Origin of the sequence: Hyphomonas oceanitis SCH89, assembly GCF_000685295.1 — a bacterium.
GTDB lineage: Bacteria > Pseudomonadota > Alphaproteobacteria > Caulobacterales > Hyphomonadaceae > Hyphomonas > Hyphomonas oceanitis.
Genome location: NZ_ARYL01000001.1, coordinates 1 through 57537, shown reverse-complemented (window position 1 = coordinate 57537; position 57537 = coordinate 1). Strand labels below are relative to the sequence as shown.

Below are 57537 nucleotides of genomic sequence, written 5' to 3'. Positions count from 1 at the left end.
GGGTTTCCGTGCGCGCGCGGCCCAGTTGCCAACGGGCATATGGATCATCGGATACGGGCATACCCAGTCGGCCCGCAGAGGCCTGACGGTTAATTCTCAGGACGCCGAACTCCTTCTGCGCCACCATGATTTGCTCGCCGTCGAGCAGGCGATTGTCGACCGTGTTTTGGCCCCGCTGAGCCAGAACGAGTTCGATGCGCTGGTCTCTTTCGTGTTCAATATTGGCATAGAGGCCTTCATAGCTTCCGATGTGCTGGCCCATCTCAACAGTGGCGACCGGCTGCAAGCCGCCGACGCGCTGAGCTTCTGGCGCAAGGGCCAGGTTGAGGGCGAAATGCGGGTCATTGATGCGCTTGTCCGTCGTCGGGCCTCTGAAAAGGCCATGTTCCTTGAGCACCCGTCGGGCCGCGCCTCCGTGCCATCAGCACTAGTTACGCCCATGCTGGATATCGCTGCATCGCTGATGACACCGCGCGAGCGGGCCGTCATCGTTGAAACCCGAGTTGACGGCGACCGCGCGACCGCCGCCAAGGCCAAGCCTGCCAGCAATTCTCCGCAAGCCGCCGCCCGCGCCGTCAACGAGCGCCTGACGCGGATATTGGGTGAGAACGCAACGCTCGCATCGGGCCAGACGCCGCCCGTCGCTGACAATGACAGTTCCCATGACGGTCCCAGCATTGACGAAATCACTCGCGCAGTTTCCGCGCTGGCAGATCCGCTCGGCGTTGATGAGCCGTCCAGTGTGATTGACGTGGCCAAGGGGCCACCGGAAGGCATCGAACGGCGACGCACGCCGCGTCCGCCGTCATATGAATCGCCCCTTGAATTTGGCGGCGGCATGCTGCCACCGGCAGAACCGATCCTCGTGGATGACCTCGAGCAGGTCCGCATCAGCGATGAAGAGATCGAGCGCCGTCTCGCCGAGAATGACAATTATCACGACGATACCTGGTATGAGGTCATGCGCGAAGGCTGGCCTTTTGCGCTGCTTGCAGGGCTTGGCATTATCGGTTTCCTGATCGGCATCGACCGCTTCTTCCGCGAGGCCTACAAGCTGGCCGGGCGCACGTCGGATATCTATATCGGGCCGCTGCTGGCGCTTGGCAGCGGGGTTATCCTCGTGATTTCCGCTTATTATCTCATGCGTGTCCTTGTGCGTCGCACCTGACGCATTTTCCGCTGACAGGCAGGGCAGGCCCTGCTAGTCAGGCAGCATGATCCCGAACACATATCCCACCCTGAACTTCGATCTCGGCGAAACCGCCGATATGATTCGCGAAACCGTGGCAAGCTTTGCCCAGGCCGAGATCGCGCCCCGCGCTGCGGAAATCGATAAGACCGACACGTTTCCGCGCGACCTGCTGCCCAAGATGGGCGAGCTTGGCCTGCTCGGCATCACGGTCGAGGAGGAATGGGGCGGCACAGGCCTTGGCTATCTCGAGCATGTCGTGGCGATGGAGGAAATCTCGCGCGCGTCTGCATCGGTTGGGCTCTCCTACGGTGCCCACTCGAATCTTTGCGTCAACCAGCTGCGCCGCTGGGGCACTGACGACCAGAAGGCGCGCTACCTGCCGAAACTGATCTCAGGCGAGCATCTCGGCGCCTTGGCCATGAGCGAGAGCGGCGCAGGCTCGGACGTGATTTCCATGAAACTGCGCGCCGATAAGAAGGGCGACCGCTATGTGCTAAACGGCACCAAGATGTGGATCACCAATTCGCCGGATGCCGACACGCTGGTTGTGTACGCGAAGACCGATCCGCAAGGCGGCTCCAAGGGCATCACGGCCTTCCTGATTGAGCGGGGCTTCAAGGGTTATTCTGTGGCCCAGAAGCTGGACAAGCTGGGCATGCGCGGGTCCGAGACGGGCGAACTTGTGTTCGACAATTGCGAAGTGCCGGAAGAGAACGTCATGGGCCCGGTGGGCGCTGGCGCACGTATCCTGATGAGCGGGCTCGATTATGAGCGCGCGGTGCTGTCAGCAGGCCCTACGGGCATTATGCAGGCCTGTATGGATGTAGTTATTCCCTACATTCACGACCGCAAACAGTTCGGCCAGTCGATTGGCGAGTTCCAGCTGATCCAGGGCAAGCTCGCCGACATGTACGTTCAGATGAATGCGGCCAAGGCCTATGTCTATGCCGTCGCCAAGGCTTGCGACCGGGGCGAGACCGCCCGCAAGGACGCTGCAGGCGCCATCCTCTACGCGGCTGAAACGGCCACGAAGCTCGCCCTTGATGCCATCCAGATTCTTGGTGGTAACGGCTATATCAACGAATATCCGACTGGCCGCCTGCTGCGCGATGCCAAGCTTTACGAGATTGGTGCGGGCACGAGCGAGATCCGCCGCTGGCTGATCGGCCGGGAATTGTTCGGCGAGACAGCCTAGGCGCTGCGCCTGTCCGGATTTGGCCGCGCTGCGGCAAGGCATGATTCCATAACGGTGAGGATCGAGCGCTGGTCAATCGGCTTTGAGACATAGCCATTGAAGCCTCGCGCGATATATTTCTCACGGTCACCGCGCATGGAATCGGCGGTGAGGGCGATCACAGGAGCACTTGCATTCGGGCCATCGCCGGCACGCAGACGGTCCAGCGCGCGTTGGCCGTCCAGCTCAGGCATGTTTATATCCATCAGCACAAGGTCGAAAAATTCATTGCCAAGCCTCATGAGCGCTTGCAGGCCATCACATGCTTCATGAACTTCATAATCGTTCTGCTCAAGGAATGACCGCGCGACACGGCGGTTGATGGCGTTGTCATCCACGACAAGTACGCTGGGTGCGACGCGGCCATCCTCCAGCGAGGCTTTTCTGGTTATTCCGAGATCGGTGTCTCGGGCAGGTTTTGGAACGGAGATGGGCCTCTCCTGTCTCACGATCTGGCTCTCGAGCGTCAAGGTAAAGATGGATCCCTTGTTCAGCTCGCTGGCGACAGTGATGTCGCCGCCCATCATGCGAGCGAGCTTTCGTGAAATGGGTAGGCCGAGGCCGCTACCCCCATATTTTCGCGTGGTGGATCCGTCGGCTTGAACAAAGGATTCGAATATCTGCGCCACCTTTTCGTGTGGGATTCCACATCCGTTGTCAGAAACGTGGATCGTGATCCGCGATGTGTCTTCGCCCCGTGTTTCAGCAGTTGCAACGATGAGGATGTCGCCATTTTCCGTGAACTTCACGGCATTTGAGATCAGGTTTCCCACACATTGCCGCAGACGCACTGTGTCGAGCATGAGGAGTGCTGGCACGCTGGGGTCGACGACGAGCCGCAGGTTGATGCCCTTCTCTTGCGCGACAGGCTCATAGAGTTTGCAGACGCGGTTAAGCTTGTGTCGCAGGTCCGCCTCGACAAAGGAAAGCTCCATTCGACCCGCTTCAATTTTGGACAGATCCAGTATGTCATTCAAGATCGCCAGGAGCGATTGACCCGATTCCAGGATAATGCTGACCTGTTCGGCTTGGGCCGTTGTCAGCTCTCCTCCCGTGAGGACCTGCGCCATACCAAGAATGCCATTCAGCGGCGTACGCAATTCATGGCTCATATTGGCCAGGAATTCCGATTTCAGCTGCGTGGCATGCTCCGCCCGCTGGAGCGCCGTGGCGAGGTCATGGGCGAGCTTGCGATCTGCGCGGACATCGCGGGCATGCGAGATGAAGATGCGCTCGCCGCGCACCTCGGAGTAGAGGCTCGTCAAGGCGGTTGAGACGATGATTTCTTCACCGGACTTGCCGATGAGCGTCACGTCCATGATCTCCTGTTCGATCTTGCCGCCCCACATTTTCGTGCCGGCTTTGACCACGGCCTCATGATCTTCGCGGCGCATGATAACCTGGCTTGATTTTCCCTCCAGCTCTCCGGGCGCGTAACCAAGCAGGTCGTACAGGGCCTGATTTGCATAGATGATGCGGCTGGTTTCCGTTGTCAGCGTGATCGCCTGCACGGCATGGTCAAAGGCCGAGCGAAACATCTCCAGCCAGTCATTGGCCTGATCGCGCGCATGAACGAGATCGGTTATTTCAACCGAGCAGATTACGCATCCGTCGCCTTTTGGCATTATGGAGTAGCGAACAACGGTGCCTTCGAGGTGCTTCAGGCGTCCGTGCGGCGTTGGTGTGCGACTGCTATTGAACAATTCGCGTGGCTGGCCCGTCTCTATGCAGAGAACAGCGTCAGAAAACATGTCGGATTCACGATAGGCGGGGTCGATGTCGCACACGCGCTGGCCGACGATCGACCCACCTTCGGGTAACACAACCCGGTTGGACATCTCATTGGCATAGACCCAGATGAAATCCACGATCTGGCCCTGATCGTCCCGGACTGGCGCTAACTCGACAATCGTCAATGGCAATATGTCGACGATGGTATCGTCCATCTCAGTCTTCCTCCGCAGGGCGCCAGGCGGCATCTTTGCCTCTATAGCGTATGCAGAATGGCCTGATCTCGGTTAACGGGGCGTTTCAGAGCTTAGGTGGATACGGATCATTCAGTGCAGCACTTTTCCTTGATATCGCTGGTCTCGAGCACTTTCTTGGCAGCGTCATACCCGGCCTCGACAGTGGCGTCATAGGCCTCCCAGTCTCGCAGTTCTGTGTCGATCAGATCCGGCAGGATTAGCACATCGGTCATATCGCGGCCAAACGTGCGGTCTGCCCGGATGGTTGCCGCACGCATCAACAGGCCGGCAATTGGCGGGGCCGCCGAGAACCCGTTACCCAGAACCCAGCGGAAGAAGTTGGGTGGGTTGATGAATTCTTCCACATCCAGCCCCTCAGCCTGTTGCGTCACGTCGCAGCCGACCACAAAGCCCCGGTGCATTTCGCGCATCACATCAACCGGGAAATTGTTCAGTACGGCGCCATCGACCAGCACATCATGACCGTCCACCACTGGCGGCAGGATGCCTGGCAAAGAGATAGTCGCGCGAAGGGCCTCACGCAGGAGCCCGGTGCGATGCAGTCGCAACGTGCCAGTCGTCAGATTGGTCGAGGTGGCAAAGAAGGGAACGTCCAGGTCGCAGATTTCCGCCTCGCCGAAATGCTCTTTCAGGCGCGCATTCACGCGTGCGCCTTTGACCATGCCGACAACGGGCAGGTTATAGTCCCCCAACGGATTGGTCTCGACAAAGGCCTTGCGGATGCGCCGGTCGATCTCGTCATTATCCCAGCCCATGGCGACACAGGCTGCGATAACCGCGCCCATGGATGAACCGCCGACAAAGTCGATTGGTATGCCAGCCTCACGGATGGCGCGCACCATGCCGATATGGGAATAAGCCCGTGCCCCGCCGCCTGACATCACCACCCCGACAGACCTGCCTGACATGACACGCGCCAGCCGCGCGCAACTTGGTCCCTGTACGCCGGTCCAGTGGAAAACCCGGCTGCCACCAGACGCATCGAGCCACTCGACCGGACGGGCCGCACGGCGTTCATTGCCGTGATGGAGCAGCACGACGTCGACCAGTTTCAGGGCAAGTGCCGGGGAGTCTTCTGTCGGCATGAGCGGAATGGAGGGCCGCGCATCGGCGCGCGCCATGACCCATATCCGGTCTGCCTGCCGGATCGACAGCCTGAACCAGGTATTGTCGCCGATGGTCGAGATCAGGATTACGACATCATGGCGCAGTTCGAGATCGTCAAAGAAGGCTGCTGGTTTTTCGTCGCCTTCGGCTTCGGCGATAATGACGGACGTCTTGCCGGCGCGCGACAGGCTGTCAGCGAGGGCCTTGGCCCGCAGGCTCAAATCTATCGTGGGCGATGTACCGACCAGTGTGAAAACCTTTGGCGCGGCCCGTGTCGAGCGCTGACCCGCCTTGCCGAGGCGGCGCAGGATCACGCGGATCATGGCCTCCAGCAGTTCAGGCTCGGCCTTCACCATGCGCTGCCAGCCCTTGCGGGTGATCGCGATCACTTCGGAATCGCGTATCGCGTAAACAGAGCCGGTATGCGGCGCATTTTCCGGCGAGCCGTCGCCGTCGACATCGAGCCCACCCAGGAACAGCGCCATCTCCCCGCAGGGCTCACCAGCGCGGATATGGCCAATGAACTCGCTTGCGCCTTCCGGGCCTTCGTGGAACGCGCCGAGCGTGCCGGAGAGCACAAAATAGATCGAATCGGCCGGCTCGCCCGTTTTGAACAGGGCGCCGCCCGCAGGCAGTGAATACCATTGGGCCTCTTTGCCTGCCGCTTTCATGGCGCGCGCCGGTACATCCTTCAGGAACGGGATGTTCTTAAGGGCCGGGGTGATGTCGATGCTCATAGGTTTGAAGATGCCCATTCCAGAAGGTCCTTCCAAGTGGGAACCCTACCTGAACTCTCTCAATATTGGGTTACAGTCGCGTGACAGCGGCCTGCGCCCTCGTTAAGCAGGCTTCAGGCCCTTGAGGGAGGCATCATGCCCGTACTGAAATCGAGTCTCGACGTTGCCGGTGCGGGCTTTGCCCGCAATCGCGCCGCCATGCAGGCCCTGCTGGATGAACTCGCTGAAAAGACCGCTGCTGCGGCGCTTGGCGGGCCTGAAGCGTCCCGGCAGCGCCACACAGAGCGCGGCAAACTGCTGCCACGTGAGCGTGTCGAGCGGCTGGTCGATCCGGGCAGCCCCTTCCTTGAGATCGGCGCACTGGCAGCCGATGGCATGTATGATGGCGAGGCGCCCGGGGCTGGCATCATTACGGGCGTTGGCCGCATCGAGGGCCGCGAATGCATGATCGTCTGCAATGATGCCACCGTCAAAGGCGGCACGTATTACCCGCTGACGGTCAAGAAACACCTCCGCGCGCAGGAGATTGCGCTCGAAAATCGCCTGCCATGCATCTATCTTGTGGACTCAGGTGGCGCAAACCTGCCGCACCAGTCCGAAATCTTCCCGGACCGCGAGCATTTCGGTCGCATCTTCTACAATCAGGCCCAGATGAGCGCGAAGGGCATCCCCCAGATCGCCGCCGTCATGGGCAGCTGCACCGCTGGGGGCGCCTATGTGCCCGCTATGAGCGACGAGACGATCATCGTGCGCAAGCAGGGCACCATCTTCCTCGGCGGCCCGCCGCTGGTGAAGGCGGCCACCGGTGAAGTCATCTCGGCTGAGGATCTCGGCGGCGCTGACGTCCATGCGCGCCAGTCGGGCGTGGCGGACCATTACGCCGCCCACGACTCCCACGCCCTTGCAATCGTGCGCTCGATTATCCGCACGCTGGCCACGCCAAAGCCCCAGCCTTTCGAACTGACCGCACCTGCCGAACCCCTCTACGACCCCTCTGAACTCCACGGCCTCGTCCCGCCGGACCTGAAGGAAACCTATGATGCCCGCGAAGTCATCGCGCGCCTGGTCGACGGTTCCGAATTCCACGAGTTCAAGAAACTCTATGGCGAAACCCTGGTCTGCGGCTTTGCCCGGCTCTACGGCATGCCCGTTGCAATCCTGGCCAATAATGGCATCCTGTTTTCCGAGAGTGCCCAGAAGGCCGCCCATTTCATAGAACTGGCCGATCAGCGCCGCATCCCGCTGGTCTTCCTGCAGAATCTCACCGGCTTCATGGTCGGCTCGAAATACGAGGCCGGCGGCATCGCCAAGGATGGTGCCAAGATGGTCACCGCCGTTGCCACCGCCAGCGTGCCGAAGTTCACCGTCGTCACCGGCGGCAGCTTCGGGGCGGGCAATTACGGCATGTGCGGCCGCGCCTATTCGCCCCGCTTCCTCTTCATGTGGCCGAATGCGCGCATCTCGGTGATGGGCGGCGAACAGGCCGCCTCCGTGCTCGCCACGGTTAAGCGCGAGGGCATCGAGCGCAAGGGCGGCGAGTGGCCAGCGCAGGAAGAAGAAGCCTTCAAACAGCCGATCCGCGATCTCTACGAGACCGAAGGCAACCCCTATTTCTCCACCGCGCGCCTCTGGGACGACGGCATCATCGACCCCGCCGACACGCGCCGCGTCCTCGGCCTCGCCCTCTCCGCCAGCCTCAACGCCCCGTTCCCGGAGCGTGGCTTTGGCGTATTCAGGATGTAAACATTACATCTTGTTCGTGAACGGCTTTTCACGCCCCATTAATGCCACATTGTGACAAGGTCAGCCTGTCGCAACCATTGCGGCAGGCATGAAAAGGAGAGGCGGCCATGGTGCGACGTGCGAATTTCCTTCTGGCGGCGGCGATGATGACGGCCCTCATCGGCCATGCCGACCAGCTACCCGATTTTTCCCTGTTCGATGTCGATGATGACGGCCTGATTTCGGAGGATGAATACGTCTCCCAGCAGACCGGCAGCCGCAAGGCATCCGAATCTGAGGCCATCGCCAAATTCACCCGGCTCGATCTCGATCAGAACCATACCGTTTCCGAAGAAGAGCTCCTGCGCGCCGTACAGGCCTGGCGCGGCGAGACAGATGAGACATCCGTGTCAGCAACCGATCTGGCGAACAGTCAGTAATTGCGCCCGACATGGAAGGGGAGAGGGCCTGTCCCCTGGCAGGCCCTCTTTGCATTCATAAGGGTGCCTTGAATCTAACGGGCCTCTGTCTAGGGGCAAGTCCGTATGGGCCCGCATCTTTGCACCTGCCAGACTGGCGCCTCAGGATCATCTTGAGGACGTTCACCCATGACCCGCATCTGCATCATCGACGGCCACCCCGACCCGGCCCCGCACCATCTCATTCACGCCCTGTGCGATGCCTATGCCGAAGGGGCGGCGCAGGAAGACCACGCCGTCTCGCGCATCAACGTGGGGAGTCTCGATTTCGGTTTCCTCAGCACACCGGACGATTTTGCTACGCCGCCACCTGAGCCCATGCTGAGCGAACGCCGGAAAATCGCCGACGCTGATCATCTGCTGATCGCCTTTCCGCTCTGGCTCGGCGGCATGCCGGCCAAGCTGCGCGCCTTCTTCGAACAGGCGGCGCGGGCAGAATTCTTCCTCGCCGCATCCGACAGCGCCCATAAATGGCCCATGCAGATGATGAAGGGCAAATCCGCCCGCACTGTCATTAGCATGGGCATGCCAGGTCTCGTCTACCGGTTTGGCATGGATGCCGGCGCCCTGCGCGCACTCGAGCGCGGCGTCCTCGGCCTGTCCGGCTTCGGCCCGCTGCACCACACCATTCTCGGCGGGGCCGGTGAGGTCGATGAGGCCAAGTTCAAGCGCTGGTGCACCGACATGCGCATCTTCGGTCGCGAGGCTGTCTGAACGGCGCTTGCAGGTGCTTGTGAAGCATGGCTTTTTCCACAGTTGTTCCGGTTGCCGCAGCGGGCGTTCCGGCCTTATCGTGCTCGCTGACGGCCCGATAGTCCGGCACAGTGCCTGGAACCCGCTCTCATACGTCAGGAAACCGCATGACCGACACTGTTTACGAAACCATCACCCTTCAGGCCACGCAGGAAGGCCTCGCTGTCGTCACGTTGAACCGGCCTGACGTGCACAATGCCTTCAATGCGCTCGTCATTGAGGAACTGAGGGACGCTTTCGAGGTGATTTCCGATCAGGAAACCATCCGGATGATGATCCTGCGTGGTAATGGCCCATCCTTTTCGGCAGGGGCTGACCTTAATTGGATGAAGCAGGCCGCTGAACTCCACACCAAGGATGATAACGAGGACGACGCGCAGAAATTGGCTGCCATGCTGCAGGCGCTCTACGACATGCCCCAGATGACGTTGGCGCTGGTCCATGGTGCAGCCATGGGCGGCGGCGCAGGGCTTGTCGCGGCGTGTGACGTGGCCGTTGCCATGACCGGCACGAAGTTCCGCTTTTCGGAAGTGCGCCTCGGCCTGACGCCTGCCACCATCAGCCCCTATGTGATCGACGCCATCGGCCCGCGCCGGGCACGCGCGCTTTTCGTGACGGCTGAGACATTTGATGCCGAATATGCAGAGCGCATGGGCCTCGTTCATTATGTGGTGGCCGACCAGGCCGGGATGACCGCCATGGAAGAGCATATCGCCAATCTCGTTTTCGCCGCTGCGCCGGGCGCTGTGGCCGATGCCAAGAAGCTGGTGGCGGATGTCACCGGCGAGATTATCGACAAGGATCTTGGCCATGAGACGGCCCGTCGCATTGCGGCGCGTCGGTCATCGGATGAAGGCAAGGAAGGCGTCGCGGCCTTCCTCGAGAAGCGCAAGCCTAGTTGGAGCCGGTAACCAGCTTTTCGGTCGCGGTCTTCACCGGAAGGCCCATATCTCCAAGGAATTCAAGGGTCGCGGCCACGGGGTTTATCCCGGTCATGTTCGTTATCGGTGTCTGGAACACATAAACCAGCACGCCGAACATGATGATGTAGATGACAAACTGCATCGCCGATTTGAGCAGGAATGCGCCAGCGCTGCCCGCCACAAGCCCAACACCGCCAAGGATGAGTGCCCCGGCAATGGGTGTCAGGTTACTAACGTCTGCCGCCTGCGAATAGCCGATATAGCCGCCAACTGCGGCGCCGACGATGCCGGCAAGGCCGCTCAACTGAACTCCGGATGCATAGGCCATGTTTAGTCCCCTCGATTGACTATGGTTAACCCTTACGACATGCCGCAGGCGGCAGAAAGCCGGAATTTCACTCCCTTCCGCTGTGCTTCGTGGACCGTTCGCTGACCATTCCCGGACCATTCCGTGACCGTTTCCGGCCCTAAAGCTGCCCGTTTCGGGGGTAATGGAGGGTACCATGAAGCCCATAATGCCTCCGCCTCCCGCCAATGCCCTGCAACGCCGCCTCCATGCGGCCCGTGCGGACCTCCATGCGCGCTGGGTGCGTGGACCGGTCAGCCAGGCGGCGTTCGAATTCCTCGCCTTCGGCATCAAGCAGGCCTGGGCCTGCCTGTTCGGCGGGGCGATGCTGGGCCTCTTGATGCTGACCTTCCTGTTCTATCCGGATGGGGCGCCGATCTCGCGCTATGACTTCCTCGTGCTCTCCGCCGTGGCCATTCAGGTGACCATGTTGCTGACCGGGTTGGAGACATGGGAGGAGGCGCGGATCATTCTTGTGTTCCACGTCGTCGGCACGATCATGGAGCTGTTCAAGACGCATGCAGGCAGCTGGATCTATCCCGAGGATAGTTATCTCCGCATCGGCGCCGTGCCGCTGTTCTCCGGCTTCATGTATGCGGCGGTGGGATCGTATCTCGCTCGCGTGTGGCGCATCTTTGCTTTCCGGTTCACGCACTTCCCGCCGCTCTGGCTGCAGGGGCTCCTTGCCGCAGTGATCTATGTGAACTTCTTCGCGCACCACTGGCTGCCGGACATTCGCCTTGGCCTCTTTGCGGCGACGGTGCTGATCTATGGCCGCTGCTGGGTCCAGTTCCGGCCGGATGTGGCCTACCGCCGGATGCCGCTCGTGGTCGGGTTCCTGCTGGTGGCGCTGTTCATCTGGTTTGCGGAAAACCTCGGCACCTTCGCGAAAGCCTGGGCCTATCCGGGGCAGGAGAATGGCTGGGAGATGGTCTCGCTCGCCAAGCTCGGCTCATGGTACCTGCTGATGATCATCAGCTTCGTGCTGGTCGCCACGGTTCACCGGGCAAGGCCCACAAAGCTCACTCAATGATGTCGACGCAGGGCGCGTAGAACTTGCCGGGCTCGAAGAAGAGCGAGACGAGCAGGGCCTTGAGTTCGTCCGGGTTCAGGCCCGCAGCAGCGGCGCCTTCATAGAAGTCATCTTCGCTCATCTCCGGATCGCCCTGATAATAGGCCGACCAGAGGCGCAGGGCGCGCTCGTTGCCTTCGGCCTTGTCGATCCAGTCGGCGACTTCCGATTTTGCACATTTGCAGAAGGGCTTGGCCCGCGCCTTCGACACGCCCTCAGCGGCGACGTCGACGCGGCATTGTTTCTCCCACGCCTTGGCGACGGATGCCTCGTCTTTCGGTGCGGCGGCAGCCGTGCCCATGGTTAACAGCGTGGCGGAGGCAATCAGGGCGGTCAGTCGGCGCATGGCGTTCTCATCCTTGATGGCCTGTCAGCTTAGGCACGCGCTTCCGGCCCCGCAACTTGTCTTTTGCGGCGAAATCGGGTCTTGCTGCGGCCATGATCAAAAGCCTCCTCATTGCCAATCGCGGCGAGATCGCCTGCCGTATCATGGCCACCTGCCGCGACATGGGAATCCGCACGGTCGCCGTCTATTCCGACGCCGACGCCCGCGCCAAACACGTCCGCGAAGCCGACGAAGCTGTGCACATCGGCCCGGCCCCTGCCGCCGAAAGCTATCTCAACGCCGACCGTATCCTTGCTGCTGCAAAGGCCACGGGCGCTGACGCCATCCACCCCGGTTACGGCTTCCTCTCGGAGAACGCGGAGTTCGCCGAGGATGTACGCAATGCGGGCCTCATCTGGGTCGGCCCGCCGCCATCGGCCATTCGTGCGATGGGCCTTAAGGACGAGGCCAAGCGCATTGCCGAGGAGGCCGGCGTGCCCGTGCTGCCCGGCTATCGCGGCGAGGCGCAGGACCTGAAAACGCTGACCAATGCGGCCAAGGAGATCGGCTATCCGATCCTTATCAAGGCCATTGCGGGCGGCGGGGGCAGGGGGATCCGCCTCGTCACCAAGGCGGCGGACCTGAAGGATGAACTCGATAGCGCCGTGCGCGAGGCGACAAGCGCCTTTGGCGACGGGCGTGTGATGCTGGAGAAACTGGTCGAACAGCCTCGCCATATCGAAGTGCAGGTGTTCGGCGACAGCCATGGCAATACGGTCCACCTGTTCGAGCGCGACTGCTCGCTGCAACGCCGCCGCCAGAAAGTGCTGGAAGAGGCACCTGCCCCGGGCATGCCGGACGATGTGCGGGCTGCGATGACGGACGCCGCCGTGAAACTGGCCGCAGCCGTTAAATATGAGGGCGCCGGAACGGTGGAATTCATCGTCGATGGCAGCCGACCGCTGAGCCTCGACAGTTTCTGGTTCCTTGAGATGAACACGCGCCTGCAGGTCGAGCATCCGGTGACGGAAATGGTCACGGGTACCGATCTGGTCGAATGGCAGTTGCATGTCGCTTCGGGCGGCGAGCTGCCGCTCCCGCAGGACGAGATCACGCTGAATGGCCACGCCATCGAGGCGCGCATCTGCGCCGAAGACCCGTCTGAAGGCTTCCGCCCCGGCGCGGGCCTGATCCTCGAATTCGGCCTGCTGGAAGAAGTGGATGGCGAAACGGTCCGCTGGGATGCCGGCTTTGAAAGCGGCGACCGTGTGCCGTCCAGCTATGATTCCATGATCGCCAAACTGATCGTCTGGGGCGAGGACCGCGACGAGGCAGCTGACCGCCTGATCGACGCGCTGGCGCATACCCAGCTTGTCGGCGTGCCGTCCAATGCGGGCTTCCTGCGCCGTTGCGCCGCCTCCGATGCCTTCCTTGAGGCGACACACCATGTGAACTGGATTGCGGAGCAGGGCGAGGCGCTGACCGATGCGCCGGGAGAGCATCAGCATGCCTCCGTCATGGCCGTCTGCGATATCCAGCTTGATGCGCCGGGCGCAGCCAAGCCCTGGGACATCAAGGATGGCTGGCGGATGAACGCGGCGCCCCTGCACCGGGCTTCCGTGGCCGTTGGCGGGGATGCCGACTGGATCGACCCCGATGATTATGAGGTCGATGCAGACCTGCCGCTTCCGCTCGTGACAGACCTCTCGCCCCGCCGCTATGCCGTCACCACGGCGGGCGACAGTGTGCTGGTCGAGGTGCCGGACTATGACGCCGATGTCGAAGCCCTGCTCGGCGGCGACGCGGTGAAGGCGCCGATGCCCGGCAAGATTATCGCGATGAATGTGAAGGCCGGTGATACAGTCACCCACGGCCAGACGCTGGCCGTAATGGAAGCCATGAAGATGGAACACAGCCTTGCTGCGCCGCGCGACGGTGTGGTTGAAGCGGTCTCAGGCGCGGTGGGTGAACAGGTCGCTGAGGGCGTTGTGCTGGTTCAGCTGGTGGAAGAGGCCTGACAACTGAGCGCTCATCCTGAGCGAAGTCGAAGGACGAGCCTTTGTCTCAAGCAAAGCCCTCACCTCCCATCGCTTTGCGATGGGCCCCTCCTCTCCCAAAGGGAGAGGGGTTAAGTGGCTCTTCCGGTCAAACCCCTCTCCCTATGGGAGAGGAGGGGCCCGCTGCCGAAGGCAGTGGGAGGTGAGGGCCTAAGCCGCCTTCAACCGCTTCAGCGCCCGGTCCCGTCCGATCAAGGGCATCAGGCTCGCCATATCCGGCCCGTGTTCCTGTCCCGTCAGCGCCTTGCGGAGGGTCATGAACAGGCCCTTGCCCTTGCGGCCCGTCGCGGCTTTCACGGCGTTGGTCCACTCGCTCCAGGTCTCGGCGGTCAGGTCGCCTTCGGGCAGCAGGTCAGCGGCCTGCAGAACGAAGTCCTTGTCCTCGGCATCGACCAGCGGCGCGGTGTCGCCGAATACGACATCGACCCAGGCTGACACGTCCGGCAGCAGCGAACAGTTCTGGCGCACGACGGTCCAGAAGGCCTCGTCCGCGGCGCGCGGGTCCACCGCCGCCAAGCGCTCTTTCACATCCTCAAAGGGCAGGCCGTGCAGGATGGACGCGTTGAGCGACAGCAAGTCTGCCTCGTCGAAGCGCGCCGGGGCGCGGCCGATCTTGCCGAAGTCGAATTCGCCGGCCAGTTCATCAAGGCTGGTGCGCGCCTCGACATTGTCGGACGTGCCGATCTTGGCGAGCAGGCTGGTGATCGCCATCGGCTCATAGCCCTGTTCGCGCAGCTCTCCCATGGAGAGCGACCCAAGGCGTTTGGAGAGGCCTTGTCCGTCGGCGCCGATCAGCAGCGGCGTGTGGGCCATTTGCGGCGCCGTGCCGCCGAGCGCGAGGAAGATCTCGATCTGCGCGCCGGAATTGGTGACATGGTCTTCGCCGCGCACGACATGCGTGATTTTCGCGTCGATATCATCGACGACCGAAGGCATCGTGTAGAGGTAGGAGCCGTCCTCACGGATCAGCACGGGGTCGGAGAGGCTCGACGTGTCGATGCTTTGCGGGCCGCGCACGAGGTCGTCCCATTCGACGCGGTTACCGGAGAGCTTGAAACGCCAGTGCGGCTTGACGCCATCGGCTTCCAGCTTGGCTTTCTCTTCGTCTGTCAGGTCCAGCGAGGCGCGGTCATAGACGGGCGGGCGGCCACGCGAGAGGGCGATCTTGCGCTTGCGCTCCAGTTCGTCGGCGGTTTCGTAGCAGGCATAGAGCAGGCCCATTTCCTTGAGGCGTGCGGCGGCCTTGTCATATTCGGCAAAGCGGTCGGACTGGCTGAACGTGTCGGCCCAGACAAGGCCGAGCCAGGTCAGGTCTTCGCGCAGGCCGTCTTCATAGGCCTTGGTGGAGCGCTCAAGGTCCGTATCGTCGATACGCAGGATGAATTTGCCGCCCTTCGCGTGCGCAAACAGCCAGTTGATCAGGGCCGTGCGGACGTTGCCAACGTGCAGGCGCCCGGTGGGCGAAGGGGCAAAGCGGACAATCGGTTGGGTCATGGGCGTTGTTTTCCAGTCATTCCAAGCCGCTTTCGACATCAAATTGCCTAAAAAGCCAAGGCATGGAGGTCACAATCTTGCTATTGTTTATGCTAAACATCGACTCTCGAGCGAGTCGCCCGGAGGAGTCGGATATGAAATATGGCTGGATACTTACCGCCGCCATCCTGCTGGCTGCCTGTGGACAGCCCAAGGACGTGCCGCAGGAAAGCGACATCGTGGCTGTCGAGGACCATGAAATGGCCCAGCCGGGCTCGCTGAGCGAGACGCCTCAGGCGAGCGACTATGTGGCGCCGGACTTTGCCAAGCTGTCGGGCTATGGCGAGGGCTGGTATATTTCGCCCGGTTGGCCGGGGGAATATCCGGCGGGTTTTGTCGTGCTTGATGAGAGCATCAGTGTCATGGGGCGGGCCAAGCCCAACCCCGCTTCGCCTCAGGACAAGGCCTGCACGCTGCCGCAGCTTGCCAATTACCAGCTCTGGAACAATCCGCGCGTCTCGTCCGACGAGCTGGAATTCTTCGTCGCCACGAAAACCTTCCCCGTCACGCTCAACCAGGATGCCCAGATCGAATATATCAGCGATGCGGGCAGCATGCAGACGCTGGACCTGAAACAGGGCGAGCAGCTGAACTATCTGCGCTATCTCGGCGAGGGCTTTGCCATCCTCTCCTATGCCGGCACGGAGTATGACATCAACGAAGCCGAGCTGATGGACATCACCGATATCCAGTCCACCAAGGGTCAGGAAGATGAATGGCTGCGTGTGACCTGTAGCGATGGCAGCAAGGTCTGGCTGCTTTATGATGAGGTTGTCACCGTGCCCGGCATCGTGCCGTCACCGATCACCGGTTATGGCGACGCGTCCGACATCACACTGGACCAGGTGGAAGGCATCCGCGCCGAAGCGGAGCAGAATGCCGCGCTGGCGGAAAGCCTCGGCGAAGCGCCGATCGAATAAGCCGCGCTCAGGCGGGCTTTGCCACGTCGGTTGCAATGGCAAACAGGCGCGGCTGTAGCGCCAGCATGACGCCGCTTGCCGCGATGCTGTAGAGGCCCATGAACAGGAGCTGGTGCGGGAAGGCGACGCCCCGGTCGATCAGCCAGCCTGTGACCATGGGCGAGACCGCAGACGCCAGGACCACGGCCGCGAAGGTCAGCGCGCGCAGTTCGCCAAGGTATTTCAGACCGAACAGTTCCGGCCAGAGGGCCCCGGCAATTGAGCTGTCAAAGCCGGCGGTGAAGCCGACGAGCATCATGGCGGGAAAGGCGATCCAGAAACCGTCCACCGATCCGAGCCCGATCAGGCCTAGGGTCATCGGCAGGAGATAGAAGGGCAGCATCTGCCGGGCGCTGAAGCGGTCGATCAATCCGCCGCTGAGCAGTGAGGCGCAGACCTGAACAATCGCGAAGACCGAGAACACTGACGCATAGCGGGCCATGTCCCAGCCTTTCACCTCAATCAGGTTGAGCTGGTGAAACAGCAGGCTGGTGAACATGAAGGACGGGCACAGGAGGCCCGTCAGCAAGATCCAGAAAACCGGTGCGCGCAGCAGCTGGGCCCGGCGCCAGCTATGCTTTTCAAGTGCCAGCGGCTGGCCGTCATCAAGGGCTGAGCCCTGCGGCACGCGCTCGTGCGAGAGCAGCACATAGAGGACCGGCGCCGCCAAGAGAAGCATGATGGCGGCCGCCAGCCACCAGAGGTGCCGGAAGCCGAACGCCGAGATCACCGCGACGGCGGCAGCAGGCATGAACGCGATGCCCGCTGCATAGCCCAACGTCACAATGCTGATGGCGCGGCCCCGGCGTGCATCGAACCAGCGCCCGGTTGCCGTCATGGCCACCTGGCTCATCATGCCCTGTCCGAACAGGCGCAGCGCCAGGAAGGCGAAGAACAGCATCCAGACAGCCTGCACCATGGCCATCAGCAGGCAGGCGCCCGCCAGCCCGAACGCTACGACCAGCGCGGCCGTGCGCGTCGTCACGCGGTCCACCAGCTTGCCGAATTCCAGCAGTATCAACGCGCTGGCCGTTGTGGCGAGTGCATAGACGAGCCCGATGCCGCCATGGTTCAGGCTGAACCGCTGCATCAGCACGTCATTTGAAAGCGAGATGAAATAGGTCTGCCCGAAACTGGATGACAGGCAGAGAAGGAAGCCGGCAAACAGCCATCGCGCTTCAGCCCGAAGGAACTGGATCATGCATACACCTCGCTGCCTGGCAGGTTGTAATCCCGGCAATCATAGTCGGTGTAGCCCTGTATTTGAAACGGGGGCTTTCAGTCGTCCCGGAACCGGTTGGTGATCGGATAGCGGCGGTCGCGGCCGAAATTCTTGCCGCCGACTTTCACGCCCGGTGGGGCTTGGCGCCGCTTGTACTCGGCAATGTAGAGCAGGTGTTCGATGCGCCGCACGGTGGCCACGTCATGGCCGCGTGCGAGGATGTCATCGATATCCTCTTCAAGGTCCACAAGGCCGCGCAGGATATCGTCCAGCACGTCATAGGGCGGCAGGCTGTCATCGTCGCGCTGGTCTTCGCGCAGTTCGGCCGAGGGCGGCTTGGTAATGATACGCGCAGGGATCACTTCGCCGCCGGGACCCAGCGCGCCGCGCGGGATGGCCGTATTGCGCCACTTGGCCAGTTCGAACACTTCGGTCTTGTAGAAATCCTTCAGCGCATTGTAGCCGCCGCACATGTCGCCATAGAGCGTCGCATAGCCGACGGCCATTTCGCTTTTGTTGCCGGTTGTCACCACCATGTGGCCGAACTTGTTCGACAGGGCCATCAGCGTCACAGCGCGCAGGCGCGACTGGATGTTCTCTTCGGTCGTGTTTGGTTGTGTCCCGGCGAACTGGTCCGCCAGCATCTCGTCCAGCGCGTTCACGCCCGGGCGGATGTTGATAATGTCATACTTGCAGCCGAGCATTTCGGCGCACGCCTTGGCATCCTCAAGGCTGTCGCTGCTCGTATACTTTGACGGCATCATCACACACCAGACGCGCTCGGCCCCCAGCGCGTCTACTGCCATTGCCGCCGTCAGCGCCGAGTCGATCCCGCCGCTCATGCCAAGCACGACACCGGGGAACTTGTTCTTGTTCACATAGTCGCCGAGCGCCAGAACAGCCGCGCGGTATTCCGCTTCCCAGCCCTCGGTCAGCGTCGCCCGTGCCTGGCTCTGGAAACTGCCGCTCTCGCCGTCGAACGAGACCATGGCGGTGCCTGTCTCGAAATCACCCAACAACTGGTGCTCGGTGCCATCATCATCGACGGCGTAGCTGGAGCCGTCGAAGACAAGCTCGTCCTGTCCGCCGACCTGGTTGACGAAGAGATAGGGCAGGCCGGTCTTGCGCCAGGCGCTGAACGTGGTGTGCCGCTCGGCATGAACCGTCCGGCGCCAGGGCGATCCGTTCGGCACGACCAGCATTTCGGCGCCTGCGCCTTTCAGCGACAGCGGCACCCGCTCGAACCAGATGTCCTCGCAGATTGCGACGCCGACTTTCACGCCCTTGAGCGTGAACACGAACGGCGCGCCGTCGCCGGGCGCAAAGATCCGCTTCTCGTCGAACACGCCATAGTTCGGCAGCTCACGCTTGTCGCAGCGCCCCGCCACAATGCCGTCCTTCAGCAGGACGGATGAATTGTGCACCTTGCCGTCCACATCCCATGGACAGCCGATCAGGATGGCTGGCCCGCCGCCGGTTTCGCTGGCCAGCGTCCTCACGGCGGCCATGGACAGTTCCACCGCGCTTGGCTTCAGCACGAGATCTTCCGCCGGATAGCCGAGGATGAACAGCTCGCTCAGCACCAGAAGGTCTGCGTCCCGCTCCCTTGCCTCGGCATAGGCCTCACGGGCCAGCGCCAGGTTGCCATTGATGTCGCCAACCACGGGGTTCAGCTGCGCTGCGAGAATATCCAGTACTTTGCTCATTCTGAGCATTTAGGCGGGCCGCGAAGGATAAGCAATCGACGGCAGGTCAATTATGCGCTGGCTAGCCCGTCCAGCTTGAGCTTTGCCTCCGGCGTCAGTTCGAGCGCCGCAGCCGCGACATTATCATGCAGGTGCCCGATCGATCCCGTGCCGGGGATCAGCAGCATGTTCGGGCTGCGCTGCAGCAACCATGCGAGTGCCACCTGCTGCGGCGTCGCGCCAAGGTCCGCCGCCACGTCATTCAGGCCCGCAGACTGGATCGGCGAGAATCCGCCCAGCGGGAAATATGGCACATAGGCAATGCCTTCATCGGCCAGCGCGTCGATCATCGCGTCATCTTCGCGGTGTACGAGATTGTACATGTTCTGGACACACACGACCGGGGCAATGTCCTGCCCTGCGCGCAGCTGGTCCATCGTCACCGTGCTCATGCCGATATGGGCGATGAGGCCCTCTTCCTGCAGGTCGCGCATGGCGATCATGGCCTCACGCACGTCCTCGTCCGGTCCGGCAATGCGCAGGTTTACGACGTCCATACGGTCCCGTTTCAGATTCTCGAGGTTTTCCTCGACCGAGCGTTTCAGGAAGTCCGGCGTGATGTTGTGCAGCCAGCCGCCCTTGTCGTCCCGGTAGGCGCCGACCTTTGTGACCAGCGTCAGGTCTGCCGGATAGGGATGCAGCGCCTCGCGGATCAGCCGGTTGGTGACATAAGGCCCGTAGAAGTCGCTCGTGTCGATATGGTCGATGCCGAGCGCAATGGCCTCACGCAACACATCGCGCGCCACGGCTTCGTCCTTTGGCGGGCCGAACACGCCGGGCCCGGCAAGCTGCATGGCGCCGTAGCCCATCCGGTTGACGCTGATGTCGGTGCCCGGAAACGTGAAGCGGCCTGCGGCGGTGGCTGAAGGATTTGGGTCGGTGTGGGTCATGGGGATCTCCTTTTCCTGCCTGAGATAGGGCCAGTTGCTGACATTGATAATCCGGCCAATCCCGAATAGACTGTTCGATATGACGAACAATCCTCCGGCTTCCCTCGACGAGCTTTCGGTCTTCCTGGCCATTGTGCGCGCAGGCGGTTTTCGGGATGCCGCGCGCCAGCTTGGCGTGTCGCCATCCACCGTCAGCGAAACGCTCTCGCGCCTTGAGGCCAGCATGGGGGTGCGCCTGCTGAGCCGCACCACGCGCTCGGTGACGCCCACAGAGGCCGGGCGCGATCTGGCTGCTCGCCTCGAACCCATCCTCGCGGAGGCGCGCGCCGCCGTCGACGCGGCCATGAGTTCCGGCAATGCCGTGCGCGGCATGCTGCGGCTCAATGTGCCGGGCGCCGTGATGGTCGACATCCTGCCGCCCCTGGTCGAGGCATTCCTGCGTCGCCATCCGGACGTCAGTGTCGAGATCATGGTGGATGATCGCTTCGTCGATACGGTCGCCGCCGGGTGCGATGCGGGCATCCGCTATGGCGAACGCCTGGCGCAGGACATGATCGCCGTGCCGATCGGTCCGGCCATGCAGCAGGCCGCCACCGCCGCCTCGCCGGCCTATCTCGATGCCCATGGACGCCCGGAGCACCCGCGCGACGTGTTGCAGCACGAATGTGTCCGTCTGCGCTTCTCCAGCGGCGCCATGATCCCGTGGGAGTTTGCCCGCGATGGCGAGGAACTCGTGGTCGAGCCGGAGGGCCGGCTGATCGTCGGCACGGCGGGCGGAAGCGCGGCGATCAAAGCTGCGATCAATGGCTTCGGTCTGACCCAGGGCTTCCGCAATTGGCTCGAGCCGCATTTCGCAACCGGAGCGCTTGAGCCCGTTTTGCAGGACTGGTGGCCTGAGTTCGAAGGTCCCCAGCTCTATTTCTACAATCGGCGTTTCATGCCGGCGCCGCTGCGCGCCTTTGTGGATTTCGTGACCGAGGCCCGGCGCGGATAGCTCGCGGACCAATCGAACTAATCATTTTCGTAACCCCGGAACGAAAAGCCTTTGCGCGGATTGATTTAGCAATCCAGCCAAAAAGGACCCTCGCAATGGGCTTCATCATGACACTCTTCATCGGCCTCATTGCCGGTGTCATCGCCAAGTTCCTTCACCCGGGCAGGAACGAGCCTAAAGGCTTCCTGCTCACGATGCTGCTCGGCGTTGTCGGCGCATTCGTCTTCACCTTCCTCGGCCAGACGCTTGGTTTCTATGGCGAAGGCGACGGGGCTGGCCTGATCGGTGCCACGCTCGGCGCAGTCATCGTTCTCGTTGTCTGGAACTTCTTCTCACGTCGCACTCACGCGTAACCCTGAAATCGGAAAGGAATACATCAATGTCCAGCAAGTCATATCCCTCAACAATCGCGCTGCTTGGTCTCGCCGCCGTTGCCGGCTATGCCAACCGCAAGAAGCTCGGCCGCTTCTTCTCAACCATGAAGGACGAGGCCGACCGCCATAACCTTACCGGCGAAAACTCTGTTCTCGGACGTCTGTCTGATTCCGTTCGCGATAGCATCCGCAGCGATGACACGTCTGCCCGCAAGACCTCCACAGGCCAGGTGCCTCCCGCCCCGACTGGCGCCGCCTGAGGATCGGGCGCTGCGACCGGCTCCCGTGCCACCCCTCGCGGACATGGCCGGTCGCAGCGCTTTCTCACGCCTCTCCATACATACCTTCAGATAAATCTATGCGCAGTCCCGGCGAACGCCGGGACCTCTGGCAATTGGAGACAGGAAAAAGCCCCATGCGACCCCGGCGTTCGCCAGGGGGGCGGGCGTTAAGCAGTCCGCTTAAATATCCAACTCGTCTACGAAGGCGGCATTGTCCTGGATGAATTTGAACCGGGTTTCAGCCTTCTTGCCCATCAGCGTGTTGATGAGTTCGGATGGCTTCATCTCCGTCAGCTCGTCCATAGAGTCCGGCAGCGTAACGCGGGCCAGCGTGCGGGTGGACGGGTTCATGGTGGTTTCCTTGAGCTGCGACGGGTTCATTTCGCCGAGACCCTTGAAGCGCACCATATCGACTTTCTGGTTCGGCTTGAAATGCTTGGCCATCACTTCAGTCCGCTGCTCTTCGTTCATCGCATAGGCAATCGTGCCCTTGTTCGACAGGCGGAACAGCGGCGGCTGCGCCATGAACAGGCGTCCGCTCTCGATCAGGCCCGGCGTCAGGCGATAGAAGAATGTGATCAACAGCGCCGCAATGTGCGCGCCGTCAACGTCAGCATCGGTCATGATGATGATGCGCTCATAGCGCAGCTCATCCAGGTCGAACTTGCGGCCGAGCTGGGTGCCGAGCGCGAGGGCGAGGTCGTTGAGTTCCTGGTTGCCCGCCAGCTTGTCGGCCGAAGCACTCTCCACGTTCAGGATCTTGCCGCGCAGGGGAAGGATGGCCTGCGTTTTCCGGTCGCGCGCCTGCTTGGCGCTGCCGCCAGCGGAGTCGCCTTCGACGAGGAACAGTTCAGTGCCTTCCGGGCCCTTCTCGGCGCAGTCGGCGAGCTTGCCGGGCAGGCGGAGTTTCTTGGTGACCGACTTGCGGCTGATCTCTTTCTGCTTGCGGCGGTTGGCGCGCTCTTCGGCCCGGTCGATGGCCCAGGTGAGCAGCTTGTCAGCCTCTTTCGGGCTGCCGGCGAGCCAGTGGTCGAACCGGTCGCGAACCGCGTTTTCAACGAGGCGGAAGGCCGCCGTGGTCGATAGCTTGTCCTTGGTCTGGCCGACGAATTCAGGGTTGCGGATGAAGACCGACAACAACAGGCCCGAATGGCCCATAATGTCTTCGGCCGTGATATCGGCGCCCTTCTTCTGGCCCGTCAGCTCGGCAAAGTTGCGCAGGCCCTTTGTGATCGCCGAGCGGAAACCGGCTTCGTGCGTGCCGCCTTCCGGTGTCGGGATCGTGTTACAGTACGAGCGGGCAAAGCCGTCCGCTTCGCCGAAGCCGGCGCGTGTCCAGGCGATGGCCCATTCGACCTTGCCTTCCTTGCCGGCGTCGACAAGGCCGGTGAACGAGCTCTCGGTGATCGTCGCCTTGTCGGCAAAGACTTCGTCCAGCTGGTCAGCGAGGCCGTTCGGATAGGAGAGGACCGCTTCGGCCGGGATCTTGGAATCTTCCGGCAGCAGGCTCGGGTCACAGCTCCAGCGCACTTCGACGCCGCGATAGAGATAGGCTTTCGACCGCGCCATCTGGAACAGGCGGGCAGGGCGGAAGCGCAGCTTCTCGCCGAAGATCTGGGTGTCGGGACGGAATTTCACCGAGGTGCCCCGGCGGTTCGGTGTGGCGCCGACCTTTTCCAGCTTTCCCTGTGGCAGGCCGCGAGAGAAGGTCTGGCGGTAGAGAATCTTGTCGCGCGCGACTTCCACTTCGACCAGTTCGGACAGCGCGTTCACTACCGAAATACCCACGCCGTGAAGGCCGCCCGCCGTTTCATAGGCCTTGTCGGAGAACTTGCCGCCCGCGTGGAGCGTGGTCATGATCACTTCCAGCGCCGATTTCTTGGGGAATTTCGGGTGCGGGTCGACCGGGATGCCGCGTCCATTGTCGACGACGGTCAGGAAGCCCTCGGCATCGAGGTGGATTTCGATGCGGTTTGCGTGGCCAGCAACGGCCTCATCCATCGAGTTATCGAGCACTTCGGCGAAGAGGTGATGATAGGCGCGCTCATCCGTGCCGCCAATATACATGCCGGGCCGTTTGCGGACCGGTTCAAGGCCCTCAAGAACTTCAATATCTTTGGCCGAATAGCCGGAAGAATCTGGTACCATAGTGTCGAACAGCTTTGCTTGATTGGCGGCGGCCATAATTGGTCTCCCTTAAAGGGCGTGCGACTCAGTGTCGATATTGGGAGAACATAATGCCTGTCACGATTAATGCCCCGTTAACCCTGTCGAGTGGGCTGACCTTCCCGAACCGTCTTGTGAAGGCTGCCATGACAGAGGGACTCGCGGATTCGCGCAACCGGCCAACTGAGGAACATGTCACCCTCTATCGCCGCTGGGCCGAGGGCGGAGCCGGCGGGCTGCTGACCGGAAATGTGCAGATTGACCGCCACCATCTTGAGCGCGTCGGCAATGTCGTGATCGACGCAAAGTCGGGCGAGGATGAGCTGGATGGCCTGTCGCGCTGGGCTGAAGCGGCCAAGTCGCATGGCGCGGCGTTCATCATGCAGGTCAGCCATGCCGGGCGGCAGACGCCCAAACTGGTCAATCCGCGCCCCGCCGCGCCGAGCCCCGTGGCCCTTGGGCTGCCCGGTGGGCAGTTCGGAGAGCCCCGCGCCATGACCGCTGACGAGATCAGGGCGGTGGTCGAGGGCTTTGGGCGGGCCGCGCGCGTCGGCAGGAAAGCCGGGTTTGATGGCATTCAGGTCCATGCCGCCCATGGCTACCTGCTGAGCTCCTTCCTTTCACCGCTCGCCAACAGGCGCGAGGATGACTGGGGTGGGCCGCTGGAAAATCGCGCGCGCCTGCTGGTCGATAGTGTGCGGGAGGCCAAAGTGCAGGGCGGGCCGGGCTTTTCGGTGTCGGTGAAGCTCAATTCGGCCGATTTCCAGAAAGGCGGCTTCAGCCATGCGGACTGTCTTGCCGTTATTGATATTCTCAATGGGCTGGGCGTTGATTTCGTGGAGATTTCCGGCGGCAATTACGAGCAGCCGGCGATGATGGATATGGAGGGGCTTGAGCCCTCTTTCGAGGATTCCCGCCGCAGCTCGACCCGTGAGCGTGAGGCCTATTTCCTCTCCTATGCCAAATCCGTGCAGGAGCGCGCCACGATGCCCCTGATGGTAACGGGTGGGTTTCGTACGCGATCTGCAATGGATGCTGCGCTTGAAGGGCATGAAGCCGATCTTGTCGGTCTCGGACGCCCGCTCTGTGTTGATCCTGCGACCCCGGCAAAGCTATTGTCCGGTGAGGCCGATGCCACCAAATGGGAGGCAGAGCTACGCATCGGGCCGGGCATATTCGGGCCGAATTCGCCCATAAAGCTGATAAAGGCGCTCAACGGATTTGGCGCTCAGGGCTGGTATTATGAACAGATAAGGCTGCTCGGTGACGGCAAGCCAACAAACCCCAGGCTAGGCGTGTTGAAAGCGTTCATGGCTCATCAAAAGAAAGAGACGGAGAGTGCAAAGGAATGGCGGGCCGCGATGCCTTGATTTCAGGCTGTTTTTCAATTCCCCAGATTCTTGCGCATTCTTCGGCTTGAAGCACCGGCCCTTGCGATCCACATCTTAGCTATCCGCCCGACTCTCGTCATGATTGACGGGCAGGGTGCACAGAGGGGTCGCCGCCAAGCGGGGCCCATATTCCAAGGAGGCATTCACATGCCAAGACAAAAGAACCTTCCGGTGTTGCCGCTTCGGGACATCGTTGTGTTTCCGGACATGGTCGCACCGCTTTTCGTGGGCCGTGACAAGTCCGTTCGTGCCCTCGAAATGATCGATGAGGGTGATAATGAAATCATGCTGGTGGCCCAGCGCGACGCCTCGGTCGACGATCCTGGCGCTGATGACGTGCATCCGATCGGCACGATTGCCACCATCCTCCAGCTTCTGAAATTGCCTGATGGCACCGTGAAGGTGCTCGTCGAGGGCCAGACACGTGCGCGCCTCAATGCGCTGCATGACCGGGGCGACTATTTCGAAGCTGAAGTTGAAACCATTCCTGAAGCCGAGACAGACGGCGGCGATGTGCAGGCGCTGATGCGCGCCGTGCAGGAGCAGTTCGAGAATTACGTCAAACTGAACCGCAAGATCCCGCCGGAATCCGTCACCACGATCAGCCAGCTCACCGAGCCGGGCAAACTCGCTGACGCCGTTGCCTCGCAACTGTCGGTGAAGATTTCCGACAAGCAGGAACTGCTCGAACTGTCAGACATCAAGGACCGCCTCGAGAAGGTGTTCGCCCTGATGGAAGGCGAAATGGGCATGCTGCAAATGGAGCGGAAGATCAAAAACCGCGTCAAGCGGCAGATGGAGAAGACCCAGCGCGAGTATTATCTCAATGAACAGATGAAGGCGATCCAGCGCGAGCTGGGCGAACAGGGCGGCGACGGCGGCGAACGCGACGAAGTGGCCGAACTCGAGCAGAAAATCGCCGACACGCCGTTCACCGAGGAGGCCCGCGCCAAGGCCGAAGCCGAAGTCAAGAAACTGCGCCAGATGTCTCCGATGTCTGCGGAATCCACCGTCGTGCGCAATTATCTCGACTGGCTGCTGTCGCTGCCATGGGGCAAGCGCAAGGATATCCAGACGGACCTTGCGAAGGCCGAGAAGCAGCTCGATGACGACCATTACGGTCTCGAGAAGGTCAAGGAGCGGATCCTCGAATACCTTGCCGTGCAGAAGCGCACCGGCAAGCTGAAAGGCCCGATCCTCTGCCTCGTCGGCCCTCCCGGCGTCGGCAAGACCTCGCTTGGCAAGTCCATCGCTGAAGCGACAGGCCGCGACTTTGTGCGCGTGTCGCTGGGCGGCGTGCGTGACGAGTCCGAGATCCGCGGTCACCGCCGCACGTATATCGGCTCCATGCCGGGCCGGATCGTGCAGTCGCTGAAAAAGGCGAAGACGGGCAACCCGCTCTTCCTGCTGGATGAGATCGACAAGATGGGCATGGACCATCGCGGCGATCCTGCCTCGGCCCTGCTCGAAGTGCTCGACCCGGAACAGAACGCCACGTTCAACGACCACTATCTTGAAGTCGACTATGACCTGTCGGACGTGATGTTCGTCACCACGGCGAACTCGCTCAACATGCCCCAGCCCCTGCTGGACCGCATGGAGATCATCCGGATCGCCGGTTATACCGAGGACGAGAAGGTCGAGATCACCAAGCGCCACCTGATCCCTCAGGTGCGTGAAGATCATGGCCTGAAAGCCGACGAATGGATCGTCACGGACGAAGCCGTTCGCGACCTTGCGCGGTACTATACCCGTGAGGCCGGTGTACGGTCGCTCAAGCGTGAGATCGCGCGGCTTGCCCGCAAGGTGGTGCGCAAGCTGGCAACAGACGAGTCGCTGACGTCGTTGACGATCAATGCCCAGAACCTGGCCGAATATGCCGGCGTGAAGAAATTCCGTTATGGCCTTGCCGACGAGACCGATCAGATTGGTGCCGTTACCGGCCTTGCCTGGACGGAATCCGGCGGCGACCTCCTAACCATCGAGGCGGTCAAGATGCCGGGTCGTGGTAACATGAAGGTCACGGGTAACCTGCGCGACGTCATGAAGGAATCGATCCAGGCGGCCAGCTCGCTGGTCCGGTCCCGCTCGGTTGTCCTCGGCATCAAGCCGACCGTGTTCAGCACGAACGACATCCACGTGCACGTGCCTGATGGCGCGACACCGAAGGATGGTCCGAGTGCCGGCGCGGCCATGACAACGGCCATCGTCTCGCTGCTCACCGGCATTCCGGTGAACCGTGAGGTCGCGATGACGGGCGAGATTTCGCTGCGTGGTCGCGTGTTGCCGATTGGCGGCCTGAAGGAGAAACTCCTGGCGGCGCTACGCGGTGGCATCAAGACGGTGCTGATCCCGGAAGAGAACGAGAAGGATCTCGAGGAGATCCCGGACAATGTGAAGACCGGCCTTCGGATCATTCCGGTGTCGGACATCAACGAAGTTCTGGAACTCGCGCTGAGCGAGCCCCTGAGCCCGATTGTCTGGTCGGAAGCTGACGAGGCTGCCTTGCAGGCAAGCCTTTCCGGCCAACCGGCCTCGAGTTCGGATACGGTTCGTCCCCACTAAGGACTGACACATAAAGATAAAGCGGCCGCGTTTCTGATGCGGCCGCTTTTTTTGTGCCTGCGTGCGAAGCGGAACGTTGGCTGCCTGCACCCATTGGTCTGTCAGAACATGAAACTGACAGGAGATATGGATATGAGAATTCTCGTAGCTGGCGCGACAGGCAATACAGGCGCACGCCTTGTGCAAAAACTGACCGACGCAGGCCACGTGCCCGTCGCCATGGCGCGGGAGAGTGCCGATACGAGTGTACTTCCTGCGGGCTGTGAACTTCGCATGGCCGACCTGACCGACCTGAAGGACGACGTCGTGCGCGATGTGGATGCGGTGGTCTTCGCGGCCGGTTCGGGCGCCGATACCGGCAAGGACATGACAGACAAGGTGGACCGCGATGGGGCGATTGCGCTGATCGACGCGGCAGCCAAGGCCAAAATTGGCCGCTTCGTCATGCTCAGCTCGGTCGGCGCAGACGATCCCTCGCAAGGCTCGGACGGCATTCGTCATTATCTGGAGGCCAAGCACGCGGCAGACGCGCATTTGCAAAAATCCGATATGCCCTATGTCATCGTCCGCCCGATCAGCCTCAGCAATGAGGAAGGCAAAGGCTTTGTCACGCTCGCCGACCACGTCGCCCGCGATGGTCAGGTAACGCGCGATGACGTGGCCGCCGTGCTGTCAGCCTCAGTCTGGCAGGCCGGTATTGAAGGCAAAGTATTCGAGATGAAGGAAGGCGACACGTCCGTTGTCGAGGCCATTGCCGAGCTGGCCGCCTAGTCTCCCAAATGAAGAGAGCGCGTGTTTTTCACACGCGCTCTCTTGCTTTTTCTCTCAGAAATCCGCAAAAGCCCGCGATGGAATAGGGCGGTTAGCTCAGTTGGTAGAGCATCTCGTTTACACCGAGAGGGTCAGCGGTTCGAGCCCGTTACCGCCCACCATAAAAACAAGGCACTAGCCTGTGGAAAAAAGAACATCAGAGAACAGTTTACAGTATAGTTTACAGGTTCTGTTCTTGTTCCGTCCTTATGTCGACGACTTTCCCGGCCGATGACGTTCGGCTCTGACCGTTCATTTTGCAACCTGGCACATCAATGGCTTGCGGACTTGTTTGCCGTCTGCAGATCCTCATACGCTACAGCGCATAAATAGTCAATATACGCTGTGGCGTATATTGACTATTTATGCGCTGTAGCGTATATAGATGAAAACAACGGAATTCACGCCATGACCCAACTCGTCAGATCACCCAAGCAGATTGGTAGCGTATTGCGGCGCTATCGACGCGCGCAGAACCTCACTCAAGCCGACATGGCACGACGGGCGGGCGTAAGACAGGGAACGGTTTCGCAGGTAGAAACCGGTCTGGAAACGGTCAAGCTCACGACCGTCATGGAGTTGTTGCGGGCGCTTGATCTGGAAATGATCCTGCAACCGCGTACCAAAGGCTCAAACAAAGACATTGAGGATATGTTCTGATGGGACGGGCGCGCAAAAGCGAACGCCTCACCGTCGCCCTCAACGGTCGCCAGATCGGGGTCCTCGAACGCGGGGCGAACGGCGCCATATCGTATTCCTACGATCAGGCGTGGCTCGATGATGAGCGCCGTGCGATCCCTGTCTCATTGTCCCTCCCATTGCGGGAAGAGCGCTACACCGGCGCAGAGGTTTCAGCCTATTTCGACAATCTCCTGCCGGACAATACCGATATCCGGCGCAAGGTTGCTGCCAAAGTGGGGGCCGAGGGAATTGATCCGTTCAGCCTCTTGAACAAGATTGGACGTGACTGCGTAGGGGCACTTCAATTTGTTCCGGAAGGGGACCCTGTCGTGCTTCCGGGTCTGCCTGAATGTACGTCCCTTGAAGACGGCGAAATCGCGGAAATCGTCCGCAACCTCGCCACGGCGCCACTTGGCATTCGCGCGGATGGTGACCGTGAATTTCGGATTTCGATCGCCGGTGCGCAAGAGAAGACGGCCTTGCTATGGCACCGGGGTTGGTGCCTGCCACAAGGAACGACTCCCACCACGCATATCCTGAAACCGGAATTGGGAAAGCTGGCAAATGGACTCGATATGCGCAGGAGCGTCGAGAACGAGCATTTCTGCCTCACGCTGTGTAAGGCTCTCGGTCTGGATGTGGCGAAGAGCGAGATTGTCGATTTTGAGAATGTACGTGTTCTGGCAATCGAGCGGTTTGACCGTTTCATAACACAAGACGGGCGTTTACTGCGCGTCCCGCAGGAGGATTTCTGCCAGGCGTTGTCTGTGCCATCAACCCTGAAATACAACTCCGACGGCGGTCCAGGCATCGCCGATTGCCTCAGGCTTCTCAGCGGCAGCGACTATGCTGACCAGGATCGTCTTGCATTCCTGAAAGCGCAGATCGTGTTCTGGCTGATCGGTGCAACCGATGGACACGCCAAGAATTTCAGCCTCTTCCTGACACCGGGCGGACGGTACCGCATGACGCCACTTTACGACATCATGACAGCGCAGCCCCATTTCGATGCGAACCAGTTGACGCGCCGGGAGTTCCGGCTTGCGATGGCCGCAGGAGATCGTCGGCACTATCGTATGGGCGATATTCTTCCTTATCACTTCAAGGAAAGCGCGAAATCTGCCGGCGTTGCCGAGGCGGAAGTTGATGATCTGTTCGTCGCCCTTGTCCGTGATGCCGAGGGTGCGCTGGATCGCACCATCGCGGCGATGCCGGAGAACTTTCCAATGGAAATTGCCGAGAGCGTTGCCGCATCCATGCGTGCCAGGTTGGACAAAGCAAAATGACCGATGTAACGCGCGCACTCGCGCGGGCCAAAGTCATCGGAAGGGTAATCATCAATATCAGGCGCGCAGTACGTATCCCATGTAAACGAAACGCAATTTTCTTTACATGTCCAGAAGATGTGTAAAGAAAATCACCAAATTGGTGTAAATCAATACCAAGCGATCCCTGACCTAAGCAGGCGGCATCCTTTACGAAACCTAGCTACTAGAGCGAAGTCGTCATCGCTTCAATAACAGCTGTATCTGACACGTAAATCCGCTTCATTTTCGCGAGTGTACCCGGCGTCCAGCCAAACAAATCGGTCAGAACCTGATCCGATATCAGAGTCGGGTAGAGGTGCTGAAGGATGACCATGTTCGTCGCGCATGTCTTGCGCATGTCGTGGATAGTTGGACCATCGTTTTCCGGGCCAAGTCCCATACGGCTGCGATGGCGATCAAAGCTTGTGCCGAAACCTTCTGCAGTCCAAGGCTTGCCCTTGCTGGAGAAAAGAATCGTGAGGGGAGCGGTCGCGAGTTTGGCGCGCGCCGCATCGATTTCATCAAGCAATGATCGAAGCGGAGGCGTGATGGGTATAAGTGCAGTGTTGCGGCCACGGCTCTTGCCCGTAGGAATGATCAGATGCTGCTTCGTGATCGCCGACAGTGGCAAGCGGGTAAGATCTTCACGGCGAAGTCCGGTGTGAAGAGCCAGTTTGAACGCCCAGGCCAAATGCGCCGACGCGGTTTTGAGAAACGTGGCTTGCTCGTCTGGAGACCAAATACGCGCTTCTGTCGGTCGTTCGTAAAGCGGCTCAATGCCATGTGCTCGGTTCCAATCGAGCCGCCCGTCCTTTTTGCACCAGGTCAGGAAGGCCGACAGAGCCAGGACAGCCTCATCAGCAGCGCTCGGAGAGTGACCCCAAACGTGATCGCGGTGGGACGTGATAAACTTGATAATGCGTCTGCTATCGAAAACCGAAAGGGGTGCGTTCGCAGCTTGCTGGCCTGCCTTCAGGGGCATTTCCAACCACTTGTCGAGGTACTTGATCCTGGCCGTTTGCCCTTTTGGCTTCATCTTTCTGAATCCGGGAGACTTCTTCCGATAGAGCATGACCGCCATGGCGAACGAATCTGCGACCGGCGCTCTCTCATCCTCGATCACCTCTGAATAGGCATGGATGAATTCTGGAGGCAGTCGCTTGCCGGGCCCATCCAACCTGGATCCTTCACTCGTCCAGAATTTTGGCCCACCGCGAAACGCGTAATAATAGTATCGTGTCTGACCCGTCGCGAGCTTCTTCGCAATTACATGAAGACCCTTGATGGACATGGTCAGCTCCCTAGCCATTTCGCCTCCGAATCAGTTTCGAGCCTGAGAGAGGCCTTGTCCAGAAGCGTAATCTCGCCGTCAGGCATCAGCCTGACACCGCAAACATCAAATCCTGTATCTTTCGCTGCAGCGATCAGCGTTTTGAGACGGCGCTTGATTTCACAGGTTTTTAGATGCGGAGGTATCTGCGTTCGGGCCATCGCTCGACATCACCGGGTGGTTTGAGTTTTCATGGCCTTACGAAAGCCAGGATCGCTCGAAAGGAAAGCTTCAAGCATCAGAGGAACGAGCGTAGCCACCGATGCCTCAGCTCCGTAGGTTGCAGCATGGATCCGAGAATACGCTTCGAGGTCCCCAGCCAGAGATGGCTCGAGACTTATTGACAATTTCTGCGGCGTCCGGTCCGGCAGCGGCCCGATCTTCAAACTGACTTCACTCATGGCTGTATGCCTCCTTCATAGGGCTTCAATACGATGTCCTTGCTCACAAGTATTCCGAACCGCCAGCCAGGCCGGATCGTGATCGAAGGCTGGACATCGAGATTGCGCCGCACGATTTCCTGGCCGGCCTCATTGGCGCCAGTCTGCGCCGAGCGGCGGAGCGCCCGGGCGATGTCGCCTTCATCATCGGTGCCAAGTTCGGCGCCGACGCCGAGCAGGGTCGAGAGTGCGACGCCCTGCAGGAGTTTCCAGGAATGATAATCGACCTTGTCCTCAAGGCCGGCGTAGCCGCGCGCATCGACCCCGGCGAGATTGTCGATCCGGATCGAGGACCCGTCCGGCATCACGATCCGGCTCCAGACAAGGAGCGCCCGTGACTGGCCGAATGCGATCACGCTGTCATAGCGCCCGATGAGGCGCGCGCCCTGAGGCACCAGCACACTCTCACCGGTAACCGTATCATAGACCGGGCTCGTCACCTGCGCGATGACCTGGCCGGGAAGATCGGAGTTCACACCCGTCAACAGGGTTGCCGGAATGATCGTGCCGGCCATCAGCTGCCAGGGCGAGACCGGCGTTTCCAGCCGGTGCGGATTGTAGATCGACGGGTCGGTCTCGGTCCCCAGAAAATCCAGCTTTCGAACCTGCCGGTTCGGATCATCGCTGAGAGACGACCCAAACGCGCTGCCATCAGATGGCGCAAACGCCGAGAGGCCCGGAAAGCTGATCGTTGACGGCGTTGCAGCCGCACTATGCTCTTCAATGACTTTTTCCCTCGGACCCGACCCAACCTGGAAAAACACCCCGCTCCCGCGCGCTGCATCGGAAAGTGCCGCTTCCCGCGCACGCAATTCGGCCTCCAGCACTGCCATCTGCTCGCGCATGGGATCAACCTCCGGGGCGTCCTTTTCTGGTAGTCTCATCCGTCCTTCGCGCTGGGCCTTCAGGATCGGGGCGCCGAGGTCCCCGGGCAATGGCGGTCCGAGAATATCATCCTCAGGCTTGAGATCGCCATAAGAGGCCGGCAGTGCCGCGAAACCCTCCGCAGGTGGATTATGTCCGGTATTGTACAATTCTCGCGACGCGCTGGCAGGACTCTCCTTTGGACCCTGCAGCGCGAATACCAGCGAGCCAAGCACGATGGCGCTCCCTGTGCCAAGCAGGACTATGAGGGCCCGTTTGGAGAACCGTTTGACAGGCCTCGGCGCGCCGTGGATTTCCAAAGGCGGCGGTGGTGTGGCAGCAGACGCGGTCACGGCTTGGCATCCCCGAGATCGTTGCGGGCGATCGTCACAACCTCCTGGCGGTTTTCGCCCAGACGCAGTTCGGCGCGCGCGAACAGACGGTCGACGACATAATAGTCTCCGGACATGCGATAGTTCACGAGTTGGGACTTGCCGTCCCGACCGATGACGAACAGGGCCGGCGCCTCGCCCTGGTCAAGCCGGGCCGGAAACTGAATATAGACCTTGCGGCCATCGTCGAACACGCGATCCGGCCGCCAGTGCGGAACGTCACCATGCATGTCGTACCGGAACTTCAGCCGCTCGAGCTGCAACCCATTGGATAAGGGCGCTGCCGGCGCACGGCTCGATGCCACCCGCGTCACCAGCTGCTGGTCAGCATAGCGCCAGGAGACGGCCGCCATATACGTCTCTTCGAACGCGCGCAGTTCAAGGTGATAGGCGCGAAGGCTCGTCGTGATGATGAGGTTGGTCTTGAGATCAGCCTGTGTCGGCTTGATCAGGATATGCGCTTGCGCTTGCGCTCCGGTGCCCGAGACCGTGTCCCCGAGCACCCAGCGGACTGTGTCGCCAGCCGAGACTGACACAAGTTGTTCGCCCGGCTGGAGGACAATGTCGGTCACCTGTTCGGGGGCGCAATAGACCTGGTAGAGCGCGCCTATTGTGTAGGGATAGACCTGGATCGCGTTCATGTAGTTGTCGAGCGAGGGCTCGACCGCAGCCTTGCCGTTTGCTGTCTCGATGGCCTGGTAGGGTTTCAGCGATGGCGCATCTGCCTCCGTCGGCATCGGCTTCAGCTGGCCGGGCATCGCGCCTGTGACACTTGCCGGCGTGTAGGTGCGGTAGACAACAGGCGTCGGAGAAAGGTCCGCGCCGGCGATATCAGTCTCTTCCGCGTCAGGGGTGAGATAGAGATCTTCGACATAGTCCGGTTCATCGAGCGTGATGTCGGGACCGATGGCGGTGGGGAAGGATTCGCAAGCTGCTAGCGCAGTCGAGGCGAAGAGGATCAGGGCAAGGCGTTTCATGGGGATATAGCTCCTATTGGTGGTCTTTCGACCAGTTGAGGCCGTGGACATAGAGGCCGAGGGGATTGGCACGCAGGGCCTCTTCGGTGCGGGGCGGATCGATCACGATCGAGAACACGCCGGTATGGTTTGACTGGCCGGTCTCGGTGCCGTTCCGGTAGGCGGTCTCGCGCCAGCGGACCGTAAAACTGTCATCGGATGCGCGCACGACGCTCGTCACATCGACCGACACGGACCTCCGCCCGATATCTGCAAACGGATCATTGTCGCGGGCGTAATCATTGAGGGTGGCAGCCGCCCGGTCGGTTGCGTAGGCGTAGGCTTTCAGCCAGTTCTGGCGGACGACAATCGGATCGATCGAGATGGAGCGTGTATTCTTCACAAACTCGGCAAGATGGAACGCAATCTGCGCATCTGTCGGCTCGTAGCGTCCGTCGGCAGGCCCGACGGCGCGCACGGCGCCTTCGCCCGTCAGTTCGACGACATAGGGCGTGACGATGGATTGGGTCGAGCGCCAGACAAGACCGCCCGCGAGCACGAACGAGAGGCCAAGGCTTGCCAGTGCCGCGAGCCGCCAATTAGCCGCCTGGACACGGGCTGAGCCGATCCGATCGTCCCAGGCCTGCGCGGCGCGCTGGTAGGGCGTTACGGGTTCCGGTGTCTCGCCATAGCGGGTGGAATTTCGCTTCCAGAGCTTCATGTCAGTCCTCGTCATGTCTGAGTTGTATCGATGTCCCGCCGCCGGGCCGGTCGCCGTCGCGCACGGCAGAGGCGGCCATCATGCCGGCATCGCGCGTGGACTGGTCGCGCCGGATACGCCGGGCCCAGTCGGGCGATGGATTATGCCCGCTCGCCGGCGCCGCATTGGGCGCGCCCGTACCGCCTGTTGCCGCAAAGGCGGCGCGGGCCCCGGACTTGTGACGGTCATGCGGATTGCCAAAAGCGCGCCGGGCAAAGCCTGCGGCGCCTGACGCGGCAGCGCGAACACCTGCGCCCGCGACACCGCTCATGCCCGCCATTGTGGCACCAGTGCCGGACTTGCCGGAAGCGGCGGCGTTCATCTGGTAGGCCGTCCGGGCACCGCCGGCCATGGACGCCGCTGCGCCGACGGCGCTGCCCGTGCCGCCCGCCGCCGCCCCGATACCAGCCTTTGCGACGCTGCCGCCTGCCACCGTTCCGGCGGCAACGCCAGCTGCCGTGCCAATGGCGGCCCCGGCGCCGAGCTGCGGGGCTCCTGAGACAAGCCCCGTGGCGATGCCCGGCCCGAACAGGCCGAGCGCAAGCAGGGAAAGAGATCCGAGTATGACGGAGGCGGCCTGTTCGAGCGTCACCTCGTCCGGCTGGAAAGCCGATGTGATGGAGGAAAAGATGGTCGAGCCGATGCCGACAATGATGGCGAGCACCATGAGCTTGATGCCCGACGCGATGATATTGCCGAGCACTTTTTCGGCAAGGAATGACGTCTTGTTCCAGAGGGCGAAGGGGATCAGCACGAATCCGGCCAGGGTCGTCAGCTTGAACTCGATGATGGTGACGAAAAGCTGGATGGCGAGGAAGAAGAAGGCGAGCAGGGTCACGATCCAGGCGAGGAACAGGACGGCAATGATCACGATGTTCTGAAAAAAGGCGATCGGGCCGGTGAGTTTCTCGATCTCGTCGAGCAGGGGCAGGGCTGCATCGAACCCCGTCGCGGCAACAAAGCCGGGTTTCATGATGTCGTCAGCGGTGATCGTGCCGGCAGTGGCGTTGAGGCCCAGCTGCGCGAAACTCGTGAACACAATGTCGGACAGAAGCGGAAAATTGCCGAGGATCAGCGCAAAGGCGCCGACATAGAGCACCTTCTTGAGGAACCGCCCGACAATGTCCGTATTCGGTCCCATGGCCCAGAAGAGGCCGGCGAGCGTAATGTCGATGCCGATCAGTGCACTTGTCAGGAAGGCGACGTCCGCCTGCAGCAGGCCAAACCCGCTTTCGATATAGGCGGAGAAGGTTGCGACGAACTGGTCGATGACGCTGAGATCTTCCATTCCCTAGTCCCTCCGATAGGCGACGCCGTCGCCGCGGAAGCGCGCGTGCCGGATACGGGCCTGCGCCTCGATGGCGGCCCGGCGGGATTCTTCGAGCGCGACCATCCGGTACTGCGCCGCCATCAATTGCTGTATCTGCATCTGTTGCTCTACCGAGAGAGCGACCAGCTGGTTACCGGCCTGGGCGACGGAGAGATTGCCGGTTGCGGCCTGGCTCTCAGTGACGAGGTCGGTCAGGGTCTCCCGGGATTCCGCTATTGAGGTCACGATCCCCGACTGGACCTGAATGGAGGCTCGGAATGCATCCCGGCTGATCCGCCACTGGTCTGCGGCCTCAACCACCATTTCCTCATTGGAGAGGTCCTCATAGGAATCCGGGAAGGCCTCTTCATACTGGCGCTCAGACTCTTCGACTTCGTAAGTCACCTCGCCGGCTTCGCGCATCAGCGTGTCGATGCGTTCGAGCACGCGTTTCAGGTGTTCGATTGAGGCATAGTCGAGGCGTTTCAGGTCCTCGGCCTGGTTCACCAGCATCTGAGCCTCATGCTGGAGCTGCTGGATCTGATTATTGATCTGCTCGAGCGTGTTGGTGGCGGTCAGGATGTTCTGCACCAGGTTCGTTGGATCGATCACGACATCACCGACGCCCAGAAGGGCGTTCGCTGGCGGCGCAATCAAGCTAAGCGAGGACACTGACCCAAGAAGAATGGCGATCATTCTGCGGCGCATGGCACGTCTCCTTCTGTCCCGATCAGGTTTGCGGCCCAATGGAGCCCGCGCGCGGCAAGCCAGGCTGGCGCGAACCCGTCCGGGCCTGAAGCAGTAAGAATCTCGGAGATCAGTTTCTGATCGGCTTTCGAGCCTGCGGCGCAGAAGGCGAGCGCCACAGGACCGAGATCGAGATCGAACAGGCGGTTCCCGTCCGGACCTTGGACGTAATAATCCCGCTTCGGTGTGGCCCGCGCGATCAGTTCCACCTGGCGTGCATTGAGTCCAAAGGACGAGTACGTCGCGTGTTGCGACGGTTCCTCGGCACGCGCATTGGCCAGGAAGATGCGGGTCGGTGCGCTCTCGATCAGGCTCGGCGCAATCGAACTTACCGAAATATCCGACAAGCTCTGCGTCGCGAACACGACCGAAACATTTTTCTTGCGCAGAGTCTTCAGCCAGTCGCGCAGGCGGCCCGCAAACATCGGATGATCGAGGAAGAGCCAGGCCTCGTCGAGGATGAGAAGGGTCGGCTTGCCGTCGAACCGCGCTTCGAGCTTCGTGAACAGATGGGTAAGGACTGGCGCGGCGAGCCGTTTGTCCTGCATCAGCGCGTCCATCTCGAAGCAAAGCATGTCGCCGGATGCCAGACTGTCCTCATCGGCATCGAGCAGCGCGCCATAGGGGCCGGCCAGCGTATAGGGTTCCAGCGCTTGACGGAGCTCTGATGACTGCACCAGTGCCACCAGGCCCGTCAGGGTGCGTTGCGCGACAGGCGCCGCGCCAAGGCTCTGAAGGGCCGTCCAGACGGCCTGTTTGACCTCAGGCGTCACAGTGACACTCTCCTGAGCGATCAGGCCGAGCACCCAGGTCTGCGCTTCGGCCAGCCCGGCTTCACTATCCAGTGCCCGCAAGGGCTGGAACGCAAGGTCGCCGTCGAGACCCAGTTCATACCACGTCCCACCGAGCGCGAGCGTCGCGCACCGCGCCGACCCGCCCTTGTCGAAGATGAAAACTTGCGCGTCACCATAGCGCCGGAACTGCAAGGCGAGGAGCGATAGCAACACCGACTTGCCGGCCCCAGTCGGCCCGACCACCATCATGTGGCCGACATCGCCCTGATGGGTGACGAGCCGGAACGGCGTTGAACTGGCCGAGCGCGCCATCAGGAGGGGTGGGCCATCCAGATGCGCATTTCGCTCCGGCCCGGCCCAAAGCGATGACAGAGGCGCCATATGGGCAAGATTGATTGTGTTCAGCAGCGGCTGGCGGACATTCGCATAGGCTTCGCCCGGCAGTGTCCCTAGCCAGGCTTCGACGGCATTGACGGTTTCGGAGACACAGGTGAACCCGCGTCCCCTGATCACTCGCTCAACGGCGCGGATCTGGTCTTCGGCAATCGCGGCATCCGCGTGCCGGACAACAATCGCCGTCGTGCAGTATCCGAAGGCGACATGGCCTGCTCCAAGCGCCTGCAGGGCCTCATCGGCATCGGCGGCCTGGTTGTCGGCGTCCGTGTTGACGAGCGTGGCGGGCTCATTCGTGAGGATTTCGCGCAAATAGGAGGTAAGCGACCGGCGCTTCGCAAACCAGTTGCGGACATAGGCGTTGAGCGTCTTCTCGGCCTCCGGCTTGTCTAGGGCCAAGAACCGCGTCACCCAGCGATAGGCGAAGCCGAGCTGATTTAGGTCCGACAGAAGTCCCGGCTCGCCCGTTGCCGGGAACCCGTTCACGGTGAGGACTTTCAGCGTCTCCTCGCCAAGACGGGGTGACAGCCCGCCCGTCAGCGGCGTATCGACCATGAGCGCATCAAGGCACATCGGCAGCGAGGGTGCCTTCACCGTCTGCCGCGCCACCGAGATACAGGCATGCAGGTAGGTCAGCGTCTCATCATCATCCAGGAACCGCGCCTCCGGCATCAGGTCCGCCATCATGTCGCGCGCCCGGGAGGTTTCAGTGTCGAAATGGGCGAGATGCTCGCTCCAGAACGCCGCTGGGGCATCTGCCGGATCGTCGATGAACAGTTGCTCGATCCGGGCTGTCCGGTCCGCTGGCGGCATCCAGGTCAGCGTGAGGTAGCAGTCCGTCTCGAAGTGGCGGCCCGCTTCCTCGAAGGCCGCGCGGCGTTCTTCGTCGACCAGCCACGCCGCACCATCGCACCAGACACTTTCCGGATAGGTGACGGACGGCCTACGGTCGGCTTCAACATGCAGGGCCCAGCCCGAGCCGAACCGGCTCAGGAGATTGTTCATGCGGGCTGTGACCGCGACCAGTTCTTCCGGCGTCGAGCTTTCAAGGTCGGGGCCGCGATAGAAACACGTCCGCTGCAGGCTGCCATCCTTGTTGAGGATGATGCCCGGAGCGATCAGGCAGGCCCATTTGAGATGATCGGCAAGCGCAGCCGGACGGGCGCGATATTCACGAAGATTCAGCATGCGTAATAGCCCCTTGTCCTTATGTGACGGATCAGCACGTCGGCAAATTGCGGATCGCGCCGGGCGGCGAGCACGCAGATGCCCTGCGCCGCGATCCAGAAGACGAGCCCCACGCCCCAGAGCTGCAGGCCGATGCCAAGTGCGGCCGCCAGCGTGCCATTGACGATGGTCGCCAATCTTGGCGCGCCTGCGAGCAGGATCGGCGCCGTCAGCGAGCGATGGACCGGCACGCTATAGCCAGGGGGCAGGGGGCGTGTTTCAGCCATCAGAGCGTTGCTCCGCCGCCGAACGAGAAGAAAGACAGAAAGAAGGAGGTCGCCGCAAAGGCGATCGAAAGGCCGAACACGATTTGCAACAATTTGCGCATGCCGCCGCCGCTCTCGCCGAAGGCAAGGCCAAGGCCGGTCAGGATGATAACGATGGTCGCAAGGATCTTGGCGACCGGGCCCTCGATGGAGTCGAGGATCGATTGCAGCGGGGCTTCCCAGGGCATGCCGGAGCCAGCCGCATGGGCCGGGAAGGTGAGCGCGACGGCAAATGCCGTCAGGCTCAGGGCTTTGATCAGTTTGTCGTTCATTGGGATTACGCCCTTTCTGGAGCGGTAGAGAGAAGCGGTTCGGAGAAGGGAAGACTCGGCAGGACGAGCTGCAGGTCCGGCTGGACAGGCACGAGGTCGTAGCCGCCGCGTCCGAGCCCGTTCATGCGCGCGACCGTCTCGACGCGGTGCACGCCGGCGCGCCGAGTGATGTGGACGACGCAGTCGATTGTTTCCGCGATGAGATCATGCGGCACCTGGGCCGAGGTCTCGCCGATCAACTGTTCGAGCCGGGAGAGGCCACCCAGCGCGGAGTTTGCATGCAGGGTGGCGATGCCGCCCGGATGGCCGGTATTCCAGGCCTTCAGCATGTCGAGCGCCTCGGCGCCGCGCACTTCACCGATAATGATCCGGTCTGGTCGGAGCCGCAGGGTCGAGCGGACAAGGTCTGCCAGCGTCACCGAACCCGGCTGCGTCCGCAGCTGCACGGCATCGCGCGCAGTCGAGATCAATTCGCGTGTGTCTTCGAGGATGACCAGCCGGTCGCCGGTGCGGGCGATTTCGGCAAGGAGCGCATTGGCGAGTGTCGTCTTGCCCGAGCCCGTGCCGCCGACAACGAGAATGTTGTCGCGGTCCAGCACGGCCTGCCGCAGGGCTTCAGCATGATGGGCGGCCATCGCGCCGGAGGCGACATATTCATCCAAAGCGATCACCCGCCCGGCAGGCTTGCGGATCGAGAAACAAGGCCCCGGCGCCACTGGCGGCAAGACACCTTCGAACCGTTCCCCGCCGATCGGCAGCTCGGCCGAGACGATCGGGGAGGCCGCATCCGTGCGCCGTCCCATATGGCTCGCGACCAGGCGGATGACGCGTTCGGTGTCTGCAGCAGACACCAAACCGGATTCCGTCCGTCCGCTACCATGCCGCTCAATCCAGAGCTTTCCGTCTGGATTGGTCATGATCTCGACAACGGTGGGATCGTCCAGTGCTGCCACGATCTGGTTGCCCAGTGCGGTCACCAGCATGGCGCGGGTCCGTGTCTGGCTTTGTGCGTCACGCATCGGCTCGCACCTCGCTCAAAGCCTCGGGCTCGCGCTCATGACTGGCAGCTTCTGCCGTTACATCCTCGACGGCATTCTGCAGAATGCGCTGGCCGGATCGAAGCGCCTCAGCAACCTGCCGCACGAAGAGATCGAACCGCATGTCGCCTTTGGCCCGAGCCGCCTCGACCTGGTTGGCAGGCACCGGCGGTGTCACCGTCAGGAAATAGTGAACGAAGGTCGCAAGCGTTTCGGCAAGGACAAGATTGTCCCGCTCGATCCGCCCGAACTGGCGGGTCAGCCGGTCCAGCCGACGATTTATAGCGGCTTCACGCTGATTGTCGGCTTCGCCCGCCCTGTAGGCTGTCAGCGCCCGGTCAACGATCACGCTTTCAGACAGGCCCGGGCGTTTCGCCATGGCCTTGAGCGAGTGATAATTCTCGGGCGATATATAGGGCTGGATCCGGGGTTTCATTGGCCGTTCCCCGTCAGGTCAATGCCGGTCGCCTGTTCGAGACTGTCGGCTTGCACCAGCGCATCAAAGAGACTTGCCTGCAGGGGGTTGCGCACCTTGCGCCGCGCCGTGCCTGGCTTCGAGGGGCCTGCAAGCCGCGCGCGATCCTCGGCCGCATCCCGTGCCTTCTGAGGCCCAAGGCCCTCGACTTCAGGCTCGAGCTCGGCGGCCTGCATCAGGCCTTCATGGATCGACCGGACTTCGCGGCCCCAATCATCCGCCCGGGCGCCCCGAACGGTGGCCGCGAAGTCCGGCGCTTCCTTTAGACGTTCTGTGAAGTTCTGGTCTTCATAGTAGCGGAGCTTCATCGCCCGTACCGGCGGGGAGCCTGCGACAAGGACAAGCTCCTGATCCGCAGGAAGCTGCATGACTTCGCCGGGGGTCAGCAATTGGCGGGCGGTTTCCTGGCGTGAGACCATCTTGTGCGAGAGCCAGGGCGCCAGCCTGTGACCGGCATAATTCTTCATCGCCCTCTGTTCGGTCTTGGTGCCTAGCGCATCGGAAATCCGCTTGGCCGTGCGTTCGTCATTGGTCGCGAACGCCACCCGCACGTGACAATTGTCTAGGATCGCATTCGAGGGGCCATAGGCCTTTTCGATCTGGTTGAGCGATTGCGCGATCAGGAAGGCTTTGAGACCATAGCCTGCCATATAGGCCAAAGCGCTTTCAAAGAAGTCGAGCCGGCCGAGGGCAGGGAACTCGTCCAGCATGAACAGGACCCGCCGGCGGGATTTTGGTTCGGCTAGAGCAAGCTCAGGCGAGACGAGCCCGCATGCCCCGAGCATATTCGCGATAAGCGACTTGCCACGCGCCAAGACCGACGGGCGCACTTCGAGATGTTCGGTCAGGCGCCGGCCGACCTGGTTCAGGATAAGGCGCATCAGCGGTTTTGTGCGGGACAAATCGGAGGGCGGCACGACCAGGTAGAGCGACAGCGGCCGGTCACCGGACACAAGGTCCTCGATCCGGAAATCGCTCCGCGAGGTCACTTCCGCGATCACCGGGTCACGATAGAGCGACAGGAACCGCAGCGCTGTCGAAAGCACGCCCGAAAGCTCATTCTCCGACTGGTTCATCAGTTCGCGGGCTGTCTCGGCGACTACGGGATGAACCTTAGGCGTATCGCTCGTGCCGAGGTGATTGGTCCGGAGCATGATCGACAGCGTCGTGCGGAATGTCCGGTCGGGATCTGCGAGGAAACTCGACACCCGTGCGAGCGTCTTATCCCGCTCGGCATAGAGGACGTGCAGGATCACCCCGACGAGAAGCGAGTTGGCCTTGTCGACCCAGTGTCCGAGATCACCGAGCTTACCCTGCGGGTCCACGAGAATGTCCGCAATGTTCTGGACATCGCGTACTTCGCAATGGCCCTTACGTACTTCCATCAGAGGATTGAAATGGGCTGACGCAATGTCCGTTGGATCGAACCGCAAACAATGCGAGAACTCCGAGCGCCAGCCGGATGTCAGCTGCCAGTTCTCGCCCTTGATGTCGTGCACCAGAACCGAATGCGGCCAGGAGAGCAGGGTGGGCACGACAAGGCCAACACCCTTGCCTGAGCGGGTCGGCGCAAAGGCCATGACATGATCAGGCCCATCGTGGCGGAGGTAAGAGCCCTCAGCCTGGCCGAGAAACACACCAGCAGGCTTCAACAATCCGGACTTGCGCAGATCCTTGCCTTCCGCCCAGCGTGCAGACCCGAAGGTCGAGACCCGCTTATCCCACCGTGCCCGAAGGATCGAGCCTGTCACCGCAATCACAATGGCCGCAACGCCGCCTGATCCGGCAATCAGCCCGCCCCGGTCAAACACATCCGGTGCATAGGCGTCGAAGGAATACCACCAGCCGAAGAAGGCCCAGGGTACGTACACCGGCATGTCAAGGATGACGAAGAGCGGCTCGCCCAGCCGCGGCGACCAGCCAAGCGACCAGGCCGTCCACTCCGTCGCGCACCAGAGTGCCAGAAGGACAATGAGCAAGACGAGGAGGATCTGCCAGAAGAGGTTCGTGCCATGTTTCATGACATTGAACCTGACTAATCAGCCGCTTAGTCTCCAGAGAGGAAATTGGGGGAAATCTGTGGGGTATTCTGAAGGATCCGGAACCAAAGGGCAGTGTAATTGAAGTTCCGGGAAGAATAGGTTGGGTCAGGTAAGTCCAGGAAGTGGACATAAGAGATACATCTTCGACGCTATCTGCCCTTTCGCACCTTTTCGGGTGCCCCAGCGCCGCCCCGGCAGGCCCCTCAAAAGCCATGCGGTGCGGGTCTCGGTCTCGCTTGGCTGCTGCAAAGCACCTGAAGTGCCGCCGAAAGCGACCTGAGGTTGCGTGAAATAGGTTGACTTCCAAATCGACTTCCACGAACTTCCAATTGTCAGGGGAAGTTCATGTCCAACTACTATTCTTTTTCCGCGATTCGGGGGGTTCAGGCAGGCCACCCGTATTTCACAGTGATGATCCCGCTCGGGCAAGTGCCGCGAATCTTCAGTTTCGATGATGCGACCCTGCCTCCAGATCTTCGCGCTCAACGCGTCTTATCGAAGGCTCGCGTCCCGCAAATCGCGGAGTATCTCGCTTCGAATTGGGATGACTACATCCTGTCGTCTCTGTGTGCTTCAGTCGATGGAGATCTGGAATTCAAGCCCGCATCCGATGAGATGTCGCTAAGGAACGTTGGTATTCTCACGGTGCCCATGAATGCACACATTCTGCTGAATGATGGCCAACATCGGCGTGCAGCGATCGAAGAGGCATTGAAAACACGACCTGAGCTGGAGAATGAGTCCATCTCTGTCGTGATTTTTGCCGATCGCGGTCTTACTCGAAGCCAGCAAATGTTTGCTGATCTGAACAAGAATGCGGTACGCCCCTCCGGCTCTCTCAATGTATTGTTCGATCATAGAAATCCGCTGTCACAGCTTTCAAACCAATTATTGAGCGAGGTTGATTTTTTTCAGCGGTTCACGGATCTGGAACGAAGCTCGATCCCCAATCGAGCGACCGCGCTTTATACATTGTCGAGCCTGAAGAGAGCCAACGAATGGCTTGCGGGAAAAGACGCAGACCGTTTCGGAGATAAAACAAAGGAATTGGTGATTGCCTACTGGCGCGCTGTTTACGACGTGCTGCCTGAGTGGCAGCGTCTGGACGCGGGCACAATGAAATCTTCCGACTTGCGCCAGAATACCGTACTCGCTCATGGCGTGTTGTTGCAGTCACTCGGTGTTCTGGGGGGGCGGCTTCTAAGCGAACAGCAAAAGACCTGGCGAACGCACGTCGCGAAACTGAAAACCGTAAGCTGGTCGCGGCGCAACGCCTCTCTTTGGGAAGGGCGTGTGATGAATGGCGCACGCATGAATGGCCAGAAGCGCGCAGTCTTTCTTGGTGCAAATGTTCTTTGCAAAGCCGTCGGTCTGGAGCTCGATGACCGGGGTCGGCATGCCGAAGAATCGCTCGAAGACATGGAGACCGCCTGATGGCTACGTTGTTCGATTCCATTGATACTGGTCCCGAAGATGACGGGCGTACGATCGAGGGTATTCTGGAGGAAATACGCACGATCTATGCGAGTGATGATCGGCCATGGGTTATCGGCTACAGCGGCGGCAAGGATTCAACCTGTGCCTTGCAGATGATCTGGAACGCCGTCGCGAAACTTCCAAAGACGAAGAGAAAAAAGCCCATCTATGTTCTAAGCTCTGATACGCTGGTCGAAACGCCGGTCATCGTTGAGTATATCAATCAGGCCATCGACAGCATTAATAAGGCGGCCGCGGACCAGGGTTTGCCGATCGAAGCGCGCAAAGTCGTGCCCGATATATCTGACAGCTTTTGGGTCAATCTGCTGGGAAAGGGCTACCCGGCACCGTCTCGCAGGTTCCGGTGGTGTACTGAGCGGCTCAAGATTGATCCGGCAAATGCATTCATCAAGGAGAAGGTCGCCGAGTTTGGCGAGGTGATCATGGTGCTGGGCGTGCGCCGGGCCGAGAGCGCAACCCGCGCTCAGGTGATGTCGCTTCACCGGATCAAGAACAGCGCGCTCTCTCGACATTCGTCTCTCGTGGGTGCGTTTGTCTACACGCCGATTGAAGCGTTCAGCACGGACGATGTCTGGAACTATCTGTTGCAGAACGAGAATCCGTGGGGCGGCGATAATCGCCAATTGCTTGCGATGTACCGCAATGCTCAGGCAGGGGAATGCCCGCTGGTCGTCGACAAGAATACTGAAAGCTGTGGCAATTCGCGATTTGGTTGCTGGGTTTGCACCGTCGTCACCAAGGACAAGGCGATGGAGGCCATGATCGACAATGGCGAAACATGGCTTGAGCCCCTTCTCGACCTGCGGGACGAACTTGCGGCGACACAGGATCCGGAGCAGAAGTCGAAGTACAGGGATTATCGCCGTCGCGATGGCCGCGTCATGTTCAAGTCGGACAGTACAGACGTCATTCCGGGGCCGTACCGGATGTCCTACCGCAAGGAATTTTTGAAGAAGCTTCTGGAAGCACAGGTCGAGGTCAACAGGAACGCACCGCCCGGAGAAAAGACCGTCCTGATTCACGATGCCGAACTCATGGAAATTCGCAGGCTATGGCGAAGCGAGGCCGGCGAGTGGGAGGATTTTGTTGCAACGAATGTATCTGAGATCCTGGGGCGCGCCCTGCCGGTCGAAGATGATGACGGCTACAGGTTCGATGGCAGCGACGGGGAAATTCTGGAAGAGGTATGTGCGGAATATGACGTGCCTCCCGAACTCCTTGCCCAACTCCTGGAGGTCGAACGGTCAGTGCGCGGGTTGAAGCGCCGGTCATCAGTGCATCAGCGGATTGGTGCAGTGATGGAACGTGAATGGCGTGACCAAGAAGAAGCCGTGGCTGCGCATGCGGCCCGCAAAAGCAGGGACGCGTCATGATCCTTGAAAAACTCGCGCTCACAAATTTCGGACTCTATGGCGGCGATAATCAATTCGACCTCGCGCCGGGGCGTAATGGAGACAAGCCGGTCATTCTCGTGCGCGGCCACAATGGTGGCGGAAAGACGACGTTTCTGGAGGCGGTCCGTCTGGCATTGTATGGCAAGCGCGCTCTTGGCGTTCGGGTCGCTCGCTCCGATTACGAGGCTTACCTGTTGAGGCGGATTTACGCGTTAGCGCCGGAACGGTCGGCCTCAGTCAGGCTGGAGTTTTCCCGGGCGGAGGAAGGCCGCCTTGTGCAGTACTGTGTAACGCGCTCGTGGGCCGCGCGCGGTGCGTCTGTCATCGAGTCGATGGAGCTCTTGCGCGGCGGTGAGCTGGTCGATGATATGCCTTCAGAGGACTGGGATCACTATCTAGAAGACATGATCCCATCGGGAATATCCCAGCTCTTCTTCTTTGATGGTGAGAAAATTCAGGACATAGCAGATGGTGCGTCTACAGACGGACTACGCGATGCGGTCCGGTCCCTTCTGGGGCTAGATCTGATCGATCAATTGCGAAGCGATCTGGCGCTCTACACGGCGCGAAGGAACCCGTCGGCCACCGGTCCAGACGTGGCTGCAATTGAACGGGACCTTCGGGAAGCAAGAGAAGAACTTGCCATTCTCGAAGAGAACGCGGCTCAGGACCGTGCCAATCGCGACCGGGCGGAGCGGCGCATTCTCAAAGCGCAACGGGCCTTTGATGCGGAGGGTGGTACAGTCGCGTTGGACCGTTCGGGGCTCAAGCAAACCATCAAGGAAGTCGAAAAGCGGATTGACTGGTTGCGGGGTGATCTTCGCCGCCTGGCTGAAAGCCCGCTGCCACTGGGGCTTGCGCCAAAATTGCTGCTTCGCCTGGCGGAGCGCGCGGCAGCCGGAGGCGCAGGCATCAACAAGGACGCGATTGTTGCGTTCCTCGATGCATTCGAAACGATGCAGGCTGGTAAGGCGAGTAAGCGCCCGAGTTGGACGAAGGGCCATTTCGATGCACTTCGCCAGTACCTTGACAAGGAAGAAGAAGGCTTGCCTGAATCCGAGCTGGATGCCGATCCGGTGTGGATTATCAGTCGGATCGAGTGCATCGATGATGACTTGCGGGCGCAGGCTGCGAAGCTAGCTGGCGAGCTGGATACGGCGCTGAAGCGGCAAAGCCGCCTCAAGAAACAGCTTCGCAATTTCGATGAGTCGGCGGCCAATGAAACGCTTGAGGTGCTACGCGCCGCCGAATATGATCGTGGCCGGGCCGAGGCGCAACTTGCTGAACGGGAAAAGGCGACCGCGACCTTGCGCAACCGTATCGGTCAGCTCGAAAAGGAGCGATCACGGGCGATTGATGTTGAATTCGATGCAACGCTTGCCAGTCATAAAGTTGATCTTGGCGAAAGGGCGAGGGCCGCGCTTGCCGCATATGAGAAACGTGTTCTTGGCCGCCGTATTGAGCAGCTCTCAACGCACTTCGTCGACTGCTTCAATGGCCTGATCCGAAAGAAACGCCTGCTTGAGAACGTGACGGTCGATCCGCACACATTTGAAATTGCCCTTGTCGGGGAAGACGGTGTCGAAATCCCGAAGGAGGCCCTGTCGGCGGGTGAGCGCCAGATCTTTGCGATTTCGATGCTTTGGGCGCTTGGACAGACGTCCGGACGGGATTTGCCGATGATCATTGATACGCCGCTTTCAAGGCTGGACCGCGCGCACCGGCGCGCGTTGATCAAGGACTATGTTCCAAATGCGAGTCGGCAGGTCATCCTGCTTTGTACGGATTCAGAACTGACGTCCGATCTCGATAAGCTCGTGTCACCTTATGTCGCGCGCCGCTACGAGATCGGTGTCGGCCAGGGCAATAGATGGACCGAAGTTGTCGAGCAAGCGCCGGAGGCGGCTTATGCACATCAGTAAGTTCAAGGTTTCTTTAGAAGCGACGGGTCGGCTGCGCGTTTTGCGCCAGAGAGCGGGTCTGACGCCTAATCTGTTATGCCGTATGGCGATGTCCACATCGTTTGAGATGGGCAAGGTTGGACCGGCCCCGGATGTTGAAGAGGGGCAGGAGTTCAATGCCTATACGCTCTTTGGGGGCGACCAGCCGATCTACACAACACTGTTGAGAATGGTGGAAACAGAAGACGGGGAAGACGTGAGCGACCGCGAGCTGATCCGCCGTCTTCGCGCCCATATCGACCGGGGACTCACAGCCCTGTCAGTCCGCGTGAAATCACCGGGAGATGCTGCGCGCCTGCTGGCCGTCGGGCATGAGGGCTGATGTCCCCAGTCTACTTGGACAACAATGCTTCCACACAAATGGACCCGGCAGTCATCGATGTGATGACTGCCGCGATGCGGCAATTCCATGCCAATCCGTCAAGCAGCGAGCACGTAGCAGGCGCGGCGGCCATGCAAGCTGTCGAGGAGGCGCGTGGTGTAATCGCCGCCGGGATTGGTGCGCGGCCACCTGAAATCACCTTCTGCGCCGGATCCACTGAAGCGAACAATCTCGCCCTCCTCGGAGCATTTCCAAGCCTCAAGAAACTTGGCAGGCCGAAGATCATCACCTCGGCGATTGAGCACCCATCTGTCCTGGCGCCGCTGAATTGGCTTCAGTCAAATTGCGGGGCGTCCGTGGTGCGAATTCCTGTTGGTGAAAGCGGCCGCGTTACAGCCGAAGCCATTGGCGACGAGATCACCGAGACGACCGGACTTGTATCAGTGATGGCGGCGAACAATGAAACGGGGATTGTCCAACCAATCGAAGAGATCGCGGAGCTTTGTGCTGAGCGCGGCGTTCTGTTCCACACCGACTATTCGCAGGCAACGGCCTATCGATCACTGAATGTCCAAACTTCAAATATCCACATGGCAAGTTTCTCGGGGCACAAAATGTTTGGCCCGAAGGGGATCGGGGTTCTGTACCGCCGGCTCCGCAAGCCACAAGTCGAGCTTACCCCGGTGATCCACGGTGGAGGCCAGGAACGCGGCTTGCGTTCAGGCACATTGAACACGCCGGCGATCGTCGCACTTGCAAAAGCCTTCGACCTCGCCGCCAGACAACGATCAAAGGATTGTGTCGCCATCGCGAAACGCCGGGAGCGTCTTGTGGCGGGTCTGTCAGGCATTGATGGCGTTCGAACCAATGGCGATCAGGAACATGTACTGCCCAATACGGTGTCCTTCTCGGCGGAAGGCGTAGAACCTCTGGCGCTGATGCGGCAACTCTGCAATGATGTAGTCTTCTCCGCGTCCAGCGCATGTTCGACGGACCGGGTAGAGCCGTCACATGTTCTAGTTGCAATGTTCGGAGAGTCACCACGCACTCGGGCGGCATTCCGGCTTGGTTTGGGTCGGTTCACGACAGACCAGAACATCGAACTGGCGATTACAGCGTTCACCCAAGGTATCGGGAAGCTGAGATCAGGCCGGCTGGGATGAACCGAGACCGGCCGGCCTCCAGAATATCTCCGCATATGTTACGAGAAATGTTTCGATCGCACGAGGCGGACCCATCTTCTCACGTAGAAGTTCGAAGCCTTTGGCGGCATATTTGTTCATTAGATCGACACCCTGGTCGCTAAGACCAAGGGGAGATTGCGGGTCAAGCAGGCGGACCGTTTCGGCTTCGATGAGATCACGGTTGTCGGGGTCGAGCTGGCGCCTTCGGATTTCCGCTTCGACTAGTAGGCCCAAAAGATAGGTGTCGTGATCGGAATAGGCGTCCGGAAATTTTGCGCCGGCTGCGAGGAAGGATGCCCGGTATTTTGGATCGGGCGCAATCTGAGCCGCCCTCAGGCCAATCATGAGGCAGGCATAGTATTTGTCGATCTCCAGAAATGACACGCCCTTGATCGTGGATTGATCTATCCGCGCGAAAAAGGCGGACATGTCCTCGGTCATGCGGAGGCTCATATTGCATCTCCCGACGAGGTCTGTTCTTTGAATGCGTCGAGTCCGTACAGGCAGCCGACGCCGCCGTCCGGGCGTTTTTCAAGCGTGACAAACTGTGTGTCTGGCCGTTGATAAAAGGTCTCGGCAAATGCGGCGCGTTCGCTCGAAATTACGAAAAGCACCATCTGATTGAAGAGATTAGGAATGATCCGGCTCACTTCCCGCCTTACGTCGAGATCGAGTGAAACGGCAGGGCTATCGACGACGAAGGGCAGGTCGAAAGGGGCCTTCGACAAAAGCGACGTCAGAAAGGCGTAGGCGACAGACAGGCTCTGACCTTCGCTGACATTGTCGCGCCGTTCGACTTTGTCCGACGTCAGTTCCAGCGCCCCGTCAATTCGCGCGACACGGAGTTCTTCCATCCGGACTAGCTTTTCGAGGCGTTTGTTCGTTTCAATCCGGATGAGTTCACGCAACGTCTCAAGGGATTGCTGCTCGATCCTTTGAAGTTGCGACAAAAGCATATCGCGTTGCTGGCTCAACTTGAAGGAGTCAGAAACTTCCCTGAGCGTTATCTCGCATGCGTCCCGCTTCGACCGGGCAAGAGGAACATTGTTCGTGTCGTCGCATCTCAGGGCAGCCTGCTTTGCCGCGTCGCTAACAGACAGCTTCTCAATTTCTTGCGAGAGAGACGCAATTCTTTCTTCAAGAACGCCTGCACGCCTCCTGAGGTCTGCCAGGTCCTTGTCGCCGCGTTCCTCTGCCTCCAGCTCCAGACGGGCCCGCTTCTTCTGATTGATGTTCTGGTCTTCGAGTTTTTCCTGAAGTGTGAGGGAGGCGGTAACATAATCGGTTTCAGCGTCTCCGCTCCGATTGAGGCGGGTCTTCATAGTCGCAATGGCATTGATCTGATCATGTGCGAGGTAGCGGTCCCGGTTCTTCTCCAAGGCGAGCCGCTCCGCCTCCCCAATCGTCCGCCCGCAAATGCACTCGCCTCCTTTGGCGATTTCAGCGAAGAATTCGGATGCAGGGCTCTTGGGAAGACGAGCGTCGGTTAGCACCTTGCCCAACCGCGTCAGATTGGCCCTGACGGAGGACGAAAGTGTTGCCGGGTTGCGGAAAGCAAGAAGCGCTTCGCGCGCCGACGCCTGAATATCGGTTTTCAGGCCATCGGCTTGTGCATCCAGCACGACACGTTGCTCCTCAAGATCCTTGTTCTGGGCGACGTGTTCGTCGATCTCCTTGCGGATCTTGGAATGCTCGGAATCCAGTGTATCCTTATTTGCCGATTTGCTCTGCAGCTGCGTTTCCAACCGCTTGAGCATCTCCTCCGCCGCTTCGAGAGCCCGCCGCGCTTGTGTTACGCCTTTTTGAGTTCGGCCTGTCGTGTTTCGCGTCTGGTCCTGCTTTGTTTTGACGAATTCGCTGACGCGCTGTCGGAGGTTCGAGATTTCATCCAGCTGGTAAAGCGTGCGGATCGCCTGGTCTGCGGCGCGTTTGTTGGTTTGCCGTATGTCACGGGCGAGTTCGCCGTCAAAAACAAAAAGCTTGATGAAGTCGGGCTTCAGAAGATGCTGGAGTTCGTCGGGCAGGACGCGGCCAGGTTCCCGACCGCCACTGCGCATAGCTGGCCGCAAGGTTGAATAAGTGCAGCTGCCGTTTGCGAAATCAAAATCCGCCGTCAGCCTGTGCTCTACAGCGGGTTCGCCAAGTGCCATTTCAACAAGAAGCCCGAGCTCGAATTTGCCTTCAGTCACCTCATCATTGGCACGGAAGGCTCGAACCTGGCTAGCATTGAGCGCCTCTTCGCCGAGTACAGCGCGGATCAAAGCCATTGTGGTCGTCTTGCCAGTGCCGTTGGGCATCTGAATGAGCGACCAGCGCTTAGGAGGTGTGCCAAGCGTAACTTCTTCGGTGCCAGCGCCGATGCGCAAATTTTCATAGCGCCAATCGCTGATCCTAATCTTCATGTCCGGCCTCGTCTGTCGGGATCAGGCGCAAAACGTCTTCGATGTCAGACTTGTCGAGGTTGTTCCGCATGGCATTCGCGATCAGCGCGCCAAGCCGTGCTTCGTAGTCGGACGGCATTCGGTCTTCCCTGCAGATGTCCCTGACGGCAGCTTCCACGGCTTCATGCGTCATTCTCAGTCCTCCTTATCGGATTGGCGTCTGACCGCGGCGAGTTCCTGGAACCAGGTCCGGCGGGCTTCGTCGGTGGAAAGGGGGCCCGGCGGAGTGGACGTATCATCGGGATCATCTACCTTGATGAAATCCACAACCGTTGCTCGCTTGTCGGGATTTCCCGGGTCGTTACGCAGGCAGCGCCCGACCCGCTGCACGGTTTCGATGGGAGCTTTAGCGGTCGCAAACAGAACGATATTACTTACCGACTGGATGTCGATCCCTTCAGAGATCCGCTTACAGGCGATCAAGCAGTCGAGTTTGCCGTCCGCGAATTTTTTGAGGTTATCGCGGTCGTCATCCCCGTAGTAGGTGTGATACTCGATCCGGAGCCCCGTCAGGGCATCCTGAACGTCTTTTCCAAAATCTGCCTGTTCAACGAAAATAATGCATCGATTCAGGATATCAGGGTTCCTGTCCAGATAGTCCCGGAACAGTGGAATCTTGGCGCGCGATAGTTTCTTGACCTTTGCCAGATCCATGTAGAGCTGTTTGCGATCTGTCTGGCCCTCGCGTTCCCGCGCGCTCTGTTTTGCCCATGCGGCTTGCAGAGCGGCACGGTCGTCTGCGGTCAGTTGGTACTCGATGGGATGGTAGTCGAGTTCACAGAGGATGCCGCGCCGGATAGCCTCATGAATCTCGAACCGGAAGATGACCGGGCCGATCTCGTTTTCTATAAATTCGTTGCCGTCCTCGTCATACTCACGGGTTGGTGTCGCGCTCAGACCCAGTCGGTACGGGAAGGGGCGTATCTTTCCTTCAAGTGAAGCGACCAGTCCGGCTTCGCCGAAGCCATGGACCTCATCGCAAATGATCAGTGATCGGGCTAGTTTTTCGGGGGAGAGCCGCGGAATCACATCGATGAGATTTCGCCGGTTAATCAGGAGGCAGGCGGGCCGGCGTGCGATGCAGAAATTATCGGCTTCCTGATGCCCGTCATAATTTCTGAATACGAGCCCATCATGGGCGATGAGCTGCCTGTGCCATTGATCCAGGAGGTCTGTACCATAGGCTGCGATGATCGTTGAAGAGACCAAATCACGCTCACGCAGTTCTGCGTCGATCTTGAGCGCCGTTCGGGTTTTGCCAGTCCCCGTCGCCATGGCCAGAACACCCGCTCGTGCTTTGAGGAATGCACTCAGTGCCTCGTCCTGGTGGCGCCACATGCTAGGTGTGGCCGTGCCTCCTCGCCTCGGGAGTTGGTATGGTCGGCTGCTCTGTTTCGTAAATCGGACGAGGCGTTTCCGGATGGCGTCTGGCAGTTCATAGCACCGAACATTTGGATCATGCTTGTCCCAGAGGCGACGAAAGGTATTCGCAATGGATTGCGCGTGGGCGGCATCCCGATCCTTTGTCCAGCCGAGGTGAATATGCAGCTTTTCGAAGTTCTGGATGCCGCCAACCGTCTCATTTGGCGAGCCATTGAAGGCAATGAAGTCACCTGCTTCATCTTCGAAGACACCAATCTTGATGTGGAAATCGCCGGTGAGCTTGGCGGTTGGGACTGCAATCCGCATGTCCAACAAACCGTCTGCGATCATCCAGGCAAGAAAGGTCAGTGGCCGGGACTTCGCAGCGGTTTCCAACTCATCAAGGGTTGCATTGAGGGCGGTGAGGATCGTGGGGTTCGACTTTGCATCTTCGCCCTGCTTTACTGCGCTCCAGTCTTCCGCGGAAAGATGTGGGCTCGTGATGAGCCGCATTTTCCCACCATTCTCCGCTAGGGCAGCCAGTCCCTCTGCGGCAAGAGACAGCCAGCCAGAGGTGAAGTAGCCAACACCTCGGTCGTAGCGCTGTGCTGCCCGCAAGGCCGGCAGATAGAGCTGGCCGATGACGTCATTCTCGGATGTGTCGAGCGATTCGGGAAATTGGGTGCCGCGCAACCTTCTTGCGCCCCCAATTCATCTGATTGCTTCAAATCGCTATTTCCGGTCGTCATGATCGGTAGGGTTGCCGGGAATCGGTCATTGCGGCAATCGTCATACCGAGAGTTGTTTGGTCTGGCATTCCTAATTTCCAGCGACGGGTTGCGGGCATCTTAGTTTCCCTCCAACAGCCAATGTGGCGACAAGAGTTCAATCTATGCTTGGAGAGGCTACTCCCTTGCCTTAGCGATGAGGGCATTGATCTCCTCCACCTTTTCCTCGTTCATATTGGTTTCAAGGCCAATTACCGTGAACAAGACATTCTTCATCAGCGTTCTGCCTTGACCGGACGCTTCTTGGAATTCAGGGATCGAAAAATTCATGTCGCCCAATGATTCAAGACGCCGAGTGAACCATTCTTCCGAGAAGTTCTTTTCCTCGAGTGCGCTTGCCGCCAAGATCCTCAATGTGTCGAACAGGGCGTGAATGCCGACAGTCTTGGTTAGATAGCTGTCCGGGGCCTGGTCGCTACCGCATATTCTGAAAACCGCATTGAAAAAGTTACGGACCGCACTCAAAACGACCTTATCGTTCACATCGAGATATAGCTGCCGAAGCGGCGCCTTGTCCTTCCGCCCTTCCGACTTCAGATGCTCTCGCGCTCGCTGTTTGCCCGTCCGCAAAGCATCTGCGTCTCGCTTTGGAGAGGTCGTCAGAAGGCGCGTAATGCCGTCAACAATCGTGGCTGTGGAAACCATCCATCGGCCTTCCCGTCGCGCTTCTGCGCGAGACAGGGAAAAATCATTCTCGGCGGCGACCCGTATTCTTCCTTCAAAGGGACTGCCTGGATCAGTGTTTAGTTTGCGTGCAAGAAACACGGCAAGCTTTTCAGGTGACCATTCTTCAGCTGGCTCATCATCGATGTTGTAGCCGAACAGTTCATAAGTCTGGCTCCGGTCGACGGGCTTCTGGGTGGAGTTGATCGTTGCGAAAAGATAGGCCTGATATGGTTTCGGGAGATCGATAAAGACCGAACAGAGCACAGGCATGTCCAATCGGTCCGACGGCGCTTCGGTGAAACCGAACAGCCGATGCTGGCCGTCAATGACAGGGGCAAGGCGGTCGCTTGTGGGGATTACTAGCCGGAGACAATCATCATCGTCCATTTCTTCAATATGCCAACGGCGGCTCTCGTCCTCGACTATCAATCCATCATCAAGAGAGTAATTTGCTGCGAGAATGATCGAATTCGGAAAGGCAGCTTCTGTTGTGCCGATATAGCGGCCTATCTCTTTAAGCCGGTTTTCCCGCAACTCCCGCTGCGAGCCTCGTAGCTTGTATGTATCGCCCTCCTGAACGGCCGTTAGCCGATCAGTATAGGTAATATCGAGCAGCATCCTCGCAGGAATGGCCACCGCATAGAAAATGCCCAATGGCTGTTCGATACGAATTGCGTGCGTCGAGAACCATGGTTCAGGTTTGGCGTTCATACCACAAACTCCCCGAGATCACCGGCAGCTTCTTCATCAGTGGAGCCACCGAGCGACACGTCGGCGTTTGGTTGATCGAACTTTCCGTCTTCCCAGTTTGCAATCCACCAGATGACCACGGCTAAGGTGGTACTCACCAGCAGGAGGGTTCGATCAAACGCAAAGTCTTGAGAATTCAAGTACGCGCAGAGAACAGCACTTGAGAAAAACATGAGGAGCATAAGCACGGCGAAAGAACGCAGATGCTTGTTTGTGTCTTCGGTAATCAGCAGCTGAACGCAAGAAACTGACCCAACTGCAGCAAAAAATGTGAGAATCGATTGATATACATTTGGCGATGCGAGCAGTGGCGTGGGCCCAAACTCAGCATTGGGAGCCGAAAACGTCTGTGCCATTGCGACCCAAATGCCTATCGCGCCCATCCCCATCGAAACCAGAAAGAAGCTGACATAGGTCGGATTACCAAATGGTGTTGCAAATCGCCGCCACAGCGTTGTCCCAAGTTGGTGCCAATCTGATGGTCGCGCCTCACCAACCTGTTTTTTGCGTTTCCTCGGCATTTGGTCTCTCACCCGGTTCTTGCTGAAAAATTGCGAATCTTTGCTACCACAACGATGGTATCTAATAGAATGCATATCTCTCTTAGCAAACAGTCGAGTGAGAAGAGTGTATGTGATACGAAGTTATCGCTTGTGGCGTTCTTTTGAGTGCTGGCCAAGGGATCTTTGCATGGTTCAGACAATGTGAGTGTTCGAAAGGGGGGGCAAACCTGGGCGATCCTCTTGTCTAAGCGAACGAATACTCAGGGGGGCAACACATGTGTTTGGAGTGGCAGCTTAGAGAATCTCAGGTCGCTTTTCGTGGAATCAATCCGCGATTCCAATCCCACGTCCCAACGCCCACGAAACCCTACCCCCTCGGACAACACCCGACACCGCCATCCCGCGCCGCTGCTCCAGTACCTGCCGCCAGGGCACAATCGTAAAATCCCGCTGCCGCTCAATCACCGCAAACTTCCCGCTCACCGTAACCGTCCGGTCTGCCCGCCCTTGTG

The 57537-nt window shown here is 60.2% G+C and carries 51 protein-coding genes and 1 tRNA gene (1 of these 52 only partly in view); 23 read left to right on the top strand and 29 right to left on the bottom strand.

Annotated elements, in window-relative coordinates; all coding sequences use genetic code 11:
- Positions 1–1168, top strand: the 3' portion of a protein-coding gene (locus HOC_RS20870) for a lysozyme (protein WP_051624373.1). 56 nt of this gene lie to the left of the window's left edge; the window shows 1168 of its 1224 coding nt (coding positions 57–1224); its start codon lies off the left edge, out of view; it ends in the stop codon at positions 1166–1168.
- A 46-nt stretch (positions 1169–1214) separates the two neighbouring features.
- Positions 1215–2387, top strand: a complete 1173-nt coding sequence (locus tag HOC_RS00260) for an isovaleryl-CoA dehydrogenase (protein WP_035534598.1) — start codon at positions 1215–1217, stop codon at positions 2385–2387.
- Here the strand turns inward: HOC_RS00260 and HOC_RS20865 are convergent.
- Complete coding sequence (locus HOC_RS20865; RefSeq protein ID WP_051624372.1) at positions 2384–4372, bottom strand: ATP-binding protein; 1989 nt, start codon at positions 4370–4372, stop codon at positions 2384–2386. The genes HOC_RS00260 and HOC_RS20865 overlap by 4 nt on opposite strands.
- A gap of 107 nt (positions 4373–4479) precedes the next feature.
- Positions 4480–6276, bottom strand: coding sequence for a patatin-like phospholipase family protein (locus HOC_RS00250; protein ID WP_051624371.1), 1797 nt, complete (start codon positions 6274–6276; stop codon positions 4480–4482).
- A 117-nt stretch (positions 6277–6393) separates the two neighbouring features.
- Here HOC_RS00250 and HOC_RS00245 point away from each other — a divergent pair, with 117 nt between their 5' ends.
- From HOC_RS00245 to HOC_RS00230, 4 genes are all read left to right on the top strand, one after another.
- The gene (locus HOC_RS00245; protein WP_035534596.1) at positions 6394–8001 is read left to right on the top strand and encodes a carboxyl transferase domain-containing protein; all 1608 of its coding nucleotides are present in this window, start codon (positions 6394–6396) and stop codon (positions 7999–8001) included.
- Positions 8002–8108: 107 nt separating this feature from the next.
- Entirely contained in the window at positions 8109–8420 is a 312-nt protein-coding gene (locus HOC_RS00240; protein ID WP_035534594.1) for an EF-hand domain-containing protein, read from the top strand.
- 168 nt (positions 8421–8588) lie between these two features.
- On the top strand, positions 8589–9173 hold the full coding sequence (locus HOC_RS00235) for an NAD(P)H-dependent oxidoreductase (protein WP_035534592.1): 585 nt from the start codon (positions 8589–8591) through the stop codon (positions 9171–9173).
- Between the two features lie 146 nt (positions 9174–9319).
- Positions 9320–10123: an enoyl-CoA hydratase-related protein gene (locus HOC_RS00230; RefSeq protein WP_035534589.1), complete on the top strand. Its 804-nt coding sequence runs from the start codon at positions 9320–9322 to the stop codon at positions 10121–10123.
- On the opposite strand, the gene HOC_RS00225 is transcribed toward HOC_RS00230, so the two are convergent.
- Positions 10107–10463, bottom strand: a complete 357-nt coding sequence (locus HOC_RS00225) for a hypothetical protein (protein WP_035534586.1) — start codon at positions 10461–10463, stop codon at positions 10107–10109. The two genes, HOC_RS00230 and HOC_RS00225, sit on opposite strands and share 17 nt — an antisense overlap.
- A 175-nt stretch (positions 10464–10638) precedes the next feature.
- Between HOC_RS00225 and HOC_RS00220 the strand changes: the two genes are divergently transcribed.
- Entirely contained in the window at positions 10639–11514 is an 876-nt protein-coding gene (locus tag HOC_RS00220) for a DUF817 domain-containing protein (protein WP_241766823.1), read from the top strand.
- Here the strand turns inward: HOC_RS00220 and HOC_RS00215 are convergent.
- Positions 11504–11899, bottom strand: a complete 396-nt coding sequence (locus tag HOC_RS00215; protein ID WP_035534584.1) for a hypothetical protein — start codon at positions 11897–11899, stop codon at positions 11504–11506. The genes HOC_RS00220 and HOC_RS00215 overlap by 11 nt on opposite strands.
- Before the next feature lie 92 nt (positions 11900–11991).
- Here HOC_RS00215 and HOC_RS00210 point away from each other — a divergent pair, with 92 nt between their 5' ends.
- Positions 11992–13896: an acetyl/propionyl/methylcrotonyl-CoA carboxylase subunit alpha gene (locus HOC_RS00210; protein WP_035534581.1), complete on the top strand. Its 1905-nt coding sequence runs from the start codon at positions 11992–11994 to the stop codon at positions 13894–13896.
- A 189-nt stretch (positions 13897–14085) separates the two neighbouring features.
- Here the strand turns inward: HOC_RS00210 and gltX are convergent, their stop codons facing one another.
- Positions 14086–15429, bottom strand: a complete 1344-nt coding sequence (gltX, locus tag HOC_RS00205) for a glutamate--tRNA ligase (RefSeq protein ID WP_035534579.1) — start codon at positions 15427–15429, stop codon at positions 14086–14088.
- Between the two features lie 134 nt (positions 15430–15563).
- Between gltX and HOC_RS00200 the strand changes: the two genes are divergently transcribed.
- Positions 15564–16388, top strand: coding sequence for a hypothetical protein (locus HOC_RS00200; RefSeq protein ID WP_051624370.1), 825 nt, complete (start codon positions 15564–15566; stop codon positions 16386–16388).
- 7 nt (positions 16389–16395) lie between these two features.
- Here the strand turns inward: HOC_RS00200 and HOC_RS00195 are convergent, their stop codons facing one another.
- From HOC_RS00195 to HOC_RS00185, 3 genes are all read right to left on the bottom strand, one after another.
- Complete coding sequence (locus tag HOC_RS00195; protein ID WP_035534577.1) at positions 16396–17628, bottom strand: MFS transporter; 1233 nt, start codon at positions 17626–17628, stop codon at positions 16396–16398.
- A 77-nt stretch (positions 17629–17705) separates the two neighbouring features.
- Positions 17706–19355 carry an NAD+ synthase gene (locus HOC_RS00190; protein WP_035535078.1) on the bottom strand — a complete coding sequence of 550 codons (1650 nt, stop codon included), beginning with the start codon at positions 19353–19355 and terminating at the stop codon, positions 17706–17708.
- A gap of 50 nt (positions 19356–19405) precedes the next feature.
- Positions 19406–20284: an oxidoreductase gene (locus HOC_RS00185; RefSeq protein ID WP_035534574.1), complete on the bottom strand. Its 879-nt coding sequence runs from the start codon at positions 20282–20284 to the stop codon at positions 19406–19408.
- Between the two features lie 79 nt (positions 20285–20363).
- Between HOC_RS00185 and HOC_RS00180 the strand changes: the two genes are divergently transcribed.
- The 3 genes from HOC_RS00180 to HOC_RS00170 all read left to right on the top strand — a co-directional run bounded on the left by HOC_RS00180 (position 20364) and on the right by HOC_RS00170 (position 21912).
- Positions 20364–21278 carry a LysR family transcriptional regulator gene (locus HOC_RS00180; protein WP_035534571.1) on the top strand — a complete coding sequence of 305 codons (915 nt, stop codon included), beginning with the start codon at positions 20364–20366 and terminating at the stop codon, positions 21276–21278.
- A 95-nt stretch (positions 21279–21373) separates the two neighbouring features.
- Positions 21374–21631, top strand: coding sequence for a GlsB/YeaQ/YmgE family stress response membrane protein (locus HOC_RS00175; protein ID WP_035534568.1), 258 nt, complete (start codon positions 21374–21376; stop codon positions 21629–21631).
- A gap of 26 nt (positions 21632–21657) precedes the next feature.
- On the top strand, positions 21658–21912 hold the full coding sequence (locus HOC_RS00170) for a hypothetical protein (protein ID WP_035534565.1): 255 nt from the start codon (positions 21658–21660) through the stop codon (positions 21910–21912).
- A 201-nt stretch (positions 21913–22113) separates the two neighbouring features.
- Here HOC_RS00170 and parE read toward each other — a convergent pair whose 3' ends face one another.
- On the bottom strand, positions 22114–24117 hold the full coding sequence (parE, locus tag HOC_RS00165; protein ID WP_035534563.1) for a DNA topoisomerase IV subunit B: 2004 nt from the start codon (positions 24115–24117) through the stop codon (positions 22114–22116).
- A 53-nt stretch (positions 24118–24170) separates the two neighbouring features.
- Between parE and HOC_RS00160 the strand changes: the two genes are divergently transcribed.
- The 6 genes from HOC_RS00160 to HOC_RS00135 all read left to right on the top strand — a co-directional run bounded on the left by HOC_RS00160 (position 24171) and on the right by HOC_RS00135 (position 30832).
- On the top strand, positions 24171–25469 hold the full coding sequence (locus HOC_RS00160; RefSeq protein WP_035534560.1) for an NADH:flavin oxidoreductase/NADH oxidase family protein: 1299 nt from the start codon (positions 24171–24173) through the stop codon (positions 25467–25469).
- 168 nt (positions 25470–25637) lie between these two features.
- Complete coding sequence (lon, locus tag HOC_RS00155) at positions 25638–28055, top strand: endopeptidase La (RefSeq protein WP_035534559.1); 2418 nt, start codon at positions 25638–25640, stop codon at positions 28053–28055.
- 132 nt (positions 28056–28187) lie between these two features.
- Positions 28188–28826: an SDR family oxidoreductase gene (locus HOC_RS00150; RefSeq protein ID WP_035535076.1), complete on the top strand. Its 639-nt coding sequence runs from the start codon at positions 28188–28190 to the stop codon at positions 28824–28826.
- 85 nt (positions 28827–28911) lie between these two features.
- Positions 28912–28987: transfer RNA gene (locus HOC_RS00145), tRNA-Val, on the top strand.
- Positions 28988–29273: 286 nt separating this feature from the next.
- A complete protein-coding gene (locus HOC_RS00140) occupies positions 29274–29525 on the top strand; it encodes a helix-turn-helix domain-containing protein (RefSeq protein ID WP_035534557.1) in 252 nt (83 codons plus the stop codon).
- Positions 29525–30832 carry a type II toxin-antitoxin system HipA family toxin gene (locus HOC_RS00135; protein WP_035534555.1) on the top strand — a complete coding sequence of 436 codons (1308 nt, stop codon included), beginning with the start codon at positions 29525–29527 and terminating at the stop codon, positions 30830–30832. The genes HOC_RS00140 and HOC_RS00135 overlap by 1 nt, the downstream gene beginning before the upstream one ends.
- A 205-nt stretch (positions 30833–31037) precedes the next feature.
- Here HOC_RS00135 and HOC_RS00130 read toward each other — a convergent pair whose 3' ends face one another.
- The 13 genes from HOC_RS00130 to traG all read right to left on the bottom strand — a co-directional run bounded on the left by HOC_RS00130 (position 31038) and on the right by traG (position 44136).
- Positions 31038–32144: a tyrosine-type recombinase/integrase gene (locus HOC_RS00130; RefSeq protein WP_035534553.1), complete on the bottom strand. Its 1107-nt coding sequence runs from the start codon at positions 32142–32144 to the stop codon at positions 31038–31040.
- 209 nt (positions 32145–32353) lie between these two features.
- Positions 32354–32584, bottom strand: a complete 231-nt coding sequence (locus tag HOC_RS00120) for a DUF2274 domain-containing protein (protein WP_035534550.1) — start codon at positions 32582–32584, stop codon at positions 32354–32356.
- A complete protein-coding gene (locus HOC_RS00115; RefSeq protein WP_035534548.1) occupies positions 32581–33840 on the bottom strand; it encodes a TraB/TrbI/VirB10 family type IV secretion system protein in 1260 nt (419 codons plus the stop codon). The genes HOC_RS00120 and HOC_RS00115 overlap by 4 nt, the downstream gene beginning before the upstream one ends.
- A complete protein-coding gene (gene trbG, locus HOC_RS00110) occupies positions 33837–34856 on the bottom strand; it encodes a P-type conjugative transfer protein TrbG (RefSeq protein WP_051624369.1) in 1020 nt (339 codons plus the stop codon). The genes HOC_RS00115 and trbG overlap by 4 nt, the downstream gene beginning before the upstream one ends.
- Positions 34857–34869: 13 nt before the next feature.
- Positions 34870–35556 carry a conjugal transfer protein TrbF gene (trbF, locus tag HOC_RS00105; protein WP_035534545.1) on the bottom strand — a complete coding sequence of 229 codons (687 nt, stop codon included), beginning with the start codon at positions 35554–35556 and terminating at the stop codon, positions 34870–34872.
- Between the two features lies 1 nt (position 35557).
- Positions 35558–36883: a P-type conjugative transfer protein TrbL gene (trbL, locus tag HOC_RS00100; protein ID WP_035534542.1), complete on the bottom strand. Its 1326-nt coding sequence runs from the start codon at positions 36881–36883 to the stop codon at positions 35558–35560.
- A gap of 3 nt (positions 36884–36886) precedes the next feature.
- A complete protein-coding gene (gene trbJ, locus HOC_RS00095; RefSeq protein WP_051624368.1) occupies positions 36887–37612 on the bottom strand; it encodes a P-type conjugative transfer protein TrbJ in 726 nt (241 codons plus the stop codon).
- The gene (gene trbE, locus HOC_RS00090; protein WP_035534540.1) at positions 37597–40026 is read right to left on the bottom strand and encodes a conjugal transfer protein TrbE; all 2430 of its coding nucleotides are present in this window, start codon (positions 40024–40026) and stop codon (positions 37597–37599) included. Before trbE ends, trbJ begins: the two co-directional genes overlap by 16 nt.
- Positions 40020–40292 (bottom strand): VirB3 family type IV secretion system protein, encoded by a 273-nt coding sequence (locus HOC_RS00085; RefSeq protein WP_035534538.1) that lies wholly within the window; start codon positions 40290–40292, stop codon positions 40020–40022. The genes trbE and HOC_RS00085 overlap by 7 nt, the downstream gene beginning before the upstream one ends.
- The gene (locus HOC_RS00080; protein WP_035534535.1) at positions 40292–40603 is read right to left on the bottom strand and encodes a TrbC/VirB2 family type IV secretion system protein; all 312 of its coding nucleotides are present in this window, start codon (positions 40601–40603) and stop codon (positions 40292–40294) included. The genes HOC_RS00085 and HOC_RS00080 overlap by 1 nt, the downstream gene beginning before the upstream one ends.
- Positions 40604–40608: 5 nt before the next feature.
- On the bottom strand, positions 40609–41622 hold the full coding sequence (trbB, locus tag HOC_RS00075; protein ID WP_051624367.1) for a P-type conjugative transfer ATPase TrbB: 1014 nt from the start codon (positions 41620–41622) through the stop codon (positions 40609–40611).
- Positions 41615–42076 carry a hypothetical protein gene (locus HOC_RS00070; RefSeq protein ID WP_035534532.1) on the bottom strand — a complete coding sequence of 154 codons (462 nt, stop codon included), beginning with the start codon at positions 42074–42076 and terminating at the stop codon, positions 41615–41617. Before HOC_RS00070 ends, trbB begins: the two co-directional genes overlap by 8 nt.
- Positions 42073–44136, bottom strand: coding sequence for an IncP-type conjugal transfer protein TraG (gene traG, locus HOC_RS00065; RefSeq protein ID WP_051624366.1), 2064 nt, complete (start codon positions 44134–44136; stop codon positions 42073–42075). The genes HOC_RS00070 and traG overlap by 4 nt, the downstream gene beginning before the upstream one ends.
- Before the next feature lie 366 nt (positions 44137–44502).
- Between traG and dndB the strand changes: the two genes are divergently transcribed.
- From dndB to HOC_RS00040, 5 genes are read left to right on the top strand one after another with little or no spacing between them, the layout of a single operon-like run.
- Positions 44503–45591 (top strand): DNA sulfur modification protein DndB, encoded by a 1089-nt coding sequence (gene dndB / locus HOC_RS00060; protein ID WP_035534530.1) that lies wholly within the window; start codon positions 44503–44505, stop codon positions 45589–45591.
- Entirely contained in the window at positions 45591–47027 is a 1437-nt protein-coding gene (dndC, locus tag HOC_RS00055; RefSeq protein ID WP_084146046.1) for a DNA phosphorothioation system sulfurtransferase DndC, read from the top strand. Before dndB ends, dndC begins: the two co-directional genes overlap by 1 nt.
- The gene (gene dndD, locus HOC_RS00050; protein WP_051624365.1) at positions 47024–48970 is read left to right on the top strand and encodes a DNA sulfur modification protein DndD; all 1947 of its coding nucleotides are present in this window, start codon (positions 47024–47026) and stop codon (positions 48968–48970) included. Before dndC ends, dndD begins: the two co-directional genes overlap by 4 nt.
- Complete coding sequence (gene dndE / locus HOC_RS00045) at positions 48876–49331, top strand: DNA sulfur modification protein DndE (RefSeq protein WP_338390439.1); 456 nt, start codon at positions 48876–48878, stop codon at positions 49329–49331. Before dndD ends, dndE begins: the two co-directional genes overlap by 95 nt.
- Entirely contained in the window at positions 49331–50494 is a 1164-nt protein-coding gene (locus HOC_RS00040) for a cysteine desulfurase family protein (RefSeq protein WP_277813031.1), read from the top strand. The genes dndE and HOC_RS00040 overlap by 1 nt, the downstream gene beginning before the upstream one ends.
- Here HOC_RS00040 and HOC_RS00035 read toward each other — a convergent pair.
- The 7 genes from HOC_RS00035 to HOC_RS22885 form a co-directional block, all read right to left on the bottom strand.
- Positions 50477–50968 (bottom strand): hypothetical protein, encoded by a 492-nt coding sequence (locus HOC_RS00035; protein WP_035534525.1) that lies wholly within the window; start codon positions 50966–50968, stop codon positions 50477–50479. The genes HOC_RS00040 and HOC_RS00035 overlap by 18 nt on opposite strands.
- Positions 50965–52917: a coiled-coil domain-containing protein gene (locus HOC_RS00030; RefSeq protein WP_035534523.1), complete on the bottom strand. Its 1953-nt coding sequence runs from the start codon at positions 52915–52917 to the stop codon at positions 50965–50967. Before HOC_RS00030 ends, HOC_RS00035 begins: the two co-directional genes overlap by 4 nt.
- Positions 52907–53089, bottom strand: coding sequence for a hypothetical protein (locus HOC_RS00025; protein ID WP_035534521.1), 183 nt, complete (start codon positions 53087–53089; stop codon positions 52907–52909). Before HOC_RS00025 ends, HOC_RS00030 begins: the two co-directional genes overlap by 11 nt.
- Positions 53090–53091: 2 nt before the next feature.
- Positions 53092–55011: a DEAD/DEAH box helicase family protein gene (locus HOC_RS00020; protein WP_035534518.1), complete on the bottom strand. Its 1920-nt coding sequence runs from the start codon at positions 55009–55011 to the stop codon at positions 53092–53094.
- Positions 55012–55223: 212 nt separating this feature from the next.
- Positions 55224–56483 carry a DNA phosphorothioation-associated DGQHR protein 1 gene (locus HOC_RS00015; protein WP_051624363.1) on the bottom strand — a complete coding sequence of 420 codons (1260 nt, stop codon included), beginning with the start codon at positions 56481–56483 and terminating at the stop codon, positions 55224–55226.
- The gene (locus tag HOC_RS00010) at positions 56480–57043 is read right to left on the bottom strand and encodes a hypothetical protein (RefSeq protein WP_035534514.1); all 564 of its coding nucleotides are present in this window, start codon (positions 57041–57043) and stop codon (positions 56480–56482) included. The genes HOC_RS00015 and HOC_RS00010 overlap by 4 nt, the downstream gene beginning before the upstream one ends.
- A 306-nt stretch (positions 57044–57349) precedes the next feature.
- Positions 57350–57537, bottom strand: a 188-nt coding sequence (locus tag HOC_RS22885) for a DUF3363 domain-containing protein (RefSeq protein ID WP_156950320.1), incomplete at its 5' end; no start/stop codon positions are given.

Coding starts and splice junctions, on each gene's coding strand:
- HOC_RS00085 (WP_035534538.1), bottom strand. CDS start 40,292: ATGGCTGAAACACGCCCCCTGCCCCCTGGCTATAGCGTGCCGGTCCAT.
- HOC_RS00035 (WP_035534525.1), bottom strand. CDS start 50,968: ATGAGCCTCCGCATGACCGAGGACATGTCCGCCTTTTTCGCGCGGATA.
- HOC_RS00135 (WP_035534555.1), top strand. CDS start 29,525: ATGGGACGGGCGCGCAAAAGCGAACGCCTCACCGTCGCCCTCAACGGT.
- HOC_RS00210 (WP_035534581.1), top strand. CDS start 11,992: ATGATCAAAAGCCTCCTCATTGCCAATCGCGGCGAGATCGCCTGCCGT.
- HOC_RS20865 (WP_051624372.1), bottom strand. CDS start 4,372: ATGGACGATACCATCGTCGACATATTGCCATTGACGATTGTCGAGTTA.
- HOC_RS00245 (WP_035534596.1), top strand. CDS start 6,394: ATGCCCGTACTGAAATCGAGTCTCGACGTTGCCGGTGCGGGCTTTGCC.
- dndD (WP_051624365.1), top strand. CDS start 47,024: ATGATCCTTGAAAAACTCGCGCTCACAAATTTCGGACTCTATGGCGGC.
- HOC_RS00225 (WP_035534586.1), bottom strand. CDS start 10,463: ATGGCCTATGCATCCGGAGTTCAGTTGAGCGGCCTTGCCGGCATCGTC.
- HOC_RS00040 (WP_277813031.1), top strand. CDS start 49,331: ATGTCCCCAGTCTACTTGGACAACAATGCTTCCACACAAATGGACCCG.
- HOC_RS00015 (WP_051624363.1), bottom strand. CDS start 56,483: ATGAACGCCAAACCTGAACCATGGTTCTCGACGCACGCAATTCGTATC.
- trbB (WP_051624367.1), bottom strand. CDS start 41,622: ATGCGTGACGCACAAAGCCAGACACGGACCCGCGCCATGCTGGTGACC.
- HOC_RS00025 (WP_035534521.1), bottom strand. CDS start 53,089: ATGACGCATGAAGCCGTGGAAGCTGCCGTCAGGGACATCTGCAGGGAA.
- HOC_RS00200 (WP_051624370.1), top strand. CDS start 15,564: ATGAAATATGGCTGGATACTTACCGCCGCCATCCTGCTGGCTGCCTGT.
- dndE (WP_338390439.1), top strand. CDS start 48,876: ATGTCGCGCGCCGCTACGAGATCGGTGTCGGCCAGGGCAATAGATGGA.
- HOC_RS00010 (WP_035534514.1), bottom strand. CDS start 57,043: ATGCCGAGGAAACGCAAAAAACAGGTTGGTGAGGCGCGACCATCAGAT.
- HOC_RS00190 (WP_035535078.1), bottom strand. CDS start 19,355: ATGAGCAAAGTACTGGATATTCTCGCAGCGCAGCTGAACCCCGTGGTT.
- HOC_RS00240 (WP_035534594.1), top strand. CDS start 8,109: ATGGTGCGACGTGCGAATTTCCTTCTGGCGGCGGCGATGATGACGGCC.
- trbG (WP_051624369.1), bottom strand. CDS start 34,856: ATGAAACGCCTTGCCCTGATCCTCTTCGCCTCGACTGCGCTAGCAGCT.
- parE (WP_035534563.1), bottom strand. CDS start 24,117: ATGGCCGCCGCCAATCAAGCAAAGCTGTTCGACACTATGGTACCAGAT.
- HOC_RS00140 (WP_035534557.1), top strand. CDS start 29,274: ATGACCCAACTCGTCAGATCACCCAAGCAGATTGGTAGCGTATTGCGG.
- HOC_RS00175 (WP_035534568.1), top strand. CDS start 21,374: ATGGGCTTCATCATGACACTCTTCATCGGCCTCATTGCCGGTGTCATC.
- lon (WP_035534559.1), top strand. CDS start 25,638: ATGCCAAGACAAAAGAACCTTCCGGTGTTGCCGCTTCGGGACATCGTT.
- HOC_RS00195 (WP_035534577.1), bottom strand. CDS start 17,628: ATGATCCAGTTCCTTCGGGCTGAAGCGCGATGGCTGTTTGCCGGCTTC.
- HOC_RS00070 (WP_035534532.1), bottom strand. CDS start 42,076: ATGAAACCCCGGATCCAGCCCTATATATCGCCCGAGAATTATCACTCG.
- HOC_RS00150 (WP_035535076.1), top strand. CDS start 28,188: ATGAGAATTCTCGTAGCTGGCGCGACAGGCAATACAGGCGCACGCCTT.
- gltX (WP_035534579.1), bottom strand. CDS start 15,429: ATGACCCAACCGATTGTCCGCTTTGCCCCTTCGCCCACCGGGCGCCTG.
- trbL (WP_035534542.1), bottom strand. CDS start 36,883: ATGGAAGATCTCAGCGTCATCGACCAGTTCGTCGCAACCTTCTCCGCC.
- HOC_RS00185 (WP_035534574.1), bottom strand. CDS start 20,284: ATGACCCACACCGACCCAAATCCTTCAGCCACCGCCGCAGGCCGCTTC.
- traG (WP_051624366.1), bottom strand. CDS start 44,136: ATGAAACATGGCACGAACCTCTTCTGGCAGATCCTCCTCGTCTTGCTC.
- HOC_RS00235 (WP_035534592.1), top strand. CDS start 8,589: ATGACCCGCATCTGCATCATCGACGGCCACCCCGACCCGGCCCCGCAC.
- trbE (WP_035534540.1), bottom strand. CDS start 40,026: ATGCTGAATCTTCGTGAATATCGCGCCCGTCCGGCTGCGCTTGCCGAT.
- HOC_RS00130 (WP_035534553.1), bottom strand. CDS start 32,144: ATGTCCATCAAGGGTCTTCATGTAATTGCGAAGAAGCTCGCGACGGGT.
- HOC_RS00080 (WP_035534535.1), bottom strand. CDS start 40,603: ATGAACGACAAACTGATCAAAGCCCTGAGCCTGACGGCATTTGCCGTC.
- HOC_RS00230 (WP_035534589.1), top strand. CDS start 9,320: ATGACCGACACTGTTTACGAAACCATCACCCTTCAGGCCACGCAGGAA.
- HOC_RS00180 (WP_035534571.1), top strand. CDS start 20,364: ATGACGAACAATCCTCCGGCTTCCCTCGACGAGCTTTCGGTCTTCCTG.
- HOC_RS00220 (WP_241766823.1), top strand. CDS start 10,639: ATGAAGCCCATAATGCCTCCGCCTCCCGCCAATGCCCTGCAACGCCGC.
- HOC_RS00170 (WP_035534565.1), top strand. CDS start 21,658: ATGTCCAGCAAGTCATATCCCTCAACAATCGCGCTGCTTGGTCTCGCC.
- dndB (WP_035534530.1), top strand. CDS start 44,503: ATGTCCAACTACTATTCTTTTTCCGCGATTCGGGGGGTTCAGGCAGGC.
- HOC_RS00160 (WP_035534560.1), top strand. CDS start 24,171: ATGCCTGTCACGATTAATGCCCCGTTAACCCTGTCGAGTGGGCTGACC.
- HOC_RS00030 (WP_035534523.1), bottom strand. CDS start 52,917: ATGAAGATTAGGATCAGCGATTGGCGCTATGAAAATTTGCGCATCGGC.
- trbJ (WP_051624368.1), bottom strand. CDS start 37,612: ATGCGCCGCAGAATGATCGCCATTCTTCTTGGGTCAGTGTCCTCGCTT.
- HOC_RS00120 (WP_035534550.1), bottom strand. CDS start 32,584: ATGAGTGAAGTCAGTTTGAAGATCGGGCCGCTGCCGGACCGGACGCCG.
- HOC_RS00260 (WP_035534598.1), top strand. CDS start 1,215: ATGATCCCGAACACATATCCCACCCTGAACTTCGATCTCGGCGAAACC.
- HOC_RS00215 (WP_035534584.1), bottom strand. CDS start 11,899: ATGCGCCGACTGACCGCCCTGATTGCCTCCGCCACGCTGTTAACCATG.
- HOC_RS00250 (WP_051624371.1), bottom strand. CDS start 6,276: ATGGGCATCTTCAAACCTATGAGCATCGACATCACCCCGGCCCTTAAG.
- trbF (WP_035534545.1), bottom strand. CDS start 35,556: ATGAAGCTCTGGAAGCGAAATTCCACCCGCTATGGCGAGACACCGGAA.
- dndC (WP_084146046.1), top strand. CDS start 45,591: ATGGCTACGTTGTTCGATTCCATTGATACTGGTCCCGAAGATGACGGG.